This window comes from Streptomyces tagetis, from assembly GCF_018069565.1.
Lineage (GTDB): Bacteria > Actinomycetota > Actinomycetes > Streptomycetales > Streptomycetaceae > Streptomyces > Streptomyces tagetis.
In genome coordinates this window covers 229,017-284,016 of sequence record NZ_JAGPNL010000002.1, presented here as the reverse complement: position 1 = coordinate 284,016, position 55,000 = coordinate 229,017, and the positions used below count along the sequence as shown (strand labels likewise).

The 55,000-nt window shown below is 74.8% G+C and carries 53 protein-coding genes and 1 pseudogene (1 of these 54 running past the window's edge); 29 read left to right on the top strand and 25 right to left on the bottom strand.

All coding sequences use genetic code 11. The annotated features are described in order from the left end of the window. Nucleotides 1-21: 21 nt before the first annotated feature. The gene (locus tag J5Y05_RS09570) at nt 22-348 is read right to left on the bottom strand and encodes a TlpA family protein disulfide reductase (RefSeq protein ID WP_210870316.1); all 327 of its coding nucleotides are present in this window, start codon (nt 346-348) and stop codon (nt 22-24) included. 289 nt (nt 349-637) lie between these two features. On the opposite strand from J5Y05_RS09570, the gene J5Y05_RS09565 reads away from it, so the two are divergent. Then, the gene (locus tag J5Y05_RS09565; RefSeq protein WP_210870314.1) at nt 638-1,357 is read left to right on the top strand and encodes a lysophospholipid acyltransferase family protein; all 720 of its coding nucleotides are present in this window, start codon (nt 638-640) and stop codon (nt 1,355-1,357) included. 100 nt (nt 1,358-1,457) lie between these two features. On the opposite strand, the gene J5Y05_RS09560 is transcribed toward J5Y05_RS09565, so the two are convergent. The 4 genes from J5Y05_RS09560 to J5Y05_RS09545 form a co-directional block, all read right to left on the bottom strand. Then, entirely contained in the window at nt 1,458-2,030 is a 573-nt protein-coding gene (locus J5Y05_RS09560) for a transglutaminase domain-containing protein (RefSeq protein WP_210870312.1), read from the bottom strand. 96 nt (nt 2,031-2,126) lie between these two features. Further along, nucleotides 2,127-3,200: a threonine aldolase family protein gene (locus J5Y05_RS09555; RefSeq protein WP_210870310.1), complete on the bottom strand. Its 1,074-nt coding sequence runs from the start codon at nt 3,198-3,200 to the stop codon at nt 2,127-2,129. Then, nucleotides 3,197-3,943, bottom strand: a complete 747-nt coding sequence (locus J5Y05_RS09550) for an SDR family NAD(P)-dependent oxidoreductase (protein WP_210871413.1) — start codon at nt 3,941-3,943, stop codon at nt 3,197-3,199. The genes J5Y05_RS09555 and J5Y05_RS09550 overlap by 4 nt, the downstream gene beginning before the upstream one ends. A gap of 44 nt (nt 3,944-3,987) precedes the next feature. Beyond that, complete coding sequence (locus J5Y05_RS09545; protein ID WP_210870308.1) at nt 3,988-5,388, bottom strand: DUF6421 family protein; 1,401 nt, start codon at nt 5,386-5,388, stop codon at nt 3,988-3,990. Nucleotides 5,389-5,669: 281 nt separating this feature from the next. Here J5Y05_RS09545 and J5Y05_RS09540 point away from each other — a divergent pair, with 281 nt between their 5' ends. Then, nucleotides 5,670-6,353 (top strand): glycerophosphodiester phosphodiesterase, encoded by a 684-nt coding sequence (locus J5Y05_RS09540; protein WP_210870306.1) that lies wholly within the window; start codon nt 5,670-5,672, stop codon nt 6,351-6,353. 91 nt (nt 6,354-6,444) lie between these two features. On the opposite strand, the gene J5Y05_RS09535 is transcribed toward J5Y05_RS09540, so the two are convergent. Further along, a complete protein-coding gene (locus tag J5Y05_RS09535) occupies nt 6,445-6,984 on the bottom strand; it encodes a GNAT family N-acetyltransferase (RefSeq protein ID WP_210870304.1) in 540 nt (179 codons plus the stop codon). Between the two features lie 107 nt (nt 6,985-7,091). On the opposite strand from J5Y05_RS09535, the gene J5Y05_RS09530 reads away from it, so the two are divergent. Together J5Y05_RS09530 and J5Y05_RS09525 are read left to right on the top strand one after the other, a co-directional pair. Next, complete coding sequence (locus J5Y05_RS09530) at nt 7,092-7,487, top strand: VOC family protein (protein ID WP_210870302.1); 396 nt, start codon at nt 7,092-7,094, stop codon at nt 7,485-7,487. Between the two features lie 159 nt (nt 7,488-7,646). After that, nucleotides 7,647-8,411, top strand: coding sequence for a VOC family protein (locus tag J5Y05_RS09525; protein ID WP_210870300.1), 765 nt, complete (start codon nt 7,647-7,649; stop codon nt 8,409-8,411). Nucleotides 8,412-8,454: 43 nt separating this feature from the next. Here the strand turns inward: J5Y05_RS09525 and J5Y05_RS09520 are convergent, their stop codons facing one another. Beyond that, entirely contained in the window at nt 8,455-9,012 is a 558-nt protein-coding gene (locus tag J5Y05_RS09520) for a MarR family winged helix-turn-helix transcriptional regulator (RefSeq protein WP_210870298.1), read from the bottom strand. Nucleotides 9,013-9,290: 278 nt separating this feature from the next. On the opposite strand from J5Y05_RS09520, the gene J5Y05_RS09515 reads away from it, so the two are divergent. The 4 genes from J5Y05_RS09515 (at nt 9,291) to J5Y05_RS09500 (ending at nt 12,616) form a co-directional block, all read left to right on the top strand. Then, on the top strand, nt 9,291-9,845 hold the full coding sequence (locus J5Y05_RS09515; protein ID WP_210870296.1) for a DUF5134 domain-containing protein: 555 nt from the start codon (nt 9,291-9,293) through the stop codon (nt 9,843-9,845). Nucleotides 9,846-9,953: 108 nt separating this feature from the next. Further along, on the top strand, nt 9,954-10,889 hold the full coding sequence (locus J5Y05_RS09510) for a M56 family metallopeptidase (RefSeq protein WP_210870294.1): 936 nt from the start codon (nt 9,954-9,956) through the stop codon (nt 10,887-10,889). 85 nt (nt 10,890-10,974) lie between these two features. Further along, nucleotides 10,975-11,691 carry a phosphatase PAP2 family protein gene (locus tag J5Y05_RS09505; RefSeq protein ID WP_210870292.1) on the top strand — a complete coding sequence of 239 codons (717 nt, stop codon included), beginning with the start codon at nt 10,975-10,977 and terminating at the stop codon, nt 11,689-11,691. 238 nt (nt 11,692-11,929) lie between these two features. After that, nucleotides 11,930-12,616 carry a TetR/AcrR family transcriptional regulator gene (locus J5Y05_RS09500; RefSeq protein WP_210870290.1) on the top strand — a complete coding sequence of 229 codons (687 nt, stop codon included), beginning with the start codon at nt 11,930-11,932 and terminating at the stop codon, nt 12,614-12,616. A 114-nt stretch (nt 12,617-12,730) separates the two neighbouring features. On the opposite strand, the gene J5Y05_RS09495 is transcribed toward J5Y05_RS09500, so the two are convergent. Next, entirely contained in the window at nt 12,731-13,210 is a 480-nt protein-coding gene (locus J5Y05_RS09495; RefSeq protein WP_210870288.1) for a DUF6214 family protein, read from the bottom strand. A 317-nt stretch (nt 13,211-13,527) separates the two neighbouring features. Between J5Y05_RS09495 and J5Y05_RS09490 the strand changes: the two genes are divergently transcribed. Beyond that, the gene (locus J5Y05_RS09490) at nt 13,528-14,343 is read left to right on the top strand and encodes a pectate lyase (RefSeq protein ID WP_372450479.1); all 816 of its coding nucleotides are present in this window, start codon (nt 13,528-13,530) and stop codon (nt 14,341-14,343) included. A gap of 42 nt (nt 14,344-14,385) precedes the next feature. Here J5Y05_RS09490 and J5Y05_RS09485 read toward each other — a convergent pair whose 3' ends face one another. Continuing rightward, on the bottom strand, nt 14,386-15,147 hold the full coding sequence (locus J5Y05_RS09485; protein ID WP_210871409.1) for a PaaX family transcriptional regulator C-terminal domain-containing protein: 762 nt from the start codon (nt 15,145-15,147) through the stop codon (nt 14,386-14,388). Nucleotides 15,148-15,230: 83 nt separating this feature from the next. Here J5Y05_RS09485 and J5Y05_RS09480 point away from each other — a divergent pair, with 83 nt between their 5' ends. Next, complete coding sequence (locus J5Y05_RS09480; RefSeq protein WP_210870286.1) at nt 15,231-16,913, top strand: acyl-CoA dehydrogenase family protein; 1,683 nt, start codon at nt 15,231-15,233, stop codon at nt 16,911-16,913. A 263-nt stretch (nt 16,914-17,176) separates the two neighbouring features. On the opposite strand, the gene J5Y05_RS09475 is transcribed toward J5Y05_RS09480, so the two are convergent. Then, nucleotides 17,177-17,854 carry a uracil-DNA glycosylase gene (locus J5Y05_RS09475; protein WP_210870283.1) on the bottom strand — a complete coding sequence of 226 codons (678 nt, stop codon included), beginning with the start codon at nt 17,852-17,854 and terminating at the stop codon, nt 17,177-17,179. Nucleotides 17,855-18,058: 204 nt separating this feature from the next. On the opposite strand from J5Y05_RS09475, the gene J5Y05_RS09470 reads away from it, so the two are divergent. Next, the gene (locus tag J5Y05_RS09470; protein WP_307853802.1) at nt 18,059-19,066 is read left to right on the top strand and encodes an N-acetylglucosamine kinase; all 1,008 of its coding nucleotides are present in this window, start codon (nt 18,059-18,061) and stop codon (nt 19,064-19,066) included. Between the two features lie 136 nt (nt 19,067-19,202). Beyond that, nucleotides 19,203-20,126 (top strand): sirohydrochlorin chelatase, encoded by a 924-nt coding sequence (locus tag J5Y05_RS09465; protein WP_210870279.1) that lies wholly within the window; start codon nt 19,203-19,205, stop codon nt 20,124-20,126. A 58-nt stretch (nt 20,127-20,184) separates the two neighbouring features. Here J5Y05_RS09465 and J5Y05_RS09460 read toward each other — a convergent pair whose 3' ends face one another. Then, a complete protein-coding gene (locus J5Y05_RS09460) occupies nt 20,185-21,210 on the bottom strand; it encodes a lactonase family protein (protein WP_210870277.1) in 1,026 nt (341 codons plus the stop codon). A 121-nt stretch (nt 21,211-21,331) separates the two neighbouring features. Next, entirely contained in the window at nt 21,332-22,825 is a 1,494-nt protein-coding gene (locus J5Y05_RS09455) for an FUSC family protein (RefSeq protein WP_210870274.1), read from the bottom strand. Between the two features lie 280 nt (nt 22,826-23,105). Between J5Y05_RS09455 and J5Y05_RS09450 the strand changes: the two genes are divergently transcribed. The 3 genes from J5Y05_RS09450 to J5Y05_RS09440 all read left to right on the top strand — a co-directional run bounded on the left by J5Y05_RS09450 (nt 23,106) and on the right by J5Y05_RS09440 (nt 25,239). Further along, the gene (locus J5Y05_RS09450) at nt 23,106-23,582 is read left to right on the top strand and encodes an Lrp/AsnC family transcriptional regulator (protein ID WP_210870272.1); all 477 of its coding nucleotides are present in this window, start codon (nt 23,106-23,108) and stop codon (nt 23,580-23,582) included. Between the two features lie 20 nt (nt 23,583-23,602). Further along, nucleotides 23,603-24,298 (top strand): HAD family hydrolase, encoded by a 696-nt coding sequence (locus tag J5Y05_RS09445; protein WP_210870270.1) that lies wholly within the window; start codon nt 23,603-23,605, stop codon nt 24,296-24,298. Between the two features lie 200 nt (nt 24,299-24,498). After that, on the top strand, nt 24,499-25,239 hold the full coding sequence (locus tag J5Y05_RS09440) for a DUF4142 domain-containing protein (protein WP_210870269.1): 741 nt from the start codon (nt 24,499-24,501) through the stop codon (nt 25,237-25,239). Between the two features lie 27 nt (nt 25,240-25,266). Here the strand turns inward: J5Y05_RS09440 and J5Y05_RS09435 are convergent, their stop codons facing one another. Next, a complete protein-coding gene (locus tag J5Y05_RS09435) occupies nt 25,267-26,037 on the bottom strand; it encodes a LysR substrate-binding domain-containing protein (protein WP_210870267.1) in 771 nt (256 codons plus the stop codon). Nucleotides 26,038-26,121: 84 nt separating this feature from the next. Between J5Y05_RS09435 and J5Y05_RS09430 the strand changes: the two genes are divergently transcribed. After that, on the top strand, nt 26,122-26,520 hold the full coding sequence (locus J5Y05_RS09430; RefSeq protein ID WP_210870265.1) for a DUF5997 family protein: 399 nt from the start codon (nt 26,122-26,124) through the stop codon (nt 26,518-26,520). A 109-nt stretch (nt 26,521-26,629) separates the two neighbouring features. On the opposite strand, the gene J5Y05_RS09425 is transcribed toward J5Y05_RS09430, so the two are convergent. Continuing rightward, nucleotides 26,630-27,016: a DUF2267 domain-containing protein gene (locus J5Y05_RS09425; RefSeq protein WP_210870263.1), complete on the bottom strand. Its 387-nt coding sequence runs from the start codon at nt 27,014-27,016 to the stop codon at nt 26,630-26,632. 142 nt (nt 27,017-27,158) lie between these two features. Next, on the bottom strand, nt 27,159-28,256 hold the full coding sequence (locus J5Y05_RS09420; RefSeq protein ID WP_210871407.1) for an MGDG synthase family glycosyltransferase: 1,098 nt from the start codon (nt 28,254-28,256) through the stop codon (nt 27,159-27,161). Between the two features lie 320 nt (nt 28,257-28,576). Here J5Y05_RS09420 and J5Y05_RS09415 point away from each other — a divergent pair, with 320 nt between their 5' ends. From J5Y05_RS09415 to J5Y05_RS09405, 3 genes are read left to right on the top strand one after another with little or no spacing between them, the layout of a single operon-like run. Further along, nucleotides 28,577-29,431: an SDR family NAD(P)-dependent oxidoreductase gene (locus J5Y05_RS09415; RefSeq protein WP_210870261.1), complete on the top strand. Its 855-nt coding sequence runs from the start codon at nt 28,577-28,579 to the stop codon at nt 29,429-29,431. 16 nt (nt 29,432-29,447) lie between these two features. After that, nucleotides 29,448-30,494, top strand: a complete 1,047-nt coding sequence (locus J5Y05_RS09410; protein ID WP_210870259.1) for a DMT family transporter — start codon at nt 29,448-29,450, stop codon at nt 30,492-30,494. Then, nucleotides 30,487-31,242, top strand: a complete 756-nt coding sequence (locus tag J5Y05_RS09405) for a polysaccharide deacetylase family protein (protein ID WP_210870257.1) — start codon at nt 30,487-30,489, stop codon at nt 31,240-31,242. Before J5Y05_RS09410 ends, J5Y05_RS09405 begins: the two co-directional genes overlap by 8 nt. 120 nt (nt 31,243-31,362) lie before the next feature. Here J5Y05_RS09405 and J5Y05_RS09400 read toward each other — a convergent pair whose 3' ends face one another. Beyond that, nucleotides 31,363-32,139: a response regulator gene (locus tag J5Y05_RS09400; RefSeq protein ID WP_210870255.1), complete on the bottom strand. Its 777-nt coding sequence runs from the start codon at nt 32,137-32,139 to the stop codon at nt 31,363-31,365. 519 nt (nt 32,140-32,658) lie between these two features. Between J5Y05_RS09400 and J5Y05_RS09395 the strand changes: the two genes are divergently transcribed. From J5Y05_RS09395 to J5Y05_RS09385, 3 genes are read left to right on the top strand one after another with little or no spacing between them, the layout of a single operon-like run. Further along, nucleotides 32,659-33,645 carry a Bug family tripartite tricarboxylate transporter substrate binding protein gene (locus tag J5Y05_RS09395; protein WP_210871405.1) on the top strand — a complete coding sequence of 329 codons (987 nt, stop codon included), beginning with the start codon at nt 32,659-32,661 and terminating at the stop codon, nt 33,643-33,645. After that, the gene (locus J5Y05_RS09390) at nt 33,642-34,184 is read left to right on the top strand and encodes a tripartite tricarboxylate transporter TctB family protein (RefSeq protein ID WP_210870253.1); all 543 of its coding nucleotides are present in this window, start codon (nt 33,642-33,644) and stop codon (nt 34,182-34,184) included. The genes J5Y05_RS09395 and J5Y05_RS09390 overlap by 4 nt, the downstream gene beginning before the upstream one ends. A 1-nt stretch (nt 34,185) precedes the next feature. Further along, complete coding sequence (locus J5Y05_RS09385; RefSeq protein WP_210870251.1) at nt 34,186-35,712, top strand: tripartite tricarboxylate transporter permease; 1,527 nt, start codon at nt 34,186-34,188, stop codon at nt 35,710-35,712. 66 nt (nt 35,713-35,778) lie between these two features. Here the strand turns inward: J5Y05_RS09385 and J5Y05_RS09380 are convergent, their stop codons facing one another. The 5 genes and pseudogenes from J5Y05_RS09380 to J5Y05_RS09360 all read right to left on the bottom strand — a co-directional run bounded on the left by J5Y05_RS09380 (nt 35,779) and on the right by J5Y05_RS09360 (nt 41,387). Beyond that, a complete protein-coding gene (locus J5Y05_RS09380) occupies nt 35,779-36,456 on the bottom strand; it encodes a hypothetical protein (protein ID WP_210870249.1) in 678 nt (225 codons plus the stop codon). Next, entirely contained in the window at nt 36,453-36,797 is a 345-nt protein-coding gene (locus J5Y05_RS09375; protein WP_210870247.1) for a hypothetical protein, read from the bottom strand. The genes J5Y05_RS09380 and J5Y05_RS09375 overlap by 4 nt, the downstream gene beginning before the upstream one ends. Continuing rightward, nucleotides 36,794-40,267 carry a CHAT domain-containing protein gene (locus J5Y05_RS09370; protein WP_210870245.1) on the bottom strand — a complete coding sequence of 1,158 codons (3,474 nt, stop codon included), beginning with the start codon at nt 40,265-40,267 and terminating at the stop codon, nt 36,794-36,796. The genes J5Y05_RS09375 and J5Y05_RS09370 overlap by 4 nt, the downstream gene beginning before the upstream one ends. A 203-nt stretch (nt 40,268-40,470) precedes the next feature. Next, a pseudogene (locus tag J5Y05_RS09365) lies at nt 40,471-40,785 on the bottom strand (Imm10 family immunity protein); the annotation flags it as partial. Between the two features lie 179 nt (nt 40,786-40,964). Then, complete coding sequence (locus J5Y05_RS09360; protein WP_210870243.1) at nt 40,965-41,387, bottom strand: YjbQ family protein; 423 nt, start codon at nt 41,385-41,387, stop codon at nt 40,965-40,967. Nucleotides 41,388-41,880: 493 nt separating this feature from the next. On the opposite strand from J5Y05_RS09360, the gene J5Y05_RS09355 reads away from it, so the two are divergent. Next, on the top strand, nt 41,881-42,963 hold the full coding sequence (locus J5Y05_RS09355) for an NAD(P)-binding domain-containing protein (protein WP_210870240.1): 1,083 nt from the start codon (nt 41,881-41,883) through the stop codon (nt 42,961-42,963). A 96-nt stretch (nt 42,964-43,059) separates the two neighbouring features. Here J5Y05_RS09355 and mltG read toward each other — a convergent pair whose 3' ends face one another. Together mltG and J5Y05_RS09345 are read right to left on the bottom strand one after the other, a co-directional pair. Continuing rightward, complete coding sequence (mltG, locus tag J5Y05_RS09350) at nt 43,060-43,950, bottom strand: endolytic transglycosylase MltG (protein WP_210870238.1); 891 nt, start codon at nt 43,948-43,950, stop codon at nt 43,060-43,062. Between the two features lie 42 nt (nt 43,951-43,992). After that, complete coding sequence (locus J5Y05_RS09345) at nt 43,993-45,795, bottom strand: ABC transporter ATP-binding protein (RefSeq protein WP_210870236.1); 1,803 nt, start codon at nt 45,793-45,795, stop codon at nt 43,993-43,995. 102 nt (nt 45,796-45,897) lie between these two features. Between J5Y05_RS09345 and J5Y05_RS09340 the strand changes: the two genes are divergently transcribed. Next, on the top strand, nt 45,898-46,359 hold the full coding sequence (locus J5Y05_RS09340; protein ID WP_210870234.1) for a MarR family winged helix-turn-helix transcriptional regulator: 462 nt from the start codon (nt 45,898-45,900) through the stop codon (nt 46,357-46,359). A 170-nt stretch (nt 46,360-46,529) separates the two neighbouring features. Here J5Y05_RS09340 and J5Y05_RS09335 read toward each other — a convergent pair whose 3' ends face one another. Beyond that, a complete protein-coding gene (locus tag J5Y05_RS09335) occupies nt 46,530-47,303 on the bottom strand; it encodes a L,D-transpeptidase family protein (RefSeq protein WP_210870232.1) in 774 nt (257 codons plus the stop codon). A 392-nt stretch (nt 47,304-47,695) separates the two neighbouring features. Here J5Y05_RS09335 and J5Y05_RS09330 point away from each other — a divergent pair, with 392 nt between their 5' ends. From J5Y05_RS09330 to J5Y05_RS09315, 4 genes are all read left to right on the top strand, one after another. Beyond that, nucleotides 47,696-49,507, top strand: a complete 1,812-nt coding sequence (locus J5Y05_RS09330; protein ID WP_210870230.1) for an ABC transporter transmembrane domain-containing protein — start codon at nt 47,696-47,698, stop codon at nt 49,505-49,507. Then, the gene (locus J5Y05_RS09325; protein WP_210870228.1) at nt 49,504-51,285 is read left to right on the top strand and encodes an ABC transporter ATP-binding protein; all 1,782 of its coding nucleotides are present in this window, start codon (nt 49,504-49,506) and stop codon (nt 51,283-51,285) included. The genes J5Y05_RS09330 and J5Y05_RS09325 overlap by 4 nt, the downstream gene beginning before the upstream one ends. Nucleotides 51,286-51,910: 625 nt before the next feature. After that, a complete protein-coding gene (locus J5Y05_RS09320; protein WP_210870226.1) occupies nt 51,911-52,381 on the top strand; it encodes a DUF5709 domain-containing protein in 471 nt (156 codons plus the stop codon). Nucleotides 52,382-52,444: 63 nt separating this feature from the next. Next, nucleotides 52,445-52,714 carry a type B 50S ribosomal protein L31 gene (locus tag J5Y05_RS09315; protein WP_210870224.1) on the top strand — a complete coding sequence of 90 codons (270 nt, stop codon included), beginning with the start codon at nt 52,445-52,447 and terminating at the stop codon, nt 52,712-52,714. A gap of 161 nt (nt 52,715-52,875) precedes the next feature. Here the strand turns inward: J5Y05_RS09315 and J5Y05_RS09310 are convergent, their stop codons facing one another. After that, entirely contained in the window at nt 52,876-53,670 is a 795-nt protein-coding gene (locus tag J5Y05_RS09310) for a metal-dependent hydrolase (RefSeq protein WP_210871403.1), read from the bottom strand. 145 nt (nt 53,671-53,815) lie between these two features. Between J5Y05_RS09310 and J5Y05_RS09305 the strand changes: the two genes are divergently transcribed. Further along, a protein-coding gene (locus tag J5Y05_RS09305; RefSeq protein WP_210870222.1) for a DEAD/DEAH box helicase crosses the window boundary here: on the top strand, nt 53,816-55,000 show its 5' end (the start). The gene runs 1,329 nt beyond the window's last position; the window shows 1,185 of its 2,514 coding nt (coding positions 1-1,185); its start codon is at nt 53,816-53,818; its stop codon lies off the right edge, out of view.

Genomic DNA, 55,000 nt, shown 5'->3' with positions numbered 1-55,000 from the left:
TCCCCGCCATGCGCGGTGACATCAGAGGGCCTCGCCCAGGGCGGCGATGACGTCCGCCTTGCGGGGCAGCCCGGCCGCGCGCCGGACGACCCGGCCGTCGGCGTCCAGGACCAGCACGGTCGGCGTCCGGAGCACGTCCCAGGCGCGCACCAGCTCCAGGCGGGATTCGGCGTCGATCTCGACGTGGGCGACGCCGGGGACCAGGGCGGCGACGTCCGCGAGGACCCGCCGCGTGGCCCGGCACGGGGCGCAGAAGGCGCTGGAGAACTGCACGAGCGTGGCGCGGGTACCGAGGCCCGCGCCGAGTTCGGCCGGGCCGAGCCGTCTGCCGTCGTCCCGTCCCGACACCCCTGCACCTCACTCTTCCGACGCGGCGGCGCTTCGGGGGCGCGTGCCGCGTGTTCTCCCGTCCGCCAGGTGCAGCGCGGGGGCGCCGTCGAAGATTCCCGGCTCACCGTCGACTTCCGGCCATCCGAGGCCCGGTGGACGTGATGAGTATCTCGCCGTGAGCGGGCACCGGGGCTGGTTCCGCGGCCGTTCTTGGGGCACGATCGGCGACAAGCCGTAAACCTACGGCTGCGTAACTTTCGGCTGGGAGACCCCTTCCCAGGCTGACACGGAAGGGTCCGACCCGCCCATGGCAGAACTCGTCTACCGCCCGGTCATCGGTCTCGCCCGCACCATGTTCAAGGTGTGGGACCTCAAGATCGACTGCCGGGGGTCGGAGAACATCCCGCGCTCGGGCGGCGCCGTGCTGGTGAGCAACCACATCAGCTACCTGGACTTCATCTTCAACGGCCTGGCGGCGCTGCCGCAGAAGCGGCTGGTCCGCTTCATGGCGAAGGAGTCGGTCTTCCGGCACCGGGTCTCCGGTCCGCTGATGCGCGGGATGAAGCACATCCCGGTCGACCGCAAGAACGGCGAGGCGGCGTACGCGCACGCGCTGGACTCGCTGCGCTCCGGCGAGATCATCGGGGTCTTCCCGGAGGCGACGATCTCCGAGTCGTTCACGCTGAAGAGCTTCAAGTCGGGCGCCGCGCGCCTGGCCCAGGAGGCGGGCGTGCCGCTGGTGCCCATGGCGGTGTGGGGTACGCAGCGGCTGTGGACCAAGGGGCACCCGCGCAACTTCAAGCGCAGCCACATCCCCGTCACCATCCGCGTGGGCGAGGCGCTGGAGGCTTCCCGCGAGCAGTACGCGGGCGCCCTCACCCGGCGGCTGCGCGAGCGGGTCCAGGAACTGCTGGAGGCCGCTCAGCGCGCCTACCCGGTGCGTCCGAGGAACGCGGACGACACCTGGTGGATGCCGGCCCACCTCGGCGGCACCGCGCCGACCCCCGAGCAACTGCGCCTGGCGTAAGGCCCTTCCTCCGGATCTCGCCGCGGGTCGCGGGGTCCGGCACGCACCTCGTCGACGCACGGGCCCCGGCAGCAGCTCCGCCGGGGCCCGCGTCGGCGTGTCACAGGGCGGTCGGCAGGGTCGCCCACAGGTGCGCGCGGTCGTCGGCCGCCTTCAGGGCGGCCAGGACCGCCGGGTGCGGCGCGGCGTACAGCTCGGGGTAGTCGGCCTCGCCGGCCTCCCGGTCGGGCGTGAAGGCGAGGCGCTCGTGTCCGAGGGAGAAGCGGGCGTCCACGCCCGGTTTGTTGCCGCGCGGGTCCTGCCGGTGCCACGCCCCGTCGAACCGTACGGCGACCAGCCCGTGCACCACGTCGAGCCGCTGGTAGCACAGGGCCGCCGGGATGTCCTCGGCGCGCAGCAGGGCGGCCAGGGCGTGGGCCTTGGCGTAGCAGATGCCGGTACGCCGCTCCAGCACGTCGGAGGCCCGCCAGGTGACGCGCGGGTCCCCCGAGTCCTGGGAGTGGGGGATGGTGTCGCGGACCGACTCGAAGGCCCGCCGCGCATAGTCATACGAGTCCTCCGCCTCCTTGGCGAGGCGTTCCGCGACCTCCCGCACCCGGGGGTGGTCGTGGTCGATCGCCTCGTCGGCGGCGAGGTACGCGGACAGGTCGGGGTCCTTCTGGATCAGCTCCATGCCCGCGGAGCATAGGTACGCGACCACCCGGCAGTCAATTACTTTCCAGGCCATCGCATACTTATGCAGCGCTATGCGTCTCAGCGGCGGTCGCCGCTACTGGCGGGCCATCTCCTCCTTGAGGGCCGCGACGAAGGCGTCGACGTCGTCCTCGGTGGTGTCGAAGGCGCACATCCAGCGCACGTCGCCGGCGGTCTCGTCCCAGAAGTAGAAGCGGAACCGCTCCTGGAGGCGCCGGCTCACCTCGTGCGGGAGCCGGGCGAAGACCGCGTTGGCCTGCACCGGGTGGAGGATCTCCACGCCGTGCACGGCGCGCACGCCCTCGGCGAGCCGCTGGGCCATCTCGTTGGCATGGCGGGCGTTGCGCAGCCACAGGTCCTTGGCGAGCAGGGCCTCCAGTTGGACGGAGACGAAGCGCATCTTGGAGGCGAGCTGCATGGAGAGCTTGCGCAGGTGCCGCATGTGGCGCACGGCGTCCGGGTCGAGCACCACGACCGCCTCGCCGAACAGCGCGCCGTTCTTGGTGCCGCCCAGGGAGAGCAGGTCGACGCCGACCGCGTTGGTGAAGGTCCGCATGGGGACGTCCAGCGCGGCGGCGGCGTTGGCGATCCGCGAGCCGTCCAGGTGCACGCGCATCCCGCGCGCGTGGGCGTGCTCGCAGATGGCGCGGATCTCGCCGGGCGTGTAGAGGGTGCCCAGCTCGGTGCTCTGGGTGATCGAGACGACCTGCGGCATGGCACGGTGCTCGTCGTCCCAGCCGTACGCCTGTCGGTCGATCAGCTCGGGGGTGAGCTTGCCGTCGGGCGTGGGCACGGTGAGCAGCTTGAGGCCGCCCATGCGCTCGGGGGCGCCGCCCTCGTCGACGTGGATGTGCGCGCTCTCGGCGCAGATCACCGCGCCCCAGCGGTCGGTGACCGCCTGGAGCGCGACGACGTTGGCGCCGGTGCCGTTGAAGACCGGGTACGCCTGCGCACTCGCCCCGAAGTGGCCGCGTATGACGCGCTGGAGGTTCTCGGTGTACGCGTCCTCGCCGTAGGCGACCTGGTGCCCGCCGTTGGCCAGGGCCACGGCGGCGAGCACCTCCGGGTGGGCGCCGGCGTAGTTGTCGCTGGCGAAACCGCGGACCTCGGGGTCGTGATGGCGTCGCGCGTCGGTCTTCGGGGGGTTCACCGCTCCTCGGTCAGCCACAGACGTCTTCCGTTCACTTCCGCGGCGGGCTTCTCCCAGACCCCGGCGACGGCCTCGGCCAGGTCCCGGACGTCCGTGAAGCCCGCGAACTTCGCGTTGGGGCGCTCGGCGCGCATCGCGTCGTGCACCAACGCCTTCACCACCAGGATCGCAGCCGCCGACGTCGGCCCCTGGTCGCCCCCCGCCTTGCGGAAGTAGTCGCCCATGGCCAGCGTCCACGCCTCTGCGGCGGCCTTGGCGGCGGAGTAGGCCGCGTTCCCGGCGGTGGGCTTGCTGGCGCCGGCGGCGCTGATCAGCACGTAGCGCCCGCGGTCGCTGCGCTGGAGGGCCTCGTGGAAGGCGAGGGAGGTGTGCTGCACGGTGCGGATCAGCAGCAGTTCCAGCAGGTCCCAGTCGTCCAGGTTGGTCTTGGTGAAGGTCTGGCTGCCGCGCCAGCCGCCGACCAGGTGGACCAGGCCGTCGACCCGGCCGAAGTCCTCCTCGATACGTGCGGCCCACGCGCGGCTGGAGTCGAGGTCGAGCAGGTCGACGGTCTCGCCGACGACCGTCGCCCCGCCGTGCGCGTAGCGGGCCGCGTCCACGGCCTCCGCCAGCCGCTCCGGGTCGTTGTCCGCGCCGACCACGACCGCCCCCGCCTCGGCGAGGCGCAGCAAGGCGGCCCGCCCCGCGGGTCCCCCCGCTCCGGCCACCGCGATCACCGCGCCGTCGAGCGCCCCGTTACCCATGGTCCTCGCCTCCCGTGCCTGTTCCCGTACGTCGGTGCCGCCGCTCACGCGGCGGTCCGCTCGGCGCCGTCCGCCGCCGTGATGCCCCGGGTCGATGCGATCACGCGCTTGAGCTTCTTGGACAGTGCCTCGTAGAACATGCTGAGCGGAAACTCGTCGGGAAGCACGTCGTCGACGAGTTTGCGCGGGGGCAGCGTCAGGTCCAGGGCCTCGGGGCCCTTGGCCCACGTCGAGCCGGGGTGCGGGGCGAGGTAGGTGGAGACGAGGTCGTACCCGGCGAACCAGTGGACCAGCTTGGGGCGGTCGATGCCGTCGCGGTAGAGCGTCTCGATCTCGGCGCAGAGCCGGTTGGTGACCTGCGGGGCGCGCTCCCAGTCGATGGAGAGCTTGTTGTCGGTCCAGCGGACCACGTCGTGGCGGTGCAGGTAGGCGAAGAGGAGCTGTCCGCCGAGGCCGTCGTAGTTGCGGACCCGCTCGCCGGTGACCGGGAAGCGGAACATGCGGTCGAAGAGGACCGCGTACTGCACGTCACGGGCTTGCGGGACGCCCTCTTCGGCGAGGCTCACGGCCTCCTTGAAGGCGGTGAGGTCGCAGCGCAGCTCCTCCAGCCCGTACATCCAGAACGGCTGCCGCTGCTTGATCATGAAGGGGTCGAAGGGCAGGTCGCCGTGGCTGTGGGTGCGGTCGTGGATCATGTCCCAGAGGACGAACGCCTCCTCGCAGCGCTTCTGGTCGTGGACCATGGCGGCGACGTCCTCGGGCAGGTCGAGGCCGAGCAGGCCGACGGCGGCCTCGGTGACGCGGCGGAAGCGGGCGGCCTCGCGGTCGCAGAAGATACCGCCCCAGGAGAAGCGCTCGGGCGCCTCGCGCACGGCGATGGTCTCCGGGAAGAGGACGGCGGAGTTGGTGTCGTACCCCGAGGTGAAGTCCTCGAAGGTGATGCCGCAGAAGAGCGGGTTGTCGTAGCGGGTGCGCTCCAGTTCGGCCAGCCAGTCGGGCCAGACCATGCGCAGCACGACCGCCTCCAGGTTGCGGTCCGGGTTGCCGTTCTGCGTGTACATCGGGAAGACGACGAGGTGCTGGAGGCCGTCCTCGCGGCGGGCCGCGGGCTGGAAGGCGAGCAGCGAGTCGAGGAAGTCGGGCACCCGGAAGCCGTCCTCGGCCCAGCGGCCCAGGTCGGCGACGAGCGCCTCGTGGTAGGCGCCGTCGTGCGGGAGGAGCGGGGAGAGGGCGCGCACGGAGTCGGCGACGCGGCGCACGGCCGCCTCGGCGGCGGCACGCCCGGGGGCGCCCTCGGCCTCGAAGTCGATCGATCCGTCCGGGGACTGCCAGGGGCGGATCTGCTCGACGGCGTCCTTGAGCACGGGCCACGCCGGGTGGTCCACCACCCGACTCGCGGGAGGATTCTTCTCCTCCGCACCCGGCTGCACAAGAATTTCCGTCATGTCCCACCCTCCACAGGAGAAGCTAGTGTCAGCACACCGTAGACATACGACCTTTCCCTCATCAAGGGGACCCTCCGGAAATTATCCTGCCGCACCCCGGCCATGACCGCATTTTTTCCCGTTTCCTCGCGGGAAGGCGGCGCTTACGGCGCGGAGCCCGTACCGTTCGGCGAACGATCCGGCCGTCTCCGTATACCCCGTACGGCCGGGGGGAACGGGTTGGGCGGGGCCGCCCGTCCGCGGTCCCGTCTTCGCCGCCGTCGACGGAAGCGAGTCGAGCCTTGAACTTCCTCACCATCGGTCACCGCGGAGTGATGGGCGTCGAGCCCGAGAACACCCTGCGTTCCTTCGTCGCCGCCGAACGGGCCGGCCTGGACGTCATCGAACTCGACCTGCACCTGAGCAAGGACGGGGCGCTCGTCGTGATGCACGACGCCCACGTCGACCGGACCACCGACGGCACCGGCGCGATCGCCGCGAAGACCCTCGCGGAGCTGCGGGCGCTGGACGCGGGGCGCGGGGAGCGGGTCCCGGTCTTCGAAGAGGTGCTGGACACCGTGTCGGCCCCGCTCCAGGCCGAGATCAAGGACGTGGCGGCGGCGCGCACGCTGGCCGAGGTGATGCTCCGCCGCGACCTGGCCGACCGGGTGGAGGTGATCTCCTTCCACGACGACGCGCTGGTCGAGATCTCCCGGCTGGTGCCGGGGGTGCGCACGGCCCTGGTCGCCCAGTTCTACGGGACCGAGGTCGTGGACCGGGCCGTCGAGGCGGGTGCCGGGGCGCTGTGCCTGGACATCAGCCGGATCACCCTGGAGATCGTGGAACTGGCCCGCAAGGCCGGGCTGCGGGTGTGCGGCTGGGTGGTGAACACCCAGGACCACCTGCGGCTGGTGCGCGCCCTCGGGCTGGACGGCGCGACGACCGACTACCCGGAGATCAAACGCACCGGCCGCTTCACCGCCTGACGCGTCACGGCCCGGCACCTCACCGCCCGGCGCGTCACCGCCCGGCGCGTCACCGCCCGGCGCTCACCGCCCGGCGCTCACCGCCCGGCGCTCACCCCAGCGGCTTCACCAGCAGCTCGAACCGCAGGTCGTCGCGTTGCGGGATGCCGAAGCGCTCGTCGCCGTACGGGAACGGGGTCATCCGTCCCGTACGGCGGTAGCCGCGGCGCTCGTACCAGGCGATCAGGTCCTCGCGGACGGAGATCACGGTCATGTGCATCTCCGTCACGCCCCAGTCGGCGCGGGCCTGCCGTTCCGCCTCGGCGAGGAGCGTCTTGCCCAGCCCCTCGCCCTGGAGCCGCGGGCTGACCGCGAACATCCCGAAGTAGGCGTGCTCGCCCCGGTGTTCCAACTGGCAGCAGGCGACCACCCGGCCGTCCCGCTCCACCGTCAGCAGCCGGCTGCCCGACGAGGTGATGACCTCCAGCACGCCCTCGGGGTCCGTCCGCCGCCCTTCGAGGAGGTCCGCCTCGGTGGTCCACCCGGCCCGGCTCGGCTCCCCCCGGTACGCGGAGTGTATGAGGGCCACCAGATCGTCCACGTCGGCATCGGTGGCGTCGCGGAAGCTGGGGCGGGAGGGGGCGGTGTCCATGGGCGCCTCTTCGCTGGCTGTACGGGCCTGGGTCACCGACGAGAGTAACGCCGCCGGACCCGCGTCCCGCGGCAAGATCCGGAAGAAGGGCCCTACGCTCGGGCCGCATGGTGCACGTACTCGGCAGCAGGATGCTGCTTCGCCCCACCGACCCCGACCGCGCCCGGACCTTCTACGGGGAGCAACTCGGCCTCGCCGTCCACCGCGAGTTCGGCACGGGTCCGGATCGGGGCACCGTCTACTTCCTCGGCGGCGGCTTCCTGGAGGTCTCCGGCCGCGCGGAGGCCCCCTCCGCCTCCCCCGCGCTGCGGCTCTGGCTCCAGGTCGAGGACGCCGAGGCGGCCCACCGGGAGCTGCGCGGCAAGGGCGTGGAGATCGTCCGGCCGCCGGTCAGGGAGGCGTGGGGGCTGGTGGAGATGTGGATCGCCGACCCGGACGGCACGCCGATCGTGCTGGTGGAGGTCCCGGCGGACCACCCGCTGCGCTACCGGCCCGGCATCTGAGCCCGTCCCCGCCCGCGTACGCGCCCCGCCCGCGCCGGACGCCCCGGGCGCCGGGCGGGTGCGGGACGGCACGGGCGCGGCCGGCGCCGGATGGCCGGGTTCCGCCGCCCGCCTTAGCGTGCAGGGGAGGGACGCGCTGCGGAAGGGGACGCCCACACCATGAAGCTCCACCCACCGGTGCCCGGCGGACCCTGCTGGGCCGAGCTGGGCACCAGCGACCCCGAGGCGGCCAGGCGGTTCTACGCGCGGGTGTTCGGCTGGCGTCATGTGACGGACCCCCACCGGCAGACGGGCGGTTACTCCGTCGCCCGTCTCGGTGACACCGCGGTCGCCGGGGTGACGCCCCGGTACCGGCCGGGGCAGCCGGTGGCGTGGGAGGTGGCGTTCACGGTGCGCGACGCGGACTCCGCCGCGCGCCAGGTGACGGCGGCCGGCGGAAGTGTGGAACTGGGTCCCGTGGACGTCTTCGACGCGGGCCGCTTCGCGGCGGCCGAGGACCCCTCCGGCGCCGTCTTCCAGCTCTGGCAGCCGGGGACCTTCCCGGGCGCCGGGGACTTCGACGTGCCCGGGGCGCTCGGCTGGGTGGAGCTGCTGACCCGGGAACCGGCGCATGCCGCGGACTTCTACGCCACCGTGTTCGGCTGGAGCGTCGACCTCGGCCTGTCCTCCCCTCGGTGGTCTATCGGCGGCGCGGAGTTCGGGGGCGTGGTGGCGATGGACGAGAAGTTCCCGCACGAGGTGCCCGCGCACTGGCTCCCCTACTTCGCGGTGGCCGACGTGGACCTGGCCGCCGCCGCCGCGGTCGCCGGGGGCGGCACGGTGCTCATGGACCCGACCTCGCTGCCCGGCGGTCCGCGCATCGCCGTGCTGCGGGACGCGCAGGGGGCGATGTTCGGCGTCCACCGGGCGGGCGAGGAGCGGTGAGGCGGCGCCGCCCGCCCCGGTGGCCGGTGCCGGGAGGGGGCGGTCAGGCGCGCAGGGCGTCGATGCGGCCTTCGAGCTGGCCGAGGAGTTCGCCGAGGAGCGCGGCGAGTTCGCCCAGTTCCGGGCCCTGGACGCCGGAGAGCACGGCGGACTCGTAGGCGAGCTGGTCGGGCAGGATGCCGTCGACGAGGTCGCGTCCGGCGTCGGTGAGGCGGACGTGGGCCACCCGGCGGTCGCGGGTGTCGCCCCGGCGTTCCACGAGTCCGCGCTCGGTGAGCTGCTTGAGCCGCTTGGTCACGGCGGCGCCCGAGGAGAAGGTCTCGCGGGCCAGTTCGCCCGGGGTCAGCTCGTGCCCGGTGCGGCGCAACGCCCCGAGCAGGTCGAACTCGGCGCGGCTCAGGCCCGCCCGGCGCAGCGGGGCGTCCTCGGCCTGCTGGAGCAGGGCGGCGCAGCGGTTGATCCGGCCGATGATCTCCATGGGTCCGGTGTCGAGGTGGGGGTGGACGGCCCGCCACTGCCGGACCACGGCGGCGACGGTGTCGTCGCCCGGCCCGCTCCTCGCCCTGCTCCCGGTCGCCGAGCCCCCGTCCGTTGCGGTCATCGCCGTTCGTCCTCCGTTCTCGTGCCGGTCTCGCGGTGCGCGCGCCCCTCGGGGCGTCGCGCCGTTGCGGCGAGCGTACGGCGTCCGGGCCGATGCGGCGGACACGGGCCCGGCCCCGGGGCGCGGTTTCCCCCTGGTGCGCGAGCGGGCCGGCCGGGCGGCTCCCGGTGCTCAGTGCGCCCTCTGATGCTCCCTGTGTACATCGTTGCGCTCGCGTGCGCGCCGCGTGCCCCGGGCAGTTCTTGACCGTCCGTCGAACGGGAACGGGGGAGGTTCGGGTGCACGGACCGGCGTCGTCCGGCTGGCTGCTGGTCGCCGTGTGCGCGGCGACCGGCGCGTACTGCCTGCTGCGGATGCGCAGCGGGGTCGAGGAACAGCGGCGGGCCGCGGGGGGTGACGCGCTCATGGGCTTCGGCATGGCCGCCATGGCGGTGCCGCCCGCCGTGTTCACCCCGCCCGCGTGGGCCTGGACGGGGTACGCGGTGCTGTTCGGCTGCGCGGGGCTGAGTTCCCTGTGGGCGGCCCGTGCCGGCGGGCACCACCTGCACCATCTCGTCGGGGCCGCCGCCATGGTCCACATGTCGGTGGCGATGGCCCTCTCCCCCGGCCACGCCCACGGGCACGGCGGCTCGGGCCCGCCGCTGCTGACCGGGCTCCTGCTGCTGTACTTCGCCGGGTACGTGCTCGTGGCGGGCGCCCGTCTCCTGCCCGTGCCGGCGACCGCGGTGGCCTCGGGCGCCGACACGGCCGGCTGGGGCGACCGGCCGGAACTGGCCCGGGTCTGCCGGCTCTCGATGGGCATCTCGATGGTCGCCATGCTGATGATCATGTGACGGCCGGCGCCGGCGGTGCGCCGTGCGCGCACGGCGCAAACGTTGCCTGCGTCACTTTGCCGTGACGGGCCGTACCCGCGACGGCGTGCCGCTCGTAGGCTGGCTGTCATGATCCTCCCCGTGGGACTGCTGCTGATCGGCGCTGTGACGGCCGTCCTCGCCCCCCGGCTGCTCGCTCGGGCCGACTGGCCCGACCGCGAACCGGTGGTCGCCCTCTGGGTGTGGCAGTGCGTGGTGGCGTCGGTGCTGCTGTGCTGCGTGCTGGCGATGACGCTGAGCGCGGCGGCGGCCTGGCACGTGGTGGGCGGCCCGCTCTTCGCCACCGCGCCGAGCCCGGTGGTGGAGGCGTACGCGCTGGGCACGGCCGGTTCGTGGGCGGCGACCACCGCGGTCGCGCTGGCCTGCGGCGGGCTGTGGACGGCCGCGATGCTGACCCGTGAGGTGCTGCGCGCCCGCGCGCGGCGGCGGCTGCGCCGGGCGGGGCTGCGCGAGCGGGCGCCGCTGCTGCCGGGCGAGGCCGTGCGGACGGAACGGCTGGTCGTCCTGGAGGGCGAGCGGCCGGATGCCTGGTGGCTGCCCGGCACTCCCCCGCAACTGGTCGTCACCACCGCCGCGTTGCGCCGGCTGAAGGGGCGGCAGCTCGACGCGGTCCTCGCCCACGAGAAGGGGCACGCGCGGGCCCGCCACGACTGGCTGCTGCACTGCTCGGCGGCGCTCGCGGACGGGTTCCCGCAGGTGCCGGTCTTCGCGGCGTTCCGGGACGAGATGCACCGGCTGGTCGAACTCGCCGCCGACGACACGGCCTCCCGCCGCTTCGGCCGGCTCACCACCGCTCTGGCCCTGGTCGAACTCAACGAGGACCGGGGCGTCTTCGGCCCCTGCCCGAGCGCCGACGCGCACGTCCCGCAGCGGGTGCACCGCCTGCTCACGCCCCCGGACCGGCTCTCGGCGGCGGCCCGGCTGCGGCTGACCGCGGCGGCGGCGCTCGTCCCGGTCGTCCCCGTGCTGGTCGCCTTCGTCCCGGGGCTGCGGGCCCTCGGCTAGCCGCCCCGGCGCCCACCGGCAGCCGCCCCGGCGCCCACCGGCGAGGACAGTGGCCCTCGCTCTCCGGGTCGGCGAGCATCGCGGCATGCACTCGCCGTCCGTCGTCTCCCCGCCCCGCCACTCCGGTCCGCACGGTGCCGTCCGCGTGGCCGGGGCGCTCGCCCTCGCCTCCGTCCTGCTGACCGTCGCGGTCGCCCTCTCGTGGGCTCCGCTCACCGGCCTCGACGGGGACGTCGCCCGCGTCACGCACCGCTGGGCGCTGCGGGAGGGTGGCGTCACCGGCGCGACGCGGTTCCTGTCCGACTGGGTCTGGGACCCGTGGACGATGCGCCTGCTGTGCGCCGGGGTCGTGGTGTGGCTGTGGGGGTGGTTCCGGGACCGGTGGACCGCCGTGTGGCTCGCGGTGACGTGCGCGGTGGGCAGCGTGCTCCAGCAGGTGCTGAAGGCGGCGGTGGACCGTCCCCGGCCGTTCTGGGCCCGGCCGGTCGACTCCGCGAGTTACGCCGCCTTCCCCTCCGGCCACGCCATGACGGCCACCGTCGTGTGCGGGGCGCTGGTGTGGCTCCTGTACCGCCTCGGGGCCCCGCGCGGAGCGCGCCGGACGGCGTCGGCCGCCGCCGTCGTGTGCGTGGTGGGCGTCGGCGCGACCCGGGTGTGGCTGGGCGTCCACTGGCCCAGCGACGTCGTGGGCGGCTGGCTGCTCGGCGGGCTGCTGGTGGCGCTCGCGGCCCTCGCCCACGAGCGGTGGCATCCGGAGGGCGTGGAAGCGGCGGGCGGAACGGGGCGGGCGGAGCGCCGCTAGCGGGGTCCCCGTATCGGAGGGCGCTGTCGTGAGCCGGCGCCCGGCGGGAAGCCTTCTGGCCGCGTCTTCTGCGCGTCGAGGGAGATCCCGGCCGGGTCTTCCGGAGGGGCGGCCGGCCTTCCTCGGACGATCCCCCGTGTCGCCCGAGGAAGACGGCAGCCGAAACAGCCCCGTCACGGGGCCTGTCCCTCAGCGCTGAGTATAGTTGGCTGCCAGCCAGTCAACGCAGGAGTACAGCATGTCCCCGCGCAGCGCCTCGGTCAATGAAGAGTTGCGGAGGCGTTCGAAGGAGCGGCTTCTGCAAGCCGCCGTCGAGCTGGTCGCCGAGCGCGGCTACGACGCCACCACGCTGGGCGACATCGCCGACCGGGCGGGCTCGGCCCGCGGCCTGGTCTCGTACTACTTTCCGGGCAAACGCCACCTCGTGCAGTCCGCGGTGCACCGGCTGATGCACCGCACGCTGGAGGAGGCCCTGGAGCGCGAGCCGCACGCCGAGGACGGTCCGGAACGGATGGCACGGGCCATCGACGCGATCCTGGGCCTCGCCCGGGACCGGCCGGTGCTCATGCGCCACCACATGGCCGGACTCCTCCAGGCCGAGGGCTTCGTGCCCTGCCCGGAGCAGCGGCGGCTGGCCGAGCTGCTGCGGGACACGGTGGTGCGGCACGGTTCGCGGGACGTGGACCACGACTACCCGATGCTGCGCGCGCTGCTGATGGGCGCCGTCTTCGCGGCCCTGGTGCCGGGCGTGCCGATGCCCGTGCCGGTGCTGCGCGCCGAGCTGTTCAAGCGGTACGGGATCGACTGGGGCCTGGGCGTCCCGCCGGAGGCCAAGGCGCCCGGCGGGACGTGCGAGACGGATCTGTCGCGGTTCTTCGCCACGGGCCTCCCGCGCCAGGACGACCGGCCCGACCGCCACCCGTGATCCGACCGTCACGCGTGATCCCGCCGGCATGCCTGCTCCGGCCCGCGTGCCTGCTCCGGCCCGCGTGCCTGCTCCGGCCGGGTGACGCGGGGAGCGCGGAGTGGACGCGGCCGGTCACAGTGCCGGTGGCGCCCCGGTCTCCCGGCGGGCGTGGCGCGGCGCGAGGAACCCCTCGTCGCGGGCCTCGCCGATCAGCCGGAGCGATCTGCGGCGGCTCTGTCCGGTCGCCCGCATCACCGCCAGTACGGGGTCGTCGCCCTCCTGACGGGCCGCGCGGTACTCCCGCGCGACGAGGCGGCGCCCTTCCGTACCGCGCGGCCAGGCGACCCGCGCCCGCCGCGCGGTGTCCGGCCCCGCGTTCGCGGCGCCGGAGACGCACGCCTCGTAGAGGGGGCCTTCCAGCCACTCCCCGAGCGCCGCGAGGTCGTCGAGGGAGAGTGCCGGTTCGGCCCGTACCTCGTCGACCCGGACACCGCCGTCCGACAGGACGGCGAGCGCGTCGATCCACGCGCCGTCGGCGAAGGCCAGCCGGAGGTCGAACCACGCACACGCGGCGCCGCCCTCCCGCACCACCCAGGTCTGCCGCACGGACATCTCGGCGTCACCCGGACAACGATCGGAAAGCCGCAGAGAACGATCACCGAAAGAGGGTTCCAACATATACAGAACGTAAGCAAATGATCACTTTCCATACGAACAGAACACGCATGGTCGGCCTCGCCAGTACCCCGACAGCCGAGCGGGGCGGCCGGACCTCGGCGCGCGCCACCCCCAAGGTGACCGGAACCGGGCTGCGCGGAGCGTTGACTAGAAAGCGCTTGCACCCTACGTTTCGACGCGTCGTCACACATCCATGAACGGCAGCTACATACCTGACCGCTCACACACCCCCACCCGAAGGGACCGGAACCATGCCCCCCACGCCACTCCCCCGCCCTCACCCCCGTCCCGGCGTCCGCGCGGTGACCGGCGCACTGGCCGCGCTCGGCCTCTCGCTTGGCATGCTCATGACGTCCGGAGCCCCGGCCGCGCACGCCGCCACCTGGCCCACCGCCAACGGCAGCCAGGGCGTCTCCGCAACCATCTCCGTCTCCGGCACCAAGGACTACGGGATGACCCGCCTCTACGGCACCGGCGCCCTCGGCTCCGGCAGCCAGGACGAGGACCAGGGCCCGATCCTCCAACTCGCCCCCGGTGCCGTGCTGAAGAACGTCATCATCGGGGCGCCGGCCGCCGACGGCATCCACTGCCAGGGCAGTTGCACGCTCCAGAACGTCTGGTGGGAGGACGTCGGCGAGGACGCGGCCACCTTCCGGGGCTCCTCGTCGTCGAACGTCTACACCGTCTCCGGCGGCGGCGCGAAGGAGGCCAGTGACAAGGTGTTCCAGTTCAACGGGGCCGGGACGCTGAACATCTCCGGTTTCACCGTGCGGAACTTCGGCACCTTCGTCCGCTCCTGCGGCAACTGCTCGACCCAGTACAAGCGGACCATCAACCTCGACACCATCGAGGTGAACTGGAAGGGCAGCCGCATCGCGGGCATCAACACCAACTACGGCGACAGCGTCACCCTGCGCAAGATCACGGTCGTCGGGGACAGCGGCAAGAAGATCGTCCCGTGCCAGAAGTACATCGGCAACAACACCGGCAAGGAGCCCGGCACGAACGGCTCCGGCCCCGACGGGACGTACTGCAAGTACGCGGCGTCCGACATCACCTACAAGTGACGGCGGCGGCCGTGCGCGCCGTTGTCGCGCACGGCCCTCCCCTCACCCCGGGGGGTCACCCTCCGCCCGGACCCGCCCGGCCTGTTCCCGCTGGTAGCGCGTGTAGGCGTCGCGCAGGGCCGGTCCGGGCCAGTCGTCCGGCAGGAGCGGCGGGGGCAGGACGGGGTCCGCGAGCAGGTGGCGTACGACGGCCGCGAAGGCGGTGAGGCGGCCGGCCGGGTCCCGGACCGCGTCGACGTGGGCGAGCAGCGCGCGGGCCGTGTCCGCCCAGGCGTCCAACGGCCAGAGTGCCGCCGCCAGTTCGGCATCGGGCCGGTCGCCGGGCCGGCAGGTGTAGCGCTCCGCGACCCGGCCGAGGTCCCCGGGCAGCGGGCGGCGGAGGTTGGCGGGGCGCAGCCAGACGCCCTCGCGGAGTTCGGCGAGGCGCAGGGCGGCCAGCCGGGCACGCAGTTCGGCGCGTTCGGCGGGGCCGCGTCCGGTCGCGGTGATCACGACCATCTCCCACTCGCCGTCCCAGGGGCGCGTGTGCGGCCGTACGGCCTCGTCCTGGCGCCGCTGGCGCTCCAGCAGCCGTTCGCTGAGGCGGTACCCGGGCTCCCCGGTGCGCCGCAGGTCGCCCGCCGACGCCATGCGGCTGAGCGCCGCCCGCGCGGTGGAGGAGCCGACGCCGAAGCGTTCCGCCAGGTGCACCAGATCCCGGGCCGGCAGTTCCGGGGGATGGGTGCCGAGCAGCAGGCTCAGCAGGACGGACCGCGCGGACAGGGGGCGCAGCGCCGGTTCGCCCGGGGGCGCGGGGTCGTTCATCCGCAGGGACACGCCCGTACTCTACGGGGGCCGACCGTGTTGCACGATTGCTACAGCCGCAGACACAGTGCAACACTCGGGGTATGACGACACTCGCGCACGAGCCGTACGAGGAGTCCGCGGGCCGCCCCGAGGGGTGGGCCACGCACGAGGTCACCAACCAGCCGCCGCCCCTGGCCCCCTACGACGCCGCCGAGGACACCGCCCTGCTGGAGGGGGTGCGGCGGGAGGGCGCGGGCTGGGCCGAGGAGGACCTGCGCCGCCTGGGCCGGCGGGCCGGCAGCGCCGAGGCCCAGGAGTGGGGCGATCTGGCCAACCGCCACGCGCCGGAGCTGCGCACCCACGACCGGTACGGGAACCGGGTCGACGAGGTCGACCACCACCCGAGCTGGCACCGCCTGATGCGCGTGGCGGTCGGCGAGGGGCTGGCCGGCGCCCCCTGGGCCGACGACCGGCCCGGCGCCCACGTCGCCCGGACCGCGGGCGGGCTGGTGTGGGGGCACACCGAGGCGGGGCACGGCTGCCCGACGTCGATGACGTACGCGGCGGTGCCGGTGCTGCGCCGCCGGCCGGATCTGGCCAAGCTCTACGAACCGCTGCTGACCAGCCGGGAGTACGACCCCGGCCTGCGCGCCCCGGCCGAGAAGCGGGGCCTGCTGGCCGGCATGGGGATGACCGAGAAGCAGGGCGGCTCGGACGTGCGGACCAACACCACGAGCGCCGCCCCCACCGCCGAGCCCGGCCTGTACACGCTGCGCGGGCACAAGTGGTTCACCTCCGCCCCGATGTCCGACCTCTTCCTGGTGCTGGCCCAGGCCCCGGGCGGGCTCTCCTGCTTCCTGGTGCCGCGCGTGCTGCCCGACGGCACCCGCAACACCTTCCGCATCCAGCGCCTCAAGGACAAGCTCGGCAACCGGTCCAACGCGTCCTCGGAACCAGAGTTCGACGGGACGGTGGCCTGGCTGGTCGGGCCCGAGGGACAGGGCGTCAAGACCATCATCGAGATGGTCAACTGCACCCGCCTGGACTGTGTGATGTCCTCGGCGACGCTGATGCGCAAGACGCTCGTCGAGGCCGGACACCACGTGCGGCACCGCAGCGCCTTCGGCGCCCGGCTGATCGACCAGCCGCTGATGCGCAACGTCCTGGCCGATCTGGCCCTGGAGTCCGAGGCGGCGACCGCGCTCACGCTGCGGCTGGCCGGGGCGGCCGACCGGGCGGCGCGGGGGGACGCCGAGGAGGCGGCCTTCCGGCGGATCGCCACCGCCGTCGGCAAGTACTGGGTGACCAAGCGGGGACCGGCGTTCACCGCGGAGGCCCTGGAGTGCCTCGGCGGCAACGGGTACGTGGAGGACTCCGGCATGCCCCGCCACTACCGGGAGGCCCCGCTGCTCTCCATCTGGGAGGGCTCGGGCAACGTCAACGCGCTCGACGTGCTGCGGGCGCTGGGCCGCTCCCCCGCCACCGCGCACGCCCTCTTCTCCGAGCTGGCCCTCGCCCGCGGGGCCGACGCCCGGCTCGACGCCGCCGTGGCCGGGCTGGAGTCGCGGCTCGGCGAGGGGTCCGAGTACGGGGCGCGGCGTCTGGTGGAGCGGATGGCGCTCGCCCTCCAGGCGTCCCTGCTGGTCCGGCACGCCCCGCCGGCGGTCGCCGACGCGTTCTGCGCGTCCCGGCTGGGCGGCGACTGGGGGCACTCCTTCGGGACGCTGCCCGACGGCGCGGACGTCGACGGGGTCCTGGGGCGTGCGCTGCCGGACGGGGTCTGACCGGGGCGGGAGGGGGAGCGGGGCCTGACGGCGGGCGGGCCGGGGGCGGGTGCCGCCGGCCGCGTGGGGACGGGTGGCGCGCGTCTTACCCCGGTCGGCGCCCCGCGCACGCCGTACCCCGGTCGGCGCCCCGCTCCTCTCCCGCCTGCCGGACGTGCCGTGCGTCCCGGCCGCCGGTCCTCGTCCGGCGGCCCGGGTCCGTACGGGGTGCCCCGTGGCGGCGCCCGGTCCGCCGGCCACGGGCCGCGTCCGTACCGCGTGGGCTACGGCAGGCGCCAGTCCACCGGCTGGGCGCCCTGCCGTGCGAGCAGGTCGTTGGCCCGGCTGAAGGGGCGCGAGCCGAAGAAGCCCCGGTCCGCCGACATCGGCGAGGGGTGGGCGGACTCGATCGCGGGGTACTCCCCGAGCAGCGGGCGCAGATTGCGGGCGTCCCGGCCCCACAGGATCGACACCAGCGGCCGTCCCCGTGCGGCGAGCGCGCGGATGGCCTGCTCGGTGACCTCCTCCCACCCCTTGCCCCGGTGGGCGCCCGGCTTGCGCGGGGCCGTGGTCAGCGCCCTGTTGAGCAGCAGCACGCCCTGCCGGGTCCACGGGGTGAGGTCGCCGTTGGAGGGCCGCTCCAGCCCCAGGTCGGTGTTCATCTCCCGGTAGATGTTCTCCAGGCTGCCCGGCAGCGACCGCACCTCGGGGGCGACCGCGAAGCTCAGCCCGATCGCCATCCCCGGTGTCGGATACGGGTCTTGACCGACGATCAGGACCCTCACGTCGTCGAAGGGCTGCTGGAAGGCGCGCAACACGTTCGCGCCCGCGGGGAGATACGTCCGGCCGGCCGCCACCTCGGCGCGCAGGAAGTCCCCCATGCCCGCGATGCGTCCGGCCACGGGCTCCAGGGCCTTCGCCCATCCCGCCTCTACAAGTTCATGCAACGGTCGTCGTGCCACGCCGCGTCACTCTACTGGTCCACACCGACAACGCCCCACCGTGGACCGGACACCCACCCGGAGGGCGCTCCCGGCCGCTACCCTCCTCGTCGTCGGGTCATCACCGGCGTCACGCGGGGCAGGCCGCGCCCGCCCCGGGAGAGGAGCGCCGTTGCGCACCCTGGTCAGCGTCACCCCGCCCCGCCGTCCGCCCCGTCCGCGCCCGTGACCGGGCCCCGGGCGGAGGGTCCGGGCGGTCCCGGGTTCCTGGCCGTGGACTCCGGCGGCTCGGGCCTGCGGGTGGTCGCCGGCACCGCCGGTCCCCGGGGGCCCGGCCCGCTCGGGCGGCGGTCCTCGGACGAGCCGGTGCGCACCGGGCCGCGCGGTGTCGACCCCGCCCACCTGATGGACCGTCTCCTGCCGCTGGCCCGCGCGTCGGCCGCCGAGGCCGGGGTGGACCGGCTCGGCACCGTCGTCGTCGGGGCCGCCGGCATGGCCACCCTGGGCGACGCGCTGCGCGCCGAACTGCCCGGCGCCCTCGCCCGCGAACTGGGGGCACGGACGGTCGCGCTGGCCGCGGACGCGGTGACCGCGTACGCCGGGGCGCTCGGCGCCCGGCCCGGCGCCGTGGTGGCCGCGGGCACGGGACTGATCGCCACCGGCACCGATCTGCTCCGCTGGCGGCGGGCGGACGGCTGGGGCCATCTGCTCGGCGACTGCGGCGGCGGCGCCTGGATCGGGCGGGCCGGACTGGAGGCGGCGCTGCGTGCCCACGACGGACGCGCGGGCGGCTCCGTCACGCTGCTGGCCCGCGCCGAGGAGCGGTTCGGACCGGCGGCCGGGCTGCCCGGCCGGCTCTACCCGCGCACCGACCGCCCCGCCGTCCTCGCCTCCTTCGCCCCCGAGGTGGCCGCCTGCGCGGACCACGACCCCGTCGCCGAGAACGTCCTGAACGCCGCCGCCCGGCACATCGCGGACTCCGCCGCCGCCGTCTGCCCGCCCGGCGGCCACCCGCTCGTCGCCGTCACCGGCGGGCTGACGAGGCTGGGCGAACCGCTGCTCGCCCCGCTCGCACGGGAGTTGGAACGGCGGCTTCCGCACGCCCGCCGGGTGGCGGCCGAGGGCGACCCCCTGGACGGCGCGGTCCGGCTCGCCACCGCCCTCGCCACCGGGTCGCTCACCCTCCCCCGCGATGGGCGAATGCTGTGCGTGGTGACCGTTTCGGCCCCATGACAACGATCGCAGAGGAGGGGAATCATGCCGATGTCGTCCGATCCGTACATCACTCATCAGACAAAACCGGACGGATACCGCTCACCCGCACCCTGACCGAACAGGGAAGCACGGGAAACCAGTAACATGCGGCGCCATGAGTTCCCCCACTGGGCCCGCGTCCGGCCTGCCAGTACGAATGCCGCGCCCCCGACAGCCCGGACGGCACCGCCGTCCCGAACCCGTGGTGGCTCCCGAGGGTGCGCCCGCTCTCGTCCTCGCTGTGCCGGGCACGCCCAGTAGCGCCACCCGCGGCCTCGCCGAAGAGGTCGTCAGCATCGCCCGTTCCGAGCTGCCCGGTCTGGACGCCCGGATCGGCTACCTGGACGGGGACGACGACGAGTTCGTCACCCTGTCGACCGTGCTCGTGCACGCCGCCGAGGAGCGCACCGCCCGCTACGAGCAGGCCGTCGCCGCCGGGGTGGAGGTGAAGCGGCCCGAGGGCCCCGTCGCCGTCGTCGTGCCGCTGCTGGCCGGCCCGGACAACGCGTTGCTGCGCCGCATCCGCCAGGCCGTCATGGACAGCCGGATCGCCGCCGAGCTGACCGATGTGCTCGGCCCGCACCCGCTGCTCGCCGAGGCGCTGCACGTGCGGCTCTCCGAGGCCGGCCTGGCCCGCGCCGACCGCGCCAGGCTGTTCACGGTGGCGACCGCCGCGGACGGCATCGTGCTCGCCTCGGTGGGCGGTGACGAGGCGGTGCAGGCGGCCGGGATCACCGGCATGCTGCTGGCCGCGCGGCTGGCGGTGCCGGTGATGGCGGCGGCGCTGGACGAGGAGGGCTCGATCTCCTCCGTCGCCGATCAGCTCCGCGGCTCGGGGTCTCAGCAGCTCGCCCTCGCCCCGTACCTCATCGGCCCGGAGATCGACGCGGGCCTGCTGGAGGAGGCGGCGAAGGAGGCGGACTGCGCCACCGCCGAACCGCTCGGCCCGTACCCGGCGATCGGGAAGCTGGCCCTCGCCAAGTACACGACGGCGCTGGGCATCGCCCCGCAGCAGCCGCAGAGCACGCCGAGCCACTGACGCACGGACGCGGCACCAGGGCCCGCCCCCCGGGGACGGGCCCTTCCGCGTGCCCGGCTCAGCCGAGGAGGACGCAGGACGCGGCGGCGACGGCCAGGGAGCCGGCCCGCCGGGGCGTGCCCGTGCCGGGGTCGACGGCGAACCAGGTCACGTCGCCGGAGCGCTCGTTGGCGACGTACAGGACGCCGTCGAAGGCGGTGAGCGCGCGCGGCCAGTGGCCGCCGCAGGGCACGGTAGTGAGCAGTTCCAGGCCGCCGCCGGGCTCGACCGCGAAGACGGACAGGACGTCCTCGCCCCGGGTCGCCGTCCACACGAAGCGGCCGTCGGCCGAGACCGCGACGCCGGACGGGTAGGCGTCGCCGGCCGGGGCGTCCGGCAGCACCGGGACCTCGTCGAGCGGGTGCAGGGCGCCTTCGGCGGCGTCCCAGCGGCAGACGGTGACGGTCGGGGCGAGTTCGTTGACCACGTAGGCGTGGCCGCCGTCGGGGTGGAAGGCCAGGTGGCGGGGGCCCGAACCGGGGCGCAGCGCGGTCTCCCGGTGCACGGCGGGGGTGCCGTCGACCAGGGTGCACACCCGTACGGAGTCGGTGCCGAGGTCGACGCTGACGGCCCAGCGCCCGCTGGGGTCGGGCTGCACCTGGTGGGCGCGCGGGCTCCGCCGGTGCTCGGGGCCGGGGCCGGTGTGCCGGAGCACGCCGGACGGGGCCGCGGCGAGGGTGCCGTCGGGGCGGACCGGGACGGCGCTGACGCTGCCGGAGCCGTAGTTGGCGGTCAGGACGTGGCGGCCGTAGAGGCCGAGGTGGGTCGGAGCCTCGCCGGCCACGGGGACCGGCGGACCGGCGGGCTCGGGCGCCCCTGCGGCGAGGCGGAAGGCGGTCACCGTGCCGGCGGTGGTCTCGCTGACGGCGTAGAGCGTGCCACCGTCGGGGGCGAGGGCCAGGTAGGAGGGGTCGGGGACGGTGTCCACACGGTGCGTGGCCGTGAGCGCGCCGCTGCCGGGATCGACGTCCGCCGTGACGATCCCGGGCCCCCCGGCCGCGGTGAACGATCCGATGAACGCCCGCCGTCGTCTGTCGTCCGCCACCCTGGTCCCTCTCGTTGTGCGGAGGTCCTCCGCGCCCCGTGACGCCGGCTGATCACCGGCCCAGGGCGACGGTAGTCAGCCGAGGCCGATTGGTCCAGACCAAGTGGGGACCGAATGGTGCTCAGGCACCCACCAGGGGCGAGCCCGGGGCGCCGCGCAGGGGTGCGGCGAGTTCGGCCAGGGCGTGTTCGAGTCCGTGCAGGTGGGCGAGGGCCCCGCCGGCGGTGTGCGGCGCCGGTACGGCCCCGGCGGGGACGGCTCCGCCGCCGGTGAGCGCCTCGACGGCGGCCTCCACCCGCCGGCAGGCGTCGGCGAGCCGGACGTCGTGCGAGGCCACGGGGTCGGCGGCGACGGCGGCCAGGCCGCGGATCTCCCGGGCGCAGTCGTCGAGCAGGGCCAGCACCCGGCGGGCCCTGCGCCTGCGGCTCGCCACCGGGTTCAGCGGGTGCGTGAGCGGGGCGAGCGACAGCCGGACCCGGCCGAGCAACTGCTCCAGTTCGGCGACGCGCAGCGCCGGGTCGGCGGCCTCGGACCCGGCGAGGCGGGCGGCGGCCTCGGCGGTGCAGTCGTGGACGCAGCGCAGGGCCCGCCGGACCCACGCGTCGGTGACGGAGTGGGTGGTGACCGGCAGGATCAGCAGGACCGCGAGCGCGGCGCCGAGCGCCCCCACCGCGGTCTCGGCGAGCCGCAGCGCGAGCAGTCCGGGGCCGAGGACGCCGAGGAGCCCGTAGAGCAGTCCGGCGAGCACGGTGACGCAGAGCATCATCCAGGTGTACGAGACGGCGGCGGTGTAGAAGACGCCGAAGACGCAGACGGCGGCGAGGACGGCCGTGGGGACGGTGTCACCGGCCACCGGGACGGCGACGAGCAGGCCGAGGCCGATGCCCGCGGCCGTGCCGAGGACCCGCCGGAAGCCGCGGACGAGGGTCTCCCCGCGCGAGGCGGTGTTGACGAAGACCCACCAGGTGGCGCCGACCGCCCAGTACCAGCGTTCGTGCGACACCCAGGTGCCCACGAGCAGGGCGAAGCCCGCGCCGGCGGTGGCCTGGACGGCCTGGCGGGTGGTGACCCGGGCGAGTCCGGTCCCGGCGGGCGGGGCGGGCACGGCGGCCGGGGGCAGGCGGCGCTCGTAGCACCACAGGCCGAAGCGGACGGCCGCGGCGGTGGGCACGGAGAGCAGTACGGCCGCGTACATCTCGGGCAGCCGGCCGGGGGTCGCGTCCAGGAACAGGGCGATGAAGAAGGTCATGAAGGCGAACACGCCGAGGCTGTGCCCGCGCGGGCCCCAGCGCCTTGCGTACACGCCGGCACCGACCACGGCGAGGAAGGCCAGGTCACGGGCGACGACATGGCTGTGCAGGAGGGCCGCGGCGGTCAGCACGGGCAGTCCGGCGGCCGGGAGCAGCGCGGTGGTGAGCGCCTGTCCGCGCACGGTGGCGTCGGTGACGGTGAACAGGGCGAGCAGCGCGGCGAGGCCGCCGACGACGGCGCCCACCAGGGAGACGCCGGCCACTGCGCAGACGGCCGTGGCCGCGGTGATGCCCAGCACCCCGCGGGCGGCGAAGCGCAGCCGCGCGCGCCCCGGGTCCGGGGCCGTGAACGCCCTCTTCAGCATGGATGTACCGCCCCCTCGCGTACCGCGTCGGTCAGTGGCATGGAAAAGGCGCCGCGGGACCCGCAGCGCCATCGACCCCCTTATGGGAGCATCCCTGCCACCACTGGCTCAACACGGCTCCGCCGGACTGTGCCAATGGTCCAGCCATACGGGCTTTCGCCGGGCCGGGGGAAGGCCAACGGCCGAAGGTCGCCGGCCGGCGCATATCCCCTCTTGCCGGGCCATTGGTACCGTCGGACGTGATCACCGACCCAGGAGACCCACGAAGGGGCCGGGCACCATGGCCGTCGACGAGCTGGACACCCGCATCCTGCGGCTGCTGCTGGAGCAGCCGCGCACCAGCGTGCGCGAGTACGCCCGCGTCCTGGGCGTCGCCCGCGGCACCCTCCAGGCCCGCCTGGACAGAATGGAGCGCGACGGCGTGATCACCGGCACCGCCCCGGCCCTCTCCCCCGCCGCGCTGGGCCACCCGGTGCTCGCCTTCGTGCACATCGAGGTGACCCAGGGGCATCTGGACGAGGTGGGCGAGGCGCTGGCGGCCGTGCCGGAGATCGTCGAGGCGTTCTCGATCACCGGCGACGGCGATCTGCTGACCCGGGTGGTGGCGCGGAACAACGCCCACCTGGAGGACGTGGTCCAGAAGCTGATCAGCCTGCCCGGGGTGGTGCGCACCCGCAGCGAGGTCGCGCTGCGCGAACGCGTCCCGCACCGGCTGCTGCCGCTCGTGGAGTCGATCGGCCGTTCGGCACGCGGGTGAGCCTTGGCATGCTGGACACCATGAGCACTCTCGGTGGCATCTCGGTCGTCTTCGATCTCGACGGAACTCTCGTGGACAGCGAGCCCAACTACTACGAGGCGGGCCGGCAGACCCTCGCCGCGCACGGCGTCCCCGACTTCACCTGGTCCGACCACGAGGAGTACGTCGGCGTCAGCACCCAGGAGACGGTCGCCCGCTGGAAGGAGCGCTACGGGCTCGGCGCGTCGGTGGCGGGGCTGCTCGCCGAGAAGAACCGCCGTTACCTGGAGCTGGCGCGGGCCGCCACGCGCGTCTACCCGGAGATGCGGGCCTTCGTGGAGCTGCTGGCCGCCGAGGGCGTCCCGATGGCCGTGGCCTCCGGGTCCTCGCCGGAGGCCATCACGGCGATCCTGTCCCGCACCGGCCTCGACGCCCATCTGCGCACGGTGGTCTCGGCGGACGAGGTGGCGCGCGGCAAGCCGGCCCCCGACGTCTTCCTGGAGGCGGCCCGCCGGCTCGGGGCGGACCCGGCGGACTGCGTGGTCGTGGAGGACGCGGTGCCCGGAGCGGCGGCGGCGCACGCGGCCGGGATGCGCTGCATCGCGGTCCCGTACGTGGCCGCGCAGGCGGACGCCCCGGAGTTCGCCGCCGCCGGTCTGCTGCTGCGCGGCGGACAGGAGGAGTTCACGGCGCGGGCCGCCCACGAGTGGCTCTTCCGCGCGGCCCGGCCCGCCTGAGCGGGGACGGCCGGGAGGGGCGAGGGTCCGTACGTGACTTGGGGGGCGGAGACGGGTGGGCGAGGCGGGGCGGCGAGCCGCGGGGCGAGGAGACGTAGAACACACCCGTGGCTTGGGGTTTTTACCCGGAGCGGTGATTGATTCGACGCCGGAATCCGTATCCCCCGGTGTCCGAGCATGTCTTCGCCCCTGGAGGCACGATGCGCATCACGCGCACCACGGCAGGGACCGCGTTCGTCTGCGGTGCCCTCGTCCTCACCCTCTCCGCCCTCGTCTACCCCACGATGCTCGGGGTGCAGAAAACGGCCGCCACCCAGGACCGGGTCATCGCCAACACCCGGTACGGGCCGCTCACCGAGGCGGACCGGGACTTCGTGGTCAAGGTGCGCGCCGCCGGGCTGTGGGAGCACCCGCTCGGGCTGATGGCGATCGAGCGCGGGACGACGCCGGAGATGAAGGAGGCGGGCGAGCACCTGGTCGTCGGGCACGCCCGGCTCGACGCGACCTGCCGCCGGATCGCGCCGGAACTGGGCATCACCCTGCCCAACCAGGCTTCGCCCCAGCAGCAGCAGTTCGTGTCGACGGTGGACGGCACGGACGGCAGGCAGTTCGACACCACCGCGGTCAACATCATGCGGATCACGCACGGCCAGATCTTCTCGGTGATCGCCAAGGTGCGCGCCAACACCAAGAACTCCCTGGTGCGTCAGCTCGCGGACCAGGCCAACGACACCGTCCTGGACCACATCACCGTGCTGGAGAAGACCGGCATGGTCAACTTCGACCAGGTCAACTTCCAGCAGACGGCCCCGCCGACCCTGCCCAAGGTGCAGCTCACCCCGCCCGCGCCGCAGCCGGGCGAACCGGTCCTGTCCCTGACCGAGCCTCCCGGCCTGGACGTCAACACCACCGCGCCGACGCCGAGTCCGGCGATCGGCTGACCCCGGGCGGCCGGCGTGGCGGGGCGCTCAGCCGCGTCGGGGCTTGCCCCGGCGGCCGTCCCGGGAGCGGTCCGTGCGCCGCACACCGCCTCGGGCCGTCCCCCCGGCGGCCGGTTTGCGCCGGCCCGGCGTGGCGCCGGAGCGCTCGCCCCTGGCGGGGGCGGCCTTCTCGGCGGGAGCGGCCTTCGGGCGGCCCCGGGTGCTGTTGACGGTGCGTCCCCGGACGATGCCGATGAACTCCTCCACCAGGTCGGTGTGGGCGTCCTGCGGCCAGGAGAGCGCCACGGCCGACGCGGGCGCGTCGGTGACCGGACGGTGGGTGAGGTCCTTGCGGTGGTGGAGCCGGGCCAGCGACAGGGGGACGACGAGGACGCCGACGCCCGCCGCGACCAGCTCGATCGCGTCCGCGGTGGTCGCCGGGCGCTCGACGGCGGGCCGGCCCGGCAGCCGCTGCCAGCCGAGGACGTCGTCCAGGGGGTGCAGCACGATCTCGTCCGACAGGTCCTCGACGGTCACCTCGTCGGCCGCGGTGACGAGGTGGTCCCTGGGGACGACGACGACCGTGGTCTCGGTGTAGAGGGGGATCGCGCTGAGCACGTCCCGGTCGACCGGCAGCCGTACCAGCGCGGCGTCCGCCGTGCGGTCCAGCAGCAGTCCGGGCGCGTCGGCGGCGGGGACCTGGTCCAGGGCGAGGGGGACGCCGGGGAGCCGCTCGTGCCAGATGCGCGCCCACTTGTCGGGCGTCACCCCGGGGACGTACGCGAGCCGGAACGAGGGGGGTGCTTCCGAGCCTGTCACCCGGACAGGCTACCGGGCGCCGGCCCCGGCCGCGGTGACCGGCCGTGGTCGGGGAGCCTCCGGGCGGTCGATACCCTTGACGTCATGACGTCCCACCAGAACACCCAGACCATGAAGCCCGCGACCGCGGCGAAGAAACTGGGTGTGTACCTAGAGGCCACCCCCGCGGAGTTCCAAGAGGGTGTGGTCTCGCGCGCCGAGCTGAACGCGTTGCAGGCCGACCCGCCCCAGTGGCTGCGGGACCTGCGGCGCGACGGCCCGCACCCGCGTCCGGTGGTGGCGGCCAAGCTCGGCGTGTCCATCGCGGGCCTGCGCCGGGGCGGGGTCACGGAAGCGCTCACCACGGAGCAGATCGAGGCGCTGAAGCAGGAGCGTCCCGAGTGGCTGGAGCACGAGCGGTCGGTCCAGGCCGACGTCCGCAAGGAGGCGGCCCGGGTCAAGCGCCTGCACGCCGAAAAGGCGGAGCGCGCGGCCGGCGACTGAGCGGGGCCCGCCCCGGGACAGTTCCGCGGCGTGGCGCCGTCCGCCCGGAGGCCAGGGGGCCGGGGGCGCGACTTCACGCCACGGGACCGGCCGACCGGCTCCCTGACGCTCAGCCCGTCGACGGCCCGCCGAAGAGGTCCGCGCAGTCCGACGGCAGCAGCCCCCGGAGGTGGTCCGCCGCGTCGGCGGGGACCGCGTCCGCCACGGTGGAGAGGACGGCACCCGCGTCCCACTCCGCGGTACGCGGCCGGGCGCCGGTCTGCCGGGCCACGCGCCGCAGGAACTCGGCCCGGCCGAAGGACTCGGGGCGCCCGCGCTCCAGGCGCAGCGCGTCGTCCAGCGGAGCCGGCAGATGGGTGGCGAGGGCGGCGGCCTCCGTGGGGCCGACCCGGGAGGCGACCACCCACAGGACGGCCTTGGAGACCTGTTCGGCCTCGTCGTCCCCGTGGTATTCGCCGCGGTCGCGGACCCGGGTCAGGAACTCGTCGAGCTGCACGGCCCCGCCTCCTTCCCTCGTCCCCCGCACCGCCGGGTGCCCCCGGCCGGAGTGGGAAAACGGCTCCGCTCGGTGACGGTCGGGCCGTACGGTCCGTGCGGTCCCTTCGGTGGGCGGAGCCTGTTCCGTGTGTCGGGGCGGTTCAGCCCGCCCGGTCCGTACGGCTGCGCGGGCGGGTGGTCGTGGTGGTCTCGGCGCACCCGGTCACCCGGTCCAGCGCGTCGTCCGTGAACAGGGCGCGTCCCGCCTCGACCCTGGCCCGCCGGGCCGGTCCGGAGGCGGTGAGCACGCGCAGGGACCGGAGCAGGGCGTCCTCGTCCCCGGCGAGGTCCGACACGCCGAGGGTCGCCATCCGGCGCACGCCGTCCGCGCCGTGGCCGGGTATCGGCCGGTAGCCGACGACGGGCAGCCCGGCGGCGAGGGCCTGGACGGCGGTCTGGCCCGCCGCGTTGTCGATCAGGGCGCGGGCGGCGTGCAGCAGTCCGGGCATGTCGGTCACCCAGTCGAGGGCGACGACCCCGGGCGTGCCGGACAGGTGGCGGCGCAGCCGCTCGTTGCCGCCGCAGAGCACGACCGGCAGGAAGCCCTGCTCCCGCAGCAGCCCCACGGTGGCCTCCAGATGCGAACCGACCCCCCAGGCACCCGCCGACAGCACGACCGGGGGGCGTCCCGGCCCGTGCCGGTCGAACAGCCGCCGCCAGGTCCGCGCCCCGGGCGCGGCCTCACGGAACTCGGGGGCGACCACGGGACCGCACACGTCCGCCGGTCTCCCGGTGGCCGTCCGCGCCGTGCGGGCCGCGTCCTCGGTGAGGCACAGCAGGTGGTCGTTGCCGGGGTGGAGCCATTGCCGGTGGACGGCGAAGTCGACCACCAGGACGACGCTGGGCGCCGGGAGCAGTCCCCGCGCGCGCAGGTGCCCGGTGAGCTGGGCGCCGAGGTGGAAGACGGGGACGACGACGTCCGCGCCGGTGCGGTCGGCCAGCTCGCGCAGCCGGTCGCCGGCGAGCCGTGCCAGGGCCGTGCCGTCGGGGCGGCGGCCGGTGCCGGGGCGCAGGAAGAGGCGGTACAGGGCGGCGTAGGCCCAGGGGGCGTGGCGGACCGAGCCGCGGTAGAAGCGCCGCAGGGCGCCGCCCAGCCCGTACGGCAGCAGGGCGAGCATGTCGACGGCCTGGGCGTCGTGCCCCTGCTCGCGGGCGCGGCGGACCAGTTCGGCGGCGACGGTGTCGTGTCCGGCGCCCATGCTCGCGCTGACCACCAGCAGGCGCCGGGGGCCGGGCCCACGGGCCGCGGTCACCGGCGGGCCGGCCGCGGAGGAGCTGCGAGGCTGCACGGCGCCCGGGTTGCCCCGCGGCCCGGTTCCAAACGGGTGAGGTGATCCGCCGGCCGCCCGGGGGGCGGCTCGGTGCCCCGCCCCCAACGCACGATCACACCTGGCATACCGGGGCGTTTCGGGTGATCCTGGGCGGGATACTCCGTCACCGCCCGTCCGGTCGGACACCGGAGCCCCGACCGCGGTCGGACCGCTGCCGAGGTGTCCGCCCAGAACCAAGGTGGTCCCTCATGGTCCCTGCGTTCTCCCGCACCCGGCCCGCCGCCGGTCCCCGGGCCGCCGCACCCGACGCGGACCGGGCCAGGCCCCGGCGGCGGCCCGGCGACGGCCCGGGGACACGTACCCGTACCGCGCTGGTGACCGGCGCCTCGTCCGGGATCGGCGCGGCCGTGGCCCGCCGGCTCGGCGCCGAGGGCGACTGGCGGATGGTGCTCACCGGCCGCGATCCGGTCCGGCTGCGCAAGGTCGCCGAGGACTCCGCGGCCACCGCCTTCGCCGCCGACCTCACGCTTCCCGGCGCCGACCGGCAGCTCGCCGACTTCGCGCTGGCCACGGTGGGCTCCGTGGACCTGCTGGTGGCCGGGGCCGGGATCGGCTGGGCCGGCGAGTTCCGCGACATGCCCCCGCACTCCATCGGCGACGTCTTCGAGATCGACGTGCTGGCCACGCTGCGGCTGGTGCGGCTGCTGCTCCCGGGCATGGTGGAGGCCGGTTCGGGACGGGTGGTGCTCATCGGGTCCCTCGCCGGGTGTCTCGGGGTGCGCGACGAGGCCGTGTACTCGGCCGCCAAGGCGGCGCTCGGCACCTTCGCGGAAGCGCTCCGCTACGAGTTGCGGGGTACCGGCGTGGGCGTCACCCATGTGGTGCCCGGGGTCGTCGACACGCCGTTCTTCGACCGGCGCGGCGAACCGTACCGGCGCTCCCGGCCCCGGCCGGTGCCGGCCGAGCGGGTGGCGGACGCGGTGCGGACCGCCGCCGTACGCGGCCGGGACGAGGTGTACGTGCCCGGCTGGCTGCGGTTGCCGTGCCGGGTCCGGGGGGCGGCGCCGGGGCTGTACCGACGGCTGGCCGCCAGGTTCGGATGAGCGGAAGCGCGCCGCGGTGAGTGCCCTCACCGTCGTCCTCGCCCTGCTGGCGGCCCTCTCCAACGCCGCCGCCTCCGTGCTCCAGCGCCGTGCCGCCGCGCTGGACGAGGGCCGGGCCGGGGCCGTCCACACGGTGGTGCGGTCCCTGCTGCGGCTGGTGCGGGACCGGTACTGGGTCGGCGGCGCGGCGCTGCTCGCCCTGACGACCGTGCTCCAGGCGGCGGCCCTCGCGGTGGGCAGCCTGGCCGTCGTCCAGCCGCTCATGGCGAGCGAACTGCTCTTCACCCTGGTCGTCGGCAGTGCGATCTTCCATCGGCGGCCCGACCGGCGCACCTGGCTGGCGTTCGTGGCGCTGGCCGGGGGCCTCGCGCTGTTCCTGGGCGCCGCCTCCCCCACCGGCGGCCGGGACACGGCGATACCGGGCCGCTGGGTGGGGGCGGGCCTCGTGCTGTTCGCCGTGGTGGCGGGGTTCGCCGCGGCCGGACGGCTGGTGCGGGGCGCTCCGCGGGCCGCGCTGTTCGGATCGGCGTCGGCGGTGGCCTTCGCCGGTACCGCGGCCCTGCTGAAGGAGGTCACCGGCCATTTCCCGCAGGGGGTCGGCGCGGTCGTGACCTCGTGGCCGCTCTACGCCACCGCCGCGGTCGGCGTGATCGCCTTCCTGTTGTTGCAGAGCGCCCTGCGGGCCGGCACCCTCGCGGCGTCGCAGCCGGCGCTGACCCTCGGGGACGCGCTGACCAGCGTCGCGCTGGGGGCGGCTCTGTTCGGGGAGGAGATCGCGCTCGGGGTGCGGGTGCTGCCCGAGCTGATCGGCGTGGCGCTGATCGGGCTCGGCAGCATCGGTCTGGCCCGCGCGCCGTCCGTGCACGGGGCGTGGGACACGGCACCGGCATCCCGCGACGGCCCCGGTTCCGGTCCGCGCGGCCGGCCGCGCGGGGAATGGCGGGCCGGGTCGTCCTCGGCGCTGCCCGGCGCGGCGCCCGGGGCGGAGGACGACGGACGGCGGACCTGGGGCCGGCCGGGACGCCCGGGGGGCGGGGCCGGGGAAGGCGGGGACGATGGATGAGGGAGCGGCCGTCCGACGGGCGGTGTCCGCCGCGGTGCCGGTGCTCGGCGTGTCGCTGGCCGCCGCGCTGGCCCACATCGGGCCCGCCGCGACCTGGCTGCCGGGACCGCGCCGGCGCTGGCTGCCGCGCCTGGCCGGGCAGGGGCGGCCCGGCCACGTCGCCCTGACCTTCGACGACGGACCGCACCCGGAGTCCACCCCGCGCTTCCTCGACGCGCTGGACGGCCTCGGCGTACGGGCCACGTTCTTCCTCCTCGGCGAGAACGTGGTCCGGCATCCCGCGCTCGCCCGCGAGCTGGCGCGGCGGGGGCACGAACTCGCCGTGCACGGCTGGACCCACGACCAGCCGTGGCTGCCGTCGCCCGTCCGCGACACGCGCGAGTTGCTGCGGGCCGCGCACGCGGTGGGCGAGACCGGCGGCGCGGCGCCGCGCTGGTACCGGCCCCCGTACGGCATCCTCACCTCCGGCCGCTGGGCGGCGGCCCGGCGGGCCGGGCTGCGGCCGGTGCTGTGGACGGCGTGGGGCAAGGACTGGCGGTCGGACGCCACGCCCGCCTCGGTACGGGCGACGGCCGCCTCCGCCCTGCGCGGCGGCGGCACGCTCCTGCTGCACGACACCGACCACACCTCGGCGCCCGGCAGTTGGCGGGCCACCCTCGGCGCGCTGCCGGAGATCGTCGGCGACTGCCGCTCCGCCGGGCTCACGGTGGGCCCCCTCGCCGAGCACGGCCCGGACTGGGAGCGGTGACCCCGGGCCGGGGTCTCCTCGTGGCCGGGCTCCGGGCTCGCGGCCGGGGGCGGGGGCAGCGGGCAACGGCGGTTCGGCCCTTGCCTGGTCAGGCGCCCGTCTGCCCGGAAAGGCCCCTGGTCAGGCACCCGCCTCGTCACCGGGCCGCGGGACGGTGCCGGCCCTGCCCCGGAGGCGGTAACGGCGCTCGGGGCGGCCGGCGGCTCCGTAGCGCAGGGAGACCTCGGCGCTGCCGGTGGTGTGGAAGTGCTCCAGGTAGCGGCGGGCGCTGACCCGGGAGACGCCGGTCAGGGCGGCGCATTCGCTGGCGGACAGGGTGCCGTCGGCCTCCCGCAGGGCGCGTTCGACGAGCCGGGCGGTCTCCACGCTCATCCCCTTGGGCAGCGCGGGGAACACGGCGGGGACGGATGGTCCGGCCAGGACCCGGTCGACGTCGGCCTGGCTGCGCACGACGGTGCCGAGCAGCCGGCCGCGCTGCGCCGCGTAACGCTCCAGGCGGGCCCGCAGTTCCTCGAACTCGAAGGGTTTGAGCAGGTAGTCGACGACCCCGTGGCGGACGGCCCCGCGCACCGCGTCCACCTCGCGGGCCGCGCTGACGACCATCACGTCGCAGTCGTGCCCGGCGGCCCGCAGCCGGGGTATGGCGTCCAGCCCGAAGAGGTCCGGCAGGTACAGGTCGAGGAGGACCAGGTCGGGGCGGAGCGCGTCGACGGCGGCGAGGGCCTGCTCCCCGGTGCCCGCGACGCCGACGACCCGGAAGGGCTCGACGCGTTCGACGAAGGCGCGGTGCACCCGGGCCACCATGAAGTCGTCGTCGACCACGAGCACCCCGATCGGGGCCGGTGGGGCCGTGCCGGTCGTGGCGGTCGCGTCCGTCGTGCCGCCCGTACCCCTCATGGTGCCGCTCCTTCCCTCGCCGCGCCGGCGGCGCCGCCGTCCGTCCCTGTGCCGCGCACGGGCCCCTCCGGGCGTGTCGGGCACGGCGCCCGCACGGCCCGCGGGTCCGTGGCGGCCGTCCAGCGCCGACACGCCCGGCCGGGCGTGTCCCCCGCCGTCCGACGGCACGCCCCGGCGTGTCGCACGGGACGGCGCCGGCCCTCGTGCCTTCCCGGCACGGCGACGGCGTGTCGCGGGAGCGGTCTCCCGCCCGTGGGCGTCCGCCGGCAGCGGCGGGCGGCCACGGTGAACTCGTCCGGCTGACGGGGACGGTGGGGTGTGCCGGGTCATCATGGCGCCCACCTGCGGCGAAGGAAAGAGACGTGCGCGCGTCCGGTGCCGCGGCGACCGCAATGACCACAAACTCCCTTGGTTCCGCAACGAAGACACCTCCCGGCCACCCGTGCACCATGTGGCGCACGTCACCCGCCCCGGCGGGACTCCCCTACCGACCGACCCAACCGACAGGTGGTGGCTTTCGTGCGCCTGCGCACCCCCCTCGCCCTGCTCGGGGCCGCCGTGCTCGTCCTCGCGGGACCTCCGCTGCTCTCCGCGGGCAGCGACGAGGACACCGGCACGCGGATACCCGGGCTGCGCCTCATGGTCCCCAACACGCCCGGCGGCGGCTACGACATCACCGCCCGCACCGCGGCGAAAGACGCCAAGGAGGCCGGACTCACCCACGGCATCGAGGTGTTCAACCTGCCCGGCGCCGGCGGCACGGTCGGTCTGAGCCGGCTGGTGAGCGAACACGGCAACGGCAGGCTGGCCATGTCCATGGGGCTGGGCGTGGTGGGCGCCGCCCGGTCCAACCACGCCCCGAAGACCCTCGCCGACACCACGCCGATCGCCCGCCTCACCGAGGAACAGGACGTCGTCGTGGTCGCCAGGAACTCCCCGTACCGCACGATCGACGAGCTGGTCGGCGCCTGGAAGGAGGCACCGGGCAAGGTCCCGGTGGGCGGCGGTTCCTCGCCGGGCGGGCCCGACCACCTGGCGCCGATGCTGATGGCGCGGGCCGCCGGCATCACCCCCGGCTCCGTGAACTACATCCCCTTCGACGGCGGCGGCGAGCTGCTCGCCTCCATCCTCGGCAACAAGGTCGGCTTCGGCGTGTCGGGCGTGGGCGAGTACCTGGACCAGATCAGGGCGGGCGAGTTGCGGGTGCTCGCGGTGACCGGCCCCGAGCGGGTGCCCGACCTCGCCGACGTGCCGACGCTCCGGGAGTCCGGCTACGACGTCGACTTCACCAACTGGCGCGGACTGGTCGCCCCGCCCGGCCTCTCCGACGCCGAGCGCGGCAAGCTCATCCGCTTCGCCGAGGAGCTGCACGACTCCCCCGAGTGGCGTCGCTCCATGGAACGCAACGGCTGGGACGACGCCTTCCTCCCCGGCGAGGAGTTCGGCGCCTTCCTCAAGGCCGAGGACCGGCGTGTCGTATCGGTGCTGAAGGAGCTGGGACTGTGACCGCCCCTACCCCCGACCCCGCCGGGCCGCCCGCGGCCGGGACGACCCGCTCGTGGCTGCGCGACCACTCCGAACTGGGCGTCTGCGTCCTGCTGCTGGCCCTCGGCGTGCTCGTCCTGACCGACGCGCTCACCATGGACGTCGACCTCTCCCAGCGCGGACCGGTCGGCCCGAAGACGGTGCCCGTGGTCGTCGGTTCCGGCCTGCTGGTGATCGCCGCGCTGCTCGCCGTCGACGTGTTGCGCGGCGGCCGGGGCCAGGCGGAGGGCGGCGAGGACGTCGACCTGTCCGAACCGGCCGACTGGCGCACGGTCCTGCTGCTCGCCGGCGTCTTCCTCGGCGCGGCCGTGCTCATCGAACCGGCCGGTTTCCCCGTCGCGGGAGCCCTGCTGTTCTGGGGCGCCGCCTACGCCCTCGGCAGCCGGCGCACCGACCGTGATCCGCTGATCGCCGCGGTGCTGTCCCTGGGCACGTACGCCGCCTTCGACAAGCTGCTCGGGGTGCCGCTGCCCGGCGGCCCGCTGATGGGAGTGGTGTGAGATGAACGCCCTCGACTCGCTCCTCAACGGCTTCGGAACGGCCCTCACCCCCGTCAACGTCCTGTGGGCGGCCGTCGGCGTGCTGCTCGGCACGGCCATCGGCGTCCTTCCCGGCATCGGCCCGGCGATGGCGGTCGCCCTGCTCCTGCCGGTGACGTACGGGCTGGACCCGGTCGCCGCGTTCATCATGTTCGCCGGCATCTACTACGGCGCGATGTTCGGCGGTTCGACCACCTCCATCCTGCTCAACACGCCCGGCGAGAGCGCCGCCGTGGTCGCCGCCATGGAAGGCCATCCCATGGCCAAGGCCGGGCGGGGCGCGCAGGCTCTCGCGGCGGCGGCCATCGGCCACTTCACGGGCGGCATGGTCGGCACCATCCTGCTGGTGGCGCTGGCGCCGACGGTCGCGCACCTGGCGGTGGACATCGGGGCGCCGGACTACTTCGCCATCATGGTGCTGGCGTTCATCGCGGTCACCTCCGTGCTGGGCTCCTCCCGGATCAGAGGGCTCGCCTCGCTGCTGATCGGGCTGACCATCGGCCTGGTGGGGCTGGACCAGATGACCGGCCAGCAGCGGCTGACCTTCGGCGCGCTGCAACTCGCCGACGGCGTCGACGTGGTGATCGTGGCCGTCGGTCTCTTCGCCATCGGCGAGGCGCTGTGGGTCGCGGCCCACCTGCGGCGCCGGCCGGCCGATCCGATCCCGGTGGGCCGCCCCTGGCTGGGGCGCGGCGATGTGCGCCGGACCTGGAAGCCGTGGCTGCGCGGGCCCTTCATCGGCTTCCCGTTCGGCGCGATCCCGGCCGGCGGCGCGGAGATCCCCACCTTCCTGTCGTACGTCACCGAGAAGCGTCTGTCCCGGCACAAGGACGAGTGGGGCAAGGGCGCCATCGAGGGCGTGGCGGGACCGGAGTCGGCGGCCTCGGCCTCGGCGGCGGGCACCCTGGTGTCGATGCTGACGCTGGGGCTGCCGACGACGGCGGTCGCGGCGGTGATGCTGGCCGCCTTCCAGCAGTACGGCATCCAGCCCGGCCCCCTGCTGTTCGACCGGGAACCCGAGCTGGTCTGGGGCCTGATCGCGTCCCTGTTCGTCGGCATGGTGCTGCTGCTCGCGCTGAATCTGCCGCTGGCCCCGGTGTGGGCGAAGCTGCTGCGCATCCCGCGGCCGTACCTGTACGCCGGGATCATGTTCTTCGCCGCGATCGGGGCGTACGCGGTCGGCGGCGAGCCGATCGATCTGGTGATCCTGCTCGTCATCGGCCTGATCGGCTTCGGGATGCGCCGCTACGGGCTGCCGGTCCTGCCGGCGGTCATCGGTGTCGTTCTCGGCCCGAACGCGGAGCAGCAGATGCGGCGCGCGCTCCAGATCAGCGACGGCGCTGTCACGGGCCTGGTGAACACGCCGTTCGCGGTGACCGTGTACGCGGTGATCGCCCTGATGCTGGCGGCGCCGGGGCTGCGGCGACTGGCCGGTGCGGTACGGGGCCGGCGGCGGGAGTCCCGGCGGGAGGGCGGCGCGGATGCCTGACGGGGGCGCGGGTGTCGCGCGGGCGGCCCGCGTGCGGGTGGGCGGCCCCGCGTTCACCCGCCTCCGTCAGTCCGCGCCGCCCGGTGGGGCCGGGCAGGAGGCGACCGGGGTGACGGAGTCGGCGCGGGCGAGGGGGACGGTGGTCCGCACCCCGTCCACCTTGAGGACGACGGACCCCCGGGCGGTCGACACCACCTCTCCGCACAGGGTCGTGCCGCCCTGCCGGACCAGCAGGCCGGGCGGGTCCTTCGGCGGCGCGTACCAGGTCACCCCGACCGCGGCCACCAGCAGCGCCGTGCACAGGCAGGTCAGGGCGATGCCGTCGCGCAGGGACCGCGCGCTGGACAGCGCCTCGTCGTGTTCCTCCACGGAGAGGGGCCGTCCGGCGCCCGTGTCGGCGGCCCGGCCGGCGTAGGGGCGGCCGTGCGCGGCGCGGAGCAGGCCGAGCGCGCCGACCGCCCCGGCGGCGAGGGCCCCGAGCAGCAGGAGGCCCGCGGTGACGCCCCAGGCCGACGCGATCTGCCCCACGTCCGCGCGCCCTTTGACGAGGCTGAATCCGATCAGTCCGGCGAGGATGGCGCCGAGTCCGTTGCGCCAGGCCAGGGCCACCTCGCGGACCCGGCCGAGTTCACGGGCGAGTGCCCGCTGCACGGACTGGGCCTGCCGCACCTGGGCGGGGGTGGGCGCGGGGCCCGGCAGCAGCCGGCCGGCGCCGCCGGGCCGGACCGTGCCGCCGGTGCTCATCCGCCCGCCCCGTCCAGCACGGTGACGCTCCAGTAGGCGCCGCAGCCCGGCGCGTCCTCGGGGCCGCCCTCGTAGCGCACGTCCTCGACGGTGCAGTACATGACGACCGCCCGGCCCCGCGCGGTGTCCGGCTCCGGCGGCGCGGGGGCCGCCGGGCCGGGGTCCTCGCCCCGGAACAGGCGGCCGACCACCGGGAACTCCATGGGACGTCCGCAGCGCGGGCACGGCCCGGAGAGCACCAGCGCGGACCCGAAGTCCTCCAGGACGAAGGTCTCGGCGGCCAGCCTGCCGTACTCGGGGTCGGTGCCGCGCCGGTAGGCGAGCGGTTCGGAGGTGGTCATGGCAGGTCTCCGTTTCGGTCGGCGGACGGGTCCGGTGGCAGCGGCCCCGGTACGGCGTCGGCTCCGGCGCGACCGGTGTAGGTGAACGCGCCCCAGTCGCCGAGCGCCTCGTAGGGCCGCCGGGGTCCGGGCGGCGGGGTGCGTTCCGGCGCGGCGGACGCGGTGAGCGGGCCGCGCAGGGTGCGCAGGCGGCGGGCGAGCTGGGCGGGCGGCAGGTCGCGGAGCCCCGTCTGCGCGGCCCTGAGCGCCTCCGCGGGATCGGTGCCGTCCGCCCACCGGTCCACGAAGTCGGTCATCATCAGGCAGGCGGCCAGGTCGTCCACCGGCCAGGCGGCGGAGACGACTCCCCGCGCGCCGGCGCCGATCAGCGTGCCGGGGAGTCCCACGACCTCGTCGGGCAGTTCGTGTCCGGCCACCGACGTGGCGCACGCGGAGAGGAGCACCAGGTCGAGATCGGCGCGCACGTCCAGCAGGTCCCGTACGGTCAGCCGGGCGCCGCCGCCGAGGACGAGGGCGGAGGCGAGGGGGTCGGCGGGGTCCGTCTCCGCGTGACACGCGAAGTGGGCGACGCCGCCGCCCGCGAGCCACTCCAGCACGCGTCCGGGCGTGGCGTCCTCGTCCACGAGGACCAGCGACTGAGCGAACCGGCGGGACGCCCCGCGCACCTCCCGTTCCGCGCAGGTGAGGTCGCGCAGGCCCGTGCCCCGGCCGACGGCCACCCCCAGGTAACGTCCCGACCGCGCGGGGCCGTCCGGGGCCAGCACGTTGAGCGCGGGGGCGAACGCCACGGCGTGTCCGTCGAGCAGGAAGCCGTCCGGGGGCGGGGCGTCGGTACGGGCCACCTGCCAGGGGAGGTGCACCAGTTCACCGACCGGGACCAGCGTGACCGGCGTTCCGGCCGGGGGCAGCACCCCGGCCAGGACGTCGCGCCACGCCCACCGGGCGAACCGGCCGAGGTGCTCCTCGTCGGCCCACTCGGTGTCACGCCACCCGGCGACCGTGTCCTCGTCGAGCCCGTCGAGCGCCGTCGCCCGCACGCTGCCGCCCTCGACGGTGAACGCCACACCGCCCCCGGGACCCGGTACGAGGTACAGCACCGTCCCCGCCGCCGGGAGGGCGCCTGTGGCGGAGTCAGGTCCCGTGGAGACGGGGGTGTCGCCGCGCAGTTGTTCCGCCAGCAGCAGCGCCCGGGTGCGTTCGAGCCGGACCACGGCACCGCGCGGGTCACCGGAACGCCACGCGGCCAGGGCAGTGGCGGCGGGCAGACCGCGCGAGGTGCGCAGCCAGCTCTCCTTGGCCGCCCGCGGGCCCTGCTCGTCCACGAGATGCCGTACGGCCCGTTCCGCCAGGTCGAGCGTGGCCACGGCCTCGGTGAACCGCCCGAGCCGCGCCTGCCACCGCCCCCACTCCATGGCGCCCTCCGCCGCGGCGGCCGGGTACCGCTGCCGGGCGGCCTCGTAGCCCGCGCGGTAGTGCGTGTCGGCCCTCCGCAGGTCGTGCGGCGCACCGCCCACGGCGTGTCGCACCCGGGCGAGTCCGGCCAGCGCGAAGAGGCAGGACACGCGGGCGCGGGACTCCGGGCCCGCCTGCCCGCGCGCTCGCTCCGCGTGGCGCGCGGCGTCGTCGAGCACCGCGACCGAGCCGTCGCGCTCGCCGCGCGCGCCCAGCGACAGGGCCAGCCCGAGGTGGGCCTCGGTGGAGTGTCCGGCGCCCGGTGGCAGCAGGTCCAGGGCCTCTCGGTGTGCCGTGACGGCCCGGTCCAGGTCTCCGGGATCGTCGGTCGCCTCGTAGCGTGCCTGGTGGGCGTGGCCGAGGTTGGTCAGGACGGCGGCGCGTTCCGTGTCGTCCGCCGGGAGACCGGCCGCCGTGGTCAGCCGGGCCACGGCCTCGTCCAGGTCGCCGGGCCGCCCGCGCCGGTCGTACCGCTGGTGGAGTGCCACGCCCAGGCCGTTGAGCGTGCGGACGCGGTGCGGGGAGCGGGGCGGGCGCGTGTCCGCCGACTCGCGCCACAGGCCGACCGCCTGGTCGAGGTCACTCATCCGGCCACGGGCGAGGAAGCGTTCGTAGAGTCCGCCGGCGAGGTTCGCCGTGGTGCGCGGCCGGTCCGGGAGCCCGCCCGGTTCGTCGAGGGCGCGGGTGAGCTGGGAGACGGCGAGGTCCAGGGCGGCCGGGTCCGAGGTGAGGGCCGCGAGGCGGACGAGGGCGCTGCCCCAGGCGTCCCGGAAGGAGGCGACGAGTTGTCCGCCGCCGGGTGGGAGGTACGGGGCCGCCGCCTCCATCGCCCGGCAGGCTTCCCGGAGTTCGGCGGCGCCGTCGGCCACGCCGCCCGTCTCCTGGCGGGCGACCCTGGCCTCGGCACCGGCGGCCACCGCGGTGAGCGACAGCGCGGACCCGGGTGGCAGCGCGGCGGTGGCCTCCTGGGTGAGGCGGACGGCCCGGTCGAGGAGCGCCGGTCCGTCGGGAACGCCGGGCGCGGTCTCGCGCAGCACGACGGCGAGGTCGACGGCCGCGCCCGCCCTCGCCGCGGAGGCGGGCGGCAGTTCGGCCACCGCGCGCTCCAGCGCCGTACGGGCCCCGGTGAGGTCGGCGCGGTCGCCGAGCATCCGGTACCGCTCGAAGTGGGCCAGGCCCAGGTTCACCGCACGGGCGGCCGGGTTCTCCATGGGGGCGGCCGGCATCCCCGGGTCGAGCAGGCGGATCACCTCGTCGAGGTCGTCGGCCGACTTCGTCCACAGGGCACGGACGAACAGGGTGCGGGCGAGCGCCTTCTCGGGCCCCGCGCGGAACTCGGGCAGGTCCCCGGCGAGGCCGAGGGCGTCCTCCGCGCGGCCGAGGGAGCGGGTCAGCAGCTCGTGGTCGTGGGCGCGTTCGGCCTGTTCCCGGAGGCATTCGGCGAGGACTTCGAGGGCGAAGACCCAGGTGTGCAACTCGTCGGGGTCTGCATCCTCCGGCGCGGCGGGCGGCTCCCCGGCCACGGTCAGCTCGGCCTCCAGCAGGTCGCGTGCCGCGCGCAGGTCCGTGGCGTCCCCGTCGGCGGCGTACCGGTCCAGCAGGCACCGGCCGAGGTTGCCGGCGGTCATCAGCCGGGGCCAGAAACCCGGTTCGGCCCCGTCCAGCACCTCGCCCAGCCTGTCCAGCGACTGCCGGGCGTCGTCCGGGTCGCCTCGTTCGAGGAACCGCGAGTGCAGGGCCGCGCCGAGCCGGAACAGCGCGTCGAGCCGGTCGGGGTGCCCGGCCGGTTCCGCGTCCAACTCGGTCACGGCGGCGGCGTAGTGGTGGACGGAACTGTCGAGGTCGCCGAGGCGTGCGCAGACGGCGCCCACCATCGCGTACCAGAGCTGGCGTTCCTCGGTTCCGAGCCCGTCGGGCGGCCCGGCCGCCGCCCGGTCCCGCACCGGCCCGAGGACCCGCTCGGTCAGCTCCGCCGGCGGAATCCGCAGCTCCGTCAACTCCTCAAGCGACAGGCCCATGTGACTCCCCCCAGGCCCACTCCCCCGGCCCGACCGGCGAGCCGTCCGGGGCGTCATTTTAGACGGAGCCTCCCGTCCGGGTCCGGTCGTTCGGCCCCCTTGGTGCGGGCCCCGCCCGCCGTCCGCCGCGGCATCGCGCGGCCGGACCGGGGACCGGGCACGGCGCCGCGCGCTCCGTGGCCGTGCGGCACGGGGACGCGGGGCTACAGCCCGACGAGGCGAGGCCGCGCGCTCTCCCGGCCGTGGGCGAACACCCTGGCGAGCACGTCGCGCAGCCGCCCGATGTCCTCGTCCGGTACGTCGAGTACCGCCTCGACCTCGGCGTCCTCCAGTCCCAGGGCCTCCAGCGCGGCGGGGTCCAGCCGCACGGTGAGCAGCCTGCCCGACAGCACGACCTCCCGCACACATCCGTAGGCCGTGCCCTGATCCTGGGTGACCAGGCAGTGGGTGTCCTGGCCGAGCGACACGTCCTGGCCGCACGGCTCGCCGGCACCGCTCATGAACAGCAGCATGAAGCCGTCACCGGACCGGTCCTAGGCGACACCGGCCTGCATCAGGTCGTCGTCCTCATCGGCCTCGGCCGCGACCACACGAGCGGTGAACCTGTATGTCATACCGGGGTTCTAGCAGGCGCCTCGGACAGGTCGGCCGGGAGCATGCGGGCCGATCGGGCTCGTCCGCGCTCTCCCCCGCCGGTTCAGCCGAGGAAGCTGAGACGGACCCGGCGCTCGGGGTTGTCCTTGTTGGTGTCCACCAGGCACACCGACTGCCAGGTGCCCAGTTCCAGCCGTCCGCCCACCACGGGCAGCGTCGCGTGCGGCGGGACGAAGGCGGGCAGGACGTGGTCGCGCCCGTGGCCGGGGCTGCCGTGCCGGTGCTGCCAGCGGTCGTCGGCCGGAAGCAGGGTGTGCAGGGCGGCCAGCAGGTCGTCGTCGCTTCCCGCGCCGGTCTCGATGATCGCGATCCCGGCCGTGGCGTGCGGGACGAAGACGTTGAGGAGACCGTCGCGGCCGGCCGCCACCTCGCGGAGGAAGGACTCGCACGCGCGGGTGAGGTCGGCGACCCGCTCCGCGGACCCGGTGGCGAGGTTCAGGACTCGGGTGGTGAAGGCATCGGACATGCCCCCATCCTGACGCACGTCACGGACCGGGGGCGGTGCGCGGACCCGGTGGGGCGGCGGCGCGGCTCGCCCGCCCGGCGTGTCGGCGTGGCGACACGCGGGCGGGTGTCCGTATGGCGAGAGGACGGCGTGTCGGGCGGGGTTCTGTCGGCGTGTCGCGGGTCGGTCCGCTGCTCCGTCGGTGTGTCGCGCTCCGGCGTGTCGGCCGTGTGCCGGACCTCCGGCGCGGCGCGTGTGTCGCGGCATGCCCGTGCCGGTCGTACGGCGGGGCCCCGGCGTGGCGGGGCGTGCCCGCGGCGTGCGCGCAGCCGCACGAGGGCCGGCGTCTCGGCGCGTCGCCGTCCTGCCCCGACCCGCGAGGTGCCGCACTCCGGCCGGCGGAGGACCCGGCCCGCCGACGGCGCGACGCGCACGCACCGCGCGGGGCCCGTACCCCCGCACCGCACACCACGGGGCCGGGAAGATCGGAGCGCCCCGCGCCGTTGATCCGGACATGGACATCCCGCGCGAAGTCGAGGTCGTCGTCATCGGCGCCGGTCAGGCCGGACTGTCGGCCGCCTTCCACCTGCGGCGCGGCGGTTACGAGCCGGAGCGCGACTTCGTGGTGCTCGACGGTTCCCCCGCCCCCGGCGGCGCCTGGCAGTTCCGCTGGCCGTCACTGACGTACGGCAAGGTGCACGGCATGCACGCCCTGCCGGGCATGGAGCTGACGGGGGCGGACCCGCAGCGGCCGTCCTCGGAGGTCGTCGCCGGCTACTTCGCCGACTACGAGCGGGCCTTCGGACTACGGGTGCGCCGCCCCGTGCGCGTCCGCTCGGTGCGCGAGGGCGACGGCGGGCGGCTGCGCGTGGAGACCTCGGCCGGGAGCTGGTCGGCACGGGCTCTGATCAACGCGACCGGCACCTGGGACCGGCCCTTCTGGCCGCGCTACCCGGGCCAGGAGACCTTCCGCGGACGCCAGCTCCACACGGCTCGGTACGCCGGTCCGAAGGAGTTCGCCGGAGAGCGGGTGATCGTGGTGGGCGGGGGAGCCTCGGGCACCCAGCACCTCCTGGAGATCGCCCCGTACGCCGCGGCCACCACGTGGGTGACCCGGCGTCCGCCCGTCTTCCGTGAGGGTCCCTTCGACGAGGAGGCGGGCCGGGCCGCCGTGGCGCTCGTGGAGGAACGCGTACGGCGGGGGCTGCCGCCCAGGAGCGTGGTGTCCGTGACCGGGCTGCCCCTGAACGACGCGATCCGGGCCGGCCTCGACTCCGGTGTGCTGGACCGGCTGCCCATGTTCGACCGGATCACGCCCGACGGGGTGCGGTGGGACGACGGGCGCGAGCAGCCCGCCGACGTGATCCTGTGGGCGACCGGGTTCCGGCCCGTGATCGGCCACCTGGCTCCGCTGGGGCTGCGCGAGGCGGGCGGTGGAATCCGGGTCGAGGGCACCCGGGCGGTCGCCGATCCCCGCGTCCACCTGGTCGGCTACGGCCCGTCCGCCAGCACCATCGGCGCCAACCGGGCGGGCCGCGCGGCCGTCCGGGACATCAGACGGCTGCTGGCCGAGGAGGGGGAACCGGCCGCCGCGTAAGGCCACGGCCGCCCCCGCCGGAGCAACCCGGAGGCGGGGTCGCCCGGTCGCCCGCCCCGTGGCCGGCCACCGTCCGCCCGCGCACTGCTCCGCGCCCTAAGGCGAGGCGCTCTGCCTGCGGTTGAACTCGGCCACGTTGCGCTGGTGCTCGGCGTAGTCGGCGGTGAAGCGGGTGTCGCCCGGCGCGACCGTGACGAAGTACAGCCACTTCCCCGGCGTCGGGTTGACGGCGGCGTGCATGGCCTCGTCACCGGGGTTGTTGATGGGCGTCGGCGGCAGGCCCATGCGCTGGTAGGTGTTGTACGGGCTGTCGGTCTTCGTGTCCTCGACGGTGGTCGTGAGGGTGGAGCGGTTCAGCGCGTAGTTGATGGTCGAGTCCATCTGCAACGGCATGCCGCGCTCCAGCCGGTTGAAGACCACCCGGGCGACCTTGCCCATGTCCTCCTTGGTGGCGGCCTCGGCCTGGACGAGGCTGGCGATGGTGACGGCCTGGTAGACGTTGATCGCGTTGTGCTGGGCGCCCGCGGCGACGGGGGCGCCGCGGAACCGCTTGTCGGCCGTCTCCGCCATGGTGGTGAGCAGCTTCTCCGGGGTGGTCTCCCCGTCGAGGGGGTAGGTCGCCGGGAAGAGGTACCCCTCGGGGTTGCCCTCCGCGTCAGGGGGGAGCCTGAGGTCGGCTTCGGCGACCGATTTCCCGGTGGTGCCGGCGGGCAGGCCGAGTGCCTCGTCGACGGCGGCGTAGACCTGGCTCGCGCGCCGGCCCTCCGGGATGACCAGTGAGGCGGGGCGGGAGTCGGCGTCACCGCCCGACGGCATCAGCGGCAGCGCCACGGCGGTGCCGGTCACGATCGCTCCGGCCGTGGTGAGGGCGACACGGCCCCGGCGGGTCAGCCGGACCGTCCTCCTGACCCCGCCGCGGGCGCCGTTCCCGGTCCTCGTGGTGTGCCGGGCGCCCTTCGCGCCCCGTCGCGGAGTGTTCGTGTGCATGCGGGCACGGTAACCCTCCTCACCCGGCGAACCCGGCAATGATCATCCTGTCGGCACCAGCCGGGCGTCGCGGCGCACCAGGGCGGCATAGCGGCCGTCGCGCTGCATCAGTTCCTCGTGGGTTCCCTGCTCGGCCACGTGCCCGGCGTCGAGGACCACGATCCGGTCGGCGCCGCGGACGGTGGAGAGGCGGTGGGCGATGGTGACGGTGGTGCGGTTGGCGGAGAGGGCGTCGATGGCCTCCTGCACGGCGGCCTCGGTCCGGTTGTCCAGGGCGCTGGTCGCCTCGTCGAGGACGAGGACGGGCGGGTCGCGCAGGATGGTGCGGGCGATGGCCAGGCGCTGCTTCTCCCCGCCGGAGAAGCGGTGGCCGCGTTCGCCGACGACCGTGTCGTAGCCGTCGGGGAGGGCGGCGATGTGGTCGTGGATCTGGGCCGCCCTGGCCGCCTCGACCAGTTCGTCGTCGGTGGCGTCCGGCTTGGCGAAGCGCAGGTTCTCGGCGACGGAGGCGTGGAAGAGGTACGTCTCCTGCGAGACGACGCCCACCGCGCGGGCGAGGGTGTCGAAGTCGAGGTCGCGCACGTCGACCCCGTCGAGGGTGACCCTGCCGCCGGTCACGTCGTACAGGCGCGGCACGAGGTGGCCGAAGGTGGACTTGCCGGCGCCGGTCGGCCCGACGACGGCGAGGCTGCCGCCGGCGGGGACGGTGAGGTCGATGCCGTCGAGGACGGGCGCGTCCGTGCCCTCGTAGCGGAACTCGACGTTCTCGAACCGCAGCTCGCCCTTGACCTGGTCCAGGTGGACGGGGTCGGCGCGCTCGGTGATGTCCACCGGCAGGTCGAGGTACTCGAAGATGCGCTGGAACAGTGCCAGCGATGCCTGGATCTGCACGCCGGTCGACAGCAGGCTCACCGCCGGGCGGAACAGGCCCTGCTGGAGCGAGACGAAGGCGACGATCGTGCCGAGGGAGGCGCCGGGGCCGCCGAGTTGGAGCGTGAGGCCCGCCGTCCAGTAGATGACGGCCGGCATGGCGGCCATCACGATCGTGATGACGGACATGCGCCAGCGGCCCGCCATGTTCGACCTCACCTCCAGGTCGACCAGCCGCTCGGACTCGTCGGAGAAGGCGCGGGTCAGCGAGTCGGACCGGCCCATGGTGCGGCCGAGCAGGATGCCGCTGACGGAGAGCGACTCGGTGACGGTGGCGGCCATGGCGGCCATCTGCTTCTGGCGCCGGGTGGTGATCTTCCGGCGTTCGGTGCCGACCCGGCGGCTGATCCACACGAAGACCGGCAGCAGCAGGAGGGAGACCGCGGTCAGCCGCCAGTCCAGGGCGATCATGGCGATGATCGTGGCGACCACGCTGGTCAGGTTGGAGACCAGGGAGGTGGCCGTGGAGGTGACGGTGGCCTGCATGCCGCCGATGTCGTTGGCGATGCGGGACTGCACCTCGCCCGTGCGGGTGCGGGTGAAGAAGGCGAGGGACATGCGCTGGAGCCGTCCGTAGACGGCGGTGCGCAGATCGTGCATGACGCGCTGGCCGACGGTGGTGGAGATCAGCGTCTGGAGCACGCCGAAGACGCTGGTCAGGACGGCGCCGAGGATCATGCCGAGGGCGAGCAGGCTCAGCAGGCCGGTACGGCCCTCGGGGAGGGCGACGTCGAGGATCTCCCGCAGCAGGAAGGGCGTGGCGACGGAGACCAGCGAGGCGGCGCCGACGAGCAGGCCGACGACGGCCAGCCGGCCGCGGTAGGGGCGGAAGAGTCTCAGGATGCGGCGCACCTGCCGGGACTGCTCCTTCTCGTCGGCAGGTGCGCTCAGCGGGTGTTGGCTGTGGGTGCGCATGGGCTCCTACGGGGGTCGGCGGGACGGGCCTCGACGGCCTTACGGATCACCGGTCATTGTTACCTATGCTCACAATGAATGCCATCCTGATATTGTTCCCGCATGACCGCCCCCGACCCCGACGGCCTGCTCGCCGAGCAGTTGCTTCGGCTCACCCGCCGGGTGCACCGCATCCAGAAGCGCCACCTCGAACGGGGCGGCCTCGGCATCACTCCCGCCCAGTCCCGGCTGCTGCGCACCCTGGCGCACTACGGCTCGCCGCCTCGCATGTCCGACCTGGCGGAGCGCCTGGAGGTCGTGCCGCGGGCGGTGACGACGCTGGTCGACGGCTTGGAGGCGGCCGGGATGGTGCGCCGCGCGCAGGACCCCGCCAACCGCCGGGTGATACGGATCGAGCTGACCGACGAGGGGCGCGGCGCCCTGCGCGAACTGCGCGGCGCGCGCCGGCTGGCGGCGGAGGAGATCCTCGCCCCGCTGACGGACGCGCAGCGCGCGCAACTCGGCGGGCTCCTCGACACGCTGATCGACGGCCCGGCCCCGGGGCGGGACACCGGCGTGTCGTAGCGGACGGGTGCCGTGTCTCCTGGCGGGGCGGTGATCCCTCAGCCCCAGGCGTCTCGTCTCGTATGCGCGGCGGCGGTCCGTCACGACGGCCGGCCCGTCCGGTCGTCACAACGGACGGCCCGCCCGGTCCGCCCGGTCCGCCGGGTCCGTCATGGCCGACGGTCGCCCGCTCAGGCCGCCAGGTGTGCCTTGTCCCCCATCACGACCACCGGATGGCGGCCGGGGTCCAGGGTGCGCAGCAGGTACTCCATCGCCGGCTTGGGCAGGCTGACGCAGGCGGAGGTGCCGCTGCCGTGGTCCATGTGGAGCCAGATGCCGCCGCCCTTGGACGCGCCCTCGGGGCGGGTCGGGTCGTTCGGGGAGGTGCCCTTCACCCGGTTGTAGTCGACGGCGATGACGTAGTCGAAGTCGTGCCAGTACGCCTTGTCCCACCAGCGGGGCGCGGCGAAGGACGCCGACCGCGTATAGGGCAGCCCGCCGCCCGGTGCCGGGTCCGGGAGCACGCCGCCCGCGTCGGTGAGGGTGAACACGCCGACGGGGCTGCGCTTGTCGTTCTCCCTGTGGTCGGTCGTCCAGCCCTTCTTGCCGTTGTGCGCGGCCCAGGAGCGCTCCCGGTGCCAGGCCGGCCCCTGCTTCGTGTACAGCACGACGGTGGAGTCGGCGGAGTCCTCGCCCTCCCCGTACACCGCGACGACCTGCCGGGAGCCGGCGGGGATACGCGCCTGGTAGCGGTCGCCGACGCCGGGGACGCGGGTCGGGTCGGCCGTGTCGGCACCGCGGTCACCGGCGCCCCCGGCCGGGCGTGTCGCTCCGGCGTCCTCGCCGTGCCCGGCCGGTCCGCCGCAGGCGGTCAGCCCGGCCGCTCCGGTCAGCAACAGACCCAGGGCCGCCGCCGCGACCGCCGTACGCCGTGCACCACCCTTGCCACCGCCACCACTTCGCATCTCCCCATGGTCCCACTCCGCGCGCCGAAACCCCGGCCGCCTTCCGCTGTCCTGCGGCTGATCTCCCGCCGGCTTCGTCAACCGGGCGTCCACCGGCCGGAGTCCCGCCGTACGGGGGAATGCCGGGAGCCTCTTCCCCTCACCGTCCCCGGGCCGGCAGGCGGCCGGTTCCGTACCGTGCGCGGGGCGGCCCACGGCCGAAGTCCCGCCGTACGACCGGTGACGGGGCCGCGGGCTTCCCGCCATGCCCGGCGTCGGCGGCGAAGCCGGATTCGTACCGTGCGCGGGATAATCGCTTGATTCCGGGCGCGCGCCGAGGAGAACCTTTTGCGGTTTGCACGCTGTTGATGCCGCGTCGCGCGGCACCCCCTGAACCGAGCCGCTGGGACCTCATGCAGATCCAAGACCTTCCGTATCCCGACCCGGGCGTGCCCGACGCGCGCTCGGGCCCCCGATTGCTGTGGTGGCTCTTCCGCAACCAACTGGGCGGCCAGCTCAAGGCCCTCTCCTGGGGGCTTCTGCACTTCGCCTCCGTCTCCGCCCTGCCGTTCTGCGTGGGCGTCGCCATCCAGGCGGTCGTCGACCGCTCCGGCTCCCGGCTCGCGCTCGCGGGCGGCCTGATGGTGCTGTGCTGCGCGGGCAACGCGCTCGGCGACACCTTCCTGCACCGCGCCGCCATCACCAACTGGATCACCGCCGCGAGCCGCGTCCAGCAACTCCTCGCCCGCAAGGCCGCGCTGCTCGGCTCGGCGCTGACCCGCCGCGTCGCGGCAGGTGAGGTCGTCGCCGTCTCCACGGGCGACGTCGAGAAGATCGGCTGGTTCGTGGAGGCCGTCTCCCGCTTCACCGCCGCGGCCCTGACCATCGCGTTGGTCTGCGGGGGACTCGTCGTCTACGAACCCGCGCTCGGCATCGTCGTCGCCCTCGGCCTGCCGGCGCTGGCCCTGGCCGTGCTGCCCCTGCTCCCCCGCGCGACCCAGCGGGCCGACGTCCAGCGCGAGAAGGCCGGCCGGGCCACCGAACTCGCCTCGGACACCGTGGCCGGACTGCGCGTACTGCGCGGCATCGGCGGCGAGGAACTCTTCCTCGACCGCTACCGCGCCGCCTCCCAGGAGGTCCGCCACGCCGCCGTGCGCAGCGCCCGCATGTGGTCGCTGATCTCCGCGATCCAGGTCCTGCTCCCCGGTCTGCTCCTGATCGCGGTGGTCTGGTACGGGGTGCACCTGGCCCAGGACGGCCGCATCGGCGTCGGCGCGCTCGTCACCGTCTACAGCTCCGTCATGATCCTCACCTACCCGCTGCGGCACTTCGAGGAGATCGCCATGGCGTACTCCTTCTCCCGGCCCTCCGCCCAGCGCACCGCTCGGGTGCTCTCCCTGGAACGGGCCACGGACACCGGCGGGTCACGCCCCGCCGAGGTGCCCTCCGGCGACCTGTGCGATCCGGCCACCGGTCTGCTCGCACCGGCCGGGATGCTCACCGCCGTGGTGTGCGGCGACCCCGACGCGGCCGGACGGCTGGCCGAACGGCTCGGCGGACACCCCTCCGAACAGAGCCCGTCGGTCCTGCTGGGCGGGGTGCCGCTCGACGAGTTGCCGCTCGACTGCGCGCGCACGGCCGTACTGGTCCAGGACAAGGACCCGGTCCTGCTCTCCGGCACCCTGCGCGATCTGCTCGACGTGCCGTCGTCCGGCACCGTCGGCACGGACGCGGCGCTGTCCGCGGCCCGGTGCGACGACGTGCTGGCGGCGCTCGTGCAGGGTTCGGTCGGCGCCGAGGACCCGCTCGACGCCCGCCTCACCGAACGGGGCCGTTCCCTGTCGGGCGGCCAGCGCCAGCGGCTCGCCCTGGCCCGGTCCCTCGTCACGGACCCGGATGTGCTGGTGCTGGACGAGCCGACCTCCGCGGTGGACTCGCACACGGAGGCCCGGATCGCACAGGGCCTGCGCGACCTCCGCGCGAAGCGCACCACCGTCGTGTTCACCTCCTCCCCGCTGCTGCTGGACCGCGCCGACCGCGTCGTCTTCCTGCACGAGGGCACCGCCGCCGCGGCCGGCACCCACCGCGACCTGCTCGCCTCCGAGCCCCGCTACCGGGCCGTGGTCACCCGCGAGACCGAGGACGAGGACGCCCCCGCCCGGCGTACCGTCCTCGCGGCGGACGACGTCCCGCACCGACTGGAAGAGATCGAGGAGACGGCATGATCGGCGTGGCGCCACCGTCGTACGACCCGGCGGCCCCCACCACGGCGAGCACCCTGCCCGTCGGCGCCCCCGCGACCGTCCGCGCCTACGCGGGCGAGCTGGTGCGCAGGCACCGCCGTGCCTTCACCGTCCTCGTCGTCGTGAACACGATCGCCGTGCTCGCCTCGATGGCGGGCCCCTACCTCCTCGGCGGCCTGGTGGAACGGGTCTCGGCCGGCGCGAGCGACCTCCGTCTGGAGGTCACGGTCACCCTGTTCGTGATCGCGCTGCTGATCCAGGCCGCCTTCAACCGCGAGGTGCGCCTGCGCGGGGCCGTACTCGGCGAACGGATGCTCGCCGACCTCCGCGAGGACTTCCTCGTACGCTCGGTCGGCCTGCCGCCCGGTGTGCTGGAACGCGCCGGCACGGGCGACCTGCTCTCCCGCATCACCACGGACGTCGACCGGCTGGCCAACGCCATGCGCGAGGCGGTGCCCCAGCTCGCCATCGGCGCGGTGTGGGTGGTGCTGCTCCTCGGCGGACTCGTCGTCACCACGCCGCCCCTGGCCCCGGCGGTACTGCTGGCCGTGCCGCTGCTGGTGATCGGCTGCCGCTGGTACTTCCGCCGGGCGCCCTCCGCCTACCGCTCGGAGGCGGCCGGATACGCCGCCGTGGCCGCGGCCCTCGCCGAGACCGTGGACGCGGGGCGCACCGTCGAGGCCCACCGGCTCGCCGGCCGCCGCGTCGCCCTGTCCGAGCAAAGAATCAAAGAATGGACCGCCTGGGAGCGCTACACCCTCTGGCTGCGGTCGGTGCTCTTCCCGGTCGTCAACGTCACCCACGTGACCGTGCTCGCCTCCGTGCTGCTCATCGGCGGTGTCTTCGTCCTCCAGGGGTGGATCGGCGTCGGCCAGTTGACGACGGCGGCGCTGATCGCGCAGATGCTCGTCGACCCGGTCGGCATCATCCTGCGCTGGTACGACGAACTCCAGGTGGCCCAGGTCTCCCTGGCGCGGCTGGTGGGCGTCCGGGACATCGAGCCGGAGGCCGGTGACTCCGCCCTGAAGCCGGACGGACGCCACGTCCACGCCGACCGGGTGCACTTCGGCTACCTGGAGGGCGTCGACGTCCTGCGCAAGGTGTCCCTGGAGGTCGCCCCCGGCACGAGGATGGCGCTCGTCGGCCCCTCCGGCGCCGGCAAGTCCACCCTGGGCCGGCTGCTCGCCGGGATCTACGGGCCGCGGGCGGGCCACATCACCCTGGGCGGCGCCGAACTCTCCCGGATGCCCGCGGAACGCGTCCGCTCGCACGTCGCCCTCGTCAACCAGGAACACCACGTCTTCGTGGGCTCCCTGCGCGACAACCTCCGTCTGGCCCGCTCCGACGCCGCCGACACCGAACTGTGGGCGGCCCTGGGAGCGGTCGACGCGGACACCTGGGCCCGCGCTCTCGACGACGGCCTGGACACCGAGGTCGGCTCGGGCGGCTTCGCCCTCACCCCGGCGCAGGCCCAGCAGATCGCCCTGGCCCGCCTGGTGCTGGCCGACCCGCACACCCTCGTGCTGGACGAGGCGACCTCCCTGCTCGACCCGCGTGCCGCGCGCCACCTCGAACGGTCCCTGGCCCGCGTCCTCGACGGCCGCACGGTCGTCGCCATCGCCCACCGCCTGCACACCGCCCACGACGCGGACGTCATCGCCGTCGTCGAGGACGGCCGCATCACGGAACTGGGCAGCCACGCCGACTTGGTCGCCGCCGACGGTGCCTACGCGGCCCTGTGGCGCTCCTGGCACGGCTGAGCGGGGCCGGGGGGCGGGGGCTGGGGCTGGGGCTGGGGCCAGGGGGGGGAGCCGGAGCCGACGTGGCCAGCGTGCCGGGGCTGGACGGGACCGGGCGTGCCAGGGCTGGACGTGCCGGGGCCGGGCGTGCCGGGGCTGGACGGGGTGAGCGCAGTCCCCGGCCCGGGTGCCCGCTGCCTCGGCCGCTTGACGCCGGACAGGGAGCGGGGGCGGCTCTGCGGGGGCGACGGGCCGGCACCCCCGACCGGGAGACCGGCGGGAGGGTCCCGCCGGTGCACTGGCCCTGGCCTCCGCCCCTCCTCCGCATCCCGGAGGTCGCCGCCCGCCCGCCCGGCGTCTCCCCACCAGGGGCGGGCGATGGGGACGCCGGCCGGACGTGACCTCCCGGCCGTCCCACGGGTCCGGCAGGCACTCGGCCCCAGGTCACCGAGGGTGCCGGGGTCCCGTCGTCGTCCATTGCCGTTGCGCGGTCCCGAACGGCAGTGGAAGGGTGGGAGGAGGCACCGGCTCCGGGGTGACCCGGAGACACGCGGTCCGGCGACGGCGACGCCTGTGCGCCCCGCGGCGGCCCGAATGCCGCGGTCCACGGCGTGCGGGTGCCCGTCCCCACCCCCTGGAGGTACCCGTGAACAGCGTCGATGGATGGGGAGACGACGTCTACCAGCCCGACGGCTCCGAGCAGCGGGAGGACACCGGACTGCTCGACGCGGAGGACACCCTGGAACACGACGGTGTGGACGATCCGCTGGACCGGGGCTGGTCCCCGCCCGAGCGGCCCTGGGCGGTGGAGCACACCGGCGTGACCGCCGAGGAAGGCCACCGGGGCGAGACGCTGGACCAGCGGCTCGCCGACGAGCAGCCCGAGGTGCCCCCGCCCGATGGCGACGACCTGGGCGACTGCTCCACAACCGACGGGGAACTGCTGGACGACGAGGTCGGCGCGGACCGCTCCGGCCGACTGGTGGCGCCGGATGAGGGGACCCGGGAGGACGAGGAGCCCTCGCTGGTCGCCCAGGACATCGGTATCGACGGCGCGGCGGCCTCCGCCGAGGAAGCCGCGGTGCACGTCGTCGACGAGGACTCCCTGCCCCGCTGACGCGGCCCGGACCGGCCCGGCCGTGCCGTCGGGCCGATGATCCGTGCCGTTCAAGGAGCTGCCATGCAGAAGGACAAGCACCCCGACTACCACGCCGTCGTCTTCCGGGACCGTGCCGCCGGGTACGCCTTCCTCACCCGGTCCACCGCGACCAGCGAGCAGACCATCGCCTGGGACGACGGTGAGACCTACCCGGTGGTGGACGTGGAGATCTCCTCGGAGAGCCACCCCTTCTACACGGGCAAGGCGAGGACGGTGGACTCCGAGGGACGCGTCGCCCGCTTCGAACGGCGCTACGGCGGCGAGGGCAAGGGCGCCGAGACCCAGAGCTGACCGGCCGGGGTGCCACCCCGGGGTGGAGTCGTGGCCGAGCCGGCGCACTGCCTGCCCCGCGTCCGGGGGCACGGCGCCCGGGAAGCGCCCGCCCGGGGCCGGGCCGGCCCACCCGGTCGTCGAGGTCGCCCACCCCCGGCGGCCCGGCGCCCGTGAACCGCTCAGATGAAGTTGAGCGCCGCCGCGCAGCCGACCCCGCCGAGCACCATGAACGCCGGCATGAGCACCTTCAGCTCCACCCAGCTCCCGGCCCGGAACCGCATGGCCTTCGGCGGGCCGATCGGATACCAGCGCTTGCGGCCCACCGGTATCGGCCACAGGATCGGGCAGCCGGAGACGGTCAGCGCGTCCCCGATGTCGTGCACCAGCGCTCCCAGCACGATCGGCAGGCCGAGCCACAGGTATTCCTGGCCCGGGGCGGTGAAGAGCCAGTCCGATCCGCCGGCCGGCTGATCGAGGATGCCGGCGAGTATCCAGGAGCTGGTCGCGGCCAGGAGCCAGACCAGCACGTCGCTGCTGGAGCCCCGGGTGGCCCGCCACAGCAGTCCCTCGATCGCGAGCACCATGTGCACGAAGAGGATGCCCAGCACCGCCCAGCGGCCCCCGGTGATGGCGACGACCGAGGTGCCCCCGCCGATCAGGACCGCCCACAGCCAGGTGTGCGTCAGGGTGCGGTGCCCGCCGGAGCGGCGCGGGTCGCCCGGCTTCCGGGTGGCCTTGTAGACGGAGTAGGAGAGTTTGTCGACGATCTCGCACAGCCGTTGGGAGACGGGCCCGAAGGCCCGCGAGATGGTCGCGGCCTTGTGGTCGAGATCCGGGGCGAGCGCGGCTCCCGCGCAGATCAGAGCGCCGGAGAGCAGTACCGGCCAGGGCATCGGCTGACCCGCGGCGGCGGTCGCCGCGCCGACGCCGAGCCAGGCGGCGGCTCCCGACAGTGAGTGTGCTGGTCCCATCATCGCCGCTGCCCGCCCCATTCCTCGTGTGCCGCTGTCCAGTTGTCCGGTACCGCCGATGTCCGGCCGACGGTCCAGGGTAGCGTTCATGATCTTCGTACGGGCATCCGATTCCCCCCGAGGGGCTCGCGGCAGGCAAGATGGGAACGTGACCCTCATCGATCGTCTGCCGCCGACCGCCGACCCCGACGCCCTGTACGAAGCCTTCGAATCCTGGTCCCAGGAACGCGGTCTCACGCTCTACGCCCACCAGGAGGAGGCGCTGATCGAGGTGGTCTCCGGCGCGAACGTGATCGTGTCGACGCCCACCGGGTCCGGAAAGAGCATGATCGCCGCCGGCGCCCACTTCGCCGCGCTCGCCCGTGACGAGGTCACCTTCTACACCGCCCCGATCAAGGCGCTGGTGTCGGAGAAGTTCTTCGAACTGTGCAAGATCTTCGGCACCGAGAACGTCGGCATGCTCACCGGCGACGCCTCCGTGAACGCGGACGCCCCCGTGATCTGCTGCACCGCCGAGGTACTGGCGTCGATCGCGCTGCGCGACGGCAGGAACGCCGACGTCGGCCAGGTCGTGATGGACGAGTTCCACTTCTACGCCGAGCCGGACCGCGGCTGGGCCTGGCAGATCCCCCTGCTGGAACTGCCGCAGGCGCAGTTCGTGCTGATGTCGGCCACCCTCGGCGACGTGTCGTTCTTCGAGAAGGACCTCACCCGCCGCACGGGCCGGCCCACGGCGGTGGTCCGCTCGGCCACCCGCCCGGTGCCCCTCTCCTACGAGTACCGGTACACCCCGCTCACCGAGACCCTCACCGATCTGCTGGAGGCCCGGCAGGCCCCCGTCTACATCGTGCACTTCACCCAGGCCCAGGCCGTGGAGCGGGCGCAGGCGCTGATGAGCATCAACATGTGCTCGCGGGAGGAGAAGGACCGCATCGCCGAGCTGATCGGCAACTTCCGCTTCACCACCAAGTTCGGCCGCAACCTCTCCCGCTACGTCCGGCACGGCATCGGCGTGCACCACGCCGGCATGCTGCCCAAGTACCGGCGGCTGGTGGAGAAACTCGCCCAGGCCGGCCTGCTGAAGGTGATCTGCGGCACCGACACCCTCGGGGTGGGCGTCAACGTGCCCATCCGTACGGTGCTGTTCACGGCGCTGACCAAGTACGACGGCAGCCGCGTCCGCACGCTGCGGGCCCGCGAGTTCCACCAGATCGCCGGCCGGGCCGGACGCGCCGGGTTCGACACGGAGGGCTTCGTCGTCGCCCAGGCGCCCGAGCACGTCATCGAGAACGAGAAGGCACTCGCCAAGGCCGGCGACGACCCGAAGAAGCGT

Coding starts and splice junctions, on each gene's coding strand:
- J5Y05_RS09565 (WP_210870314.1), top strand. CDS start 638: ATGGCAGAACTCGTCTACCGCCCGGTCATCGGTCTCGCCCGCACCATG.
- J5Y05_RS09560 (WP_210870312.1), bottom strand. CDS start 2,030: ATGGAGCTGATCCAGAAGGACCCCGACCTGTCCGCGTACCTCGCCGCC.
- J5Y05_RS09550 (WP_210871413.1), bottom strand. CDS start 3,943: ATGGGTAACGGGGCGCTCGACGGCGCGGTGATCGCGGTGGCCGGAGCG.
- J5Y05_RS09545 (WP_210870308.1), bottom strand. CDS start 5,388: ATGACGGAAATTCTTGTGCAGCCGGGTGCGGAGGAGAAGAATCCTCCC.
- J5Y05_RS09535 (WP_210870304.1), bottom strand. CDS start 6,984: ATGGACACCGCCCCCTCCCGCCCCAGCTTCCGCGACGCCACCGATGCC.
- J5Y05_RS09530 (WP_210870302.1), top strand. CDS start 7,092: ATGGTGCACGTACTCGGCAGCAGGATGCTGCTTCGCCCCACCGACCCC.
- J5Y05_RS09525 (WP_210870300.1), top strand. CDS start 7,647: ATGAAGCTCCACCCACCGGTGCCCGGCGGACCCTGCTGGGCCGAGCTG.
- J5Y05_RS09520 (WP_210870298.1), bottom strand. CDS start 9,012: ATGACCGCAACGGACGGGGGCTCGGCGACCGGGAGCAGGGCGAGGAGC.
- J5Y05_RS09510 (WP_210870294.1), top strand. CDS start 9,954: ATGATCCTCCCCGTGGGACTGCTGCTGATCGGCGCTGTGACGGCCGTC.
- J5Y05_RS09505 (WP_210870292.1), top strand. CDS start 10,975: ATGCACTCGCCGTCCGTCGTCTCCCCGCCCCGCCACTCCGGTCCGCAC.
- J5Y05_RS09500 (WP_210870290.1), top strand. CDS start 11,930: ATGTCCCCGCGCAGCGCCTCGGTCAATGAAGAGTTGCGGAGGCGTTCG.
- J5Y05_RS09495 (WP_210870288.1), bottom strand. CDS start 13,210: ATGTCCGTGCGGCAGACCTGGGTGGTGCGGGAGGGCGGCGCCGCGTGT.
- J5Y05_RS09490 (WP_372450479.1), top strand. CDS start 13,528: ATGCCCCCCACGCCACTCCCCCGCCCTCACCCCCGTCCCGGCGTCCGC.
- J5Y05_RS09485 (WP_210871409.1), bottom strand. CDS start 15,147: ATGAACGACCCCGCGCCCCCGGGCGAACCGGCGCTGCGCCCCCTGTCC.
- J5Y05_RS09480 (WP_210870286.1), top strand. CDS start 15,231: ATGACGACACTCGCGCACGAGCCGTACGAGGAGTCCGCGGGCCGCCCC.
- J5Y05_RS09465 (WP_210870279.1), top strand. CDS start 19,203: ATGAGTTCCCCCACTGGGCCCGCGTCCGGCCTGCCAGTACGAATGCCG.
- J5Y05_RS09455 (WP_210870274.1), bottom strand. CDS start 22,825: ATGCTGAAGAGGGCGTTCACGGCCCCGGACCCGGGGCGCGCGCGGCTG.
- J5Y05_RS09450 (WP_210870272.1), top strand. CDS start 23,106: ATGGCCGTCGACGAGCTGGACACCCGCATCCTGCGGCTGCTGCTGGAG.
- J5Y05_RS09445 (WP_210870270.1), top strand. CDS start 23,603: ATGAGCACTCTCGGTGGCATCTCGGTCGTCTTCGATCTCGACGGAACT.
- J5Y05_RS09440 (WP_210870269.1), top strand. CDS start 24,499: ATGCGCATCACGCGCACCACGGCAGGGACCGCGTTCGTCTGCGGTGCC.
- J5Y05_RS09430 (WP_210870265.1), top strand. CDS start 26,122: ATGACGTCCCACCAGAACACCCAGACCATGAAGCCCGCGACCGCGGCG.
- J5Y05_RS09420 (WP_210871407.1), bottom strand. CDS start 28,256: ATGGGCGCCGGACACGACACCGTCGCCGCCGAACTGGTCCGCCGCGCC.
- J5Y05_RS09415 (WP_210870261.1), top strand. CDS start 28,577: ATGGTCCCTGCGTTCTCCCGCACCCGGCCCGCCGCCGGTCCCCGGGCC.
- J5Y05_RS09405 (WP_210870257.1), top strand. CDS start 30,487: ATGGATGAGGGAGCGGCCGTCCGACGGGCGGTGTCCGCCGCGGTGCCG.
- J5Y05_RS09400 (WP_210870255.1), bottom strand. CDS start 32,139: ATGAGGGGTACGGGCGGCACGACGGACGCGACCGCCACGACCGGCACG.
- J5Y05_RS09385 (WP_210870251.1), top strand. CDS start 34,186: ATGAACGCCCTCGACTCGCTCCTCAACGGCTTCGGAACGGCCCTCACC.
- J5Y05_RS09380 (WP_210870249.1), bottom strand. CDS start 36,456: ATGAGCACCGGCGGCACGGTCCGGCCCGGCGGCGCCGGCCGGCTGCTG.
- J5Y05_RS09375 (WP_210870247.1), bottom strand. CDS start 36,797: ATGACCACCTCCGAACCGCTCGCCTACCGGCGCGGCACCGACCCCGAG.
- J5Y05_RS09370 (WP_210870245.1), bottom strand. CDS start 40,267: ATGGGCCTGTCGCTTGAGGAGTTGACGGAGCTGCGGATTCCGCCGGCG.
- J5Y05_RS09360 (WP_210870243.1), bottom strand. CDS start 41,387: ATGTCCGATGCCTTCACCACCCGAGTCCTGAACCTCGCCACCGGGTCC.
- J5Y05_RS09355 (WP_210870240.1), top strand. CDS start 41,881: ATGGACATCCCGCGCGAAGTCGAGGTCGTCGTCATCGGCGCCGGTCAG.
- mltG (WP_210870238.1), bottom strand. CDS start 43,950: ATGCACACGAACACTCCGCGACGGGGCGCGAAGGGCGCCCGGCACACC.
- J5Y05_RS09345 (WP_210870236.1), bottom strand. CDS start 45,795: ATGCGCACCCACAGCCAACACCCGCTGAGCGCACCTGCCGACGAGAAG.
- J5Y05_RS09340 (WP_210870234.1), top strand. CDS start 45,898: ATGACCGCCCCCGACCCCGACGGCCTGCTCGCCGAGCAGTTGCTTCGG.
- J5Y05_RS09335 (WP_210870232.1), bottom strand. CDS start 47,303: ATGCGAAGTGGTGGCGGTGGCAAGGGTGGTGCACGGCGTACGGCGGTC.
- J5Y05_RS09330 (WP_210870230.1), top strand. CDS start 47,696: ATGCAGATCCAAGACCTTCCGTATCCCGACCCGGGCGTGCCCGACGCG.
- J5Y05_RS09325 (WP_210870228.1), top strand. CDS start 49,504: ATGATCGGCGTGGCGCCACCGTCGTACGACCCGGCGGCCCCCACCACG.
- J5Y05_RS09315 (WP_210870224.1), top strand. CDS start 52,445: ATGCAGAAGGACAAGCACCCCGACTACCACGCCGTCGTCTTCCGGGAC.
- J5Y05_RS09310 (WP_210871403.1), bottom strand. CDS start 53,670: ATGATGGGACCAGCACACTCACTGTCGGGAGCCGCCGCCTGGCTCGGC.